Annotated in this window: 55 protein-coding genes and 1 riboswitch (2 of these 56 running past the window's edge); of the genes, 45 read left to right on the top strand and 10 right to left on the bottom strand. The window is 32.9% G+C overall.

All coding sequences use genetic code 11. From position 1 onward, the window contains the following. The 3 genes from thrA to DFQ06_RS07920 all read left to right on the top strand — a co-directional run. On the top strand, positions 1–1,626 hold the end of the coding sequence (gene thrA / locus DFQ06_RS07930; RefSeq protein WP_133967008.1) for a bifunctional aspartate kinase/homoserine dehydrogenase I. The gene continues 1,773 nt to the left of window position 1, outside the view; the window shows 1,626 of its 3,399 coding nt (coding positions 1,774–3,399); the start codon falls outside the window, past its left edge; it ends in the stop codon at positions 1,624–1,626. Between the two features lie 242 nt (positions 1,627–1,868). Then, positions 1,869–3,041 carry a trans-sulfuration enzyme family protein gene (locus DFQ06_RS07925; RefSeq protein WP_133967006.1) on the top strand — a complete coding sequence of 391 codons (1,173 nt, stop codon included), beginning with the start codon at positions 1,869–1,871 and terminating at the stop codon, positions 3,039–3,041. Between the two features lie 84 nt (positions 3,042–3,125). Further along, positions 3,126–4,331 carry a polysaccharide lyase family 7 protein gene (locus tag DFQ06_RS07920; protein WP_133967004.1) on the top strand — a complete coding sequence of 402 codons (1,206 nt, stop codon included), beginning with the start codon at positions 3,126–3,128 and terminating at the stop codon, positions 4,329–4,331. On the opposite strand, the gene DFQ06_RS07915 is transcribed toward DFQ06_RS07920, so the two are convergent. From DFQ06_RS07915 to DFQ06_RS07905, 3 genes are read right to left on the bottom strand one after another with little or no spacing between them, the layout of a single operon-like run. Next, a complete protein-coding gene (locus DFQ06_RS07915; protein WP_159140067.1) occupies positions 4,328–7,450 on the bottom strand; it encodes a CHAT domain-containing protein in 3,123 nt (1,040 codons plus the stop codon). The two genes, DFQ06_RS07920 and DFQ06_RS07915, sit on opposite strands and share 4 nt — an antisense overlap. A gap of 53 nt (positions 7,451–7,503) precedes the next feature. Continuing rightward, positions 7,504–8,244 (bottom strand): tetratricopeptide repeat protein, encoded by a 741-nt coding sequence (locus DFQ06_RS07910; protein ID WP_133967001.1) that lies wholly within the window; start codon positions 8,242–8,244, stop codon positions 7,504–7,506. A 2-nt stretch (positions 8,245–8,246) separates the two neighbouring features. Next, positions 8,247–8,849, bottom strand: coding sequence for an RNA polymerase sigma factor (locus tag DFQ06_RS07905; RefSeq protein ID WP_133966999.1), 603 nt, complete (start codon positions 8,847–8,849; stop codon positions 8,247–8,249). 239 nt (positions 8,850–9,088) lie between these two features. On the opposite strand from DFQ06_RS07905, the gene DFQ06_RS07900 reads away from it, so the two are divergent. The 28 genes from DFQ06_RS07900 to DFQ06_RS07770 all read left to right on the top strand — a co-directional run bounded on the left by DFQ06_RS07900 (position 9,089) and on the right by DFQ06_RS07770 (position 34,596). Further along, the gene (locus DFQ06_RS07900; protein ID WP_042503174.1) at positions 9,089–9,304 is read left to right on the top strand and encodes a hypothetical protein; all 216 of its coding nucleotides are present in this window, start codon (positions 9,089–9,091) and stop codon (positions 9,302–9,304) included. Positions 9,305–9,380: 76 nt separating this feature from the next. After that, complete coding sequence (locus DFQ06_RS19395; RefSeq protein ID WP_159140068.1) at positions 9,381–9,530, top strand: hypothetical protein; 150 nt, start codon at positions 9,381–9,383, stop codon at positions 9,528–9,530. 67 nt (positions 9,531–9,597) lie between these two features. Then, positions 9,598–9,816 carry a hypothetical protein gene (locus tag DFQ06_RS07895; protein WP_042503172.1) on the top strand — a complete coding sequence of 73 codons (219 nt, stop codon included), beginning with the start codon at positions 9,598–9,600 and terminating at the stop codon, positions 9,814–9,816. 108 nt (positions 9,817–9,924) lie between these two features. Next, positions 9,925–10,110 carry a hypothetical protein gene (locus DFQ06_RS07890; protein ID WP_133966997.1) on the top strand — a complete coding sequence of 62 codons (186 nt, stop codon included), beginning with the start codon at positions 9,925–9,927 and terminating at the stop codon, positions 10,108–10,110. A 57-nt stretch (positions 10,111–10,167) separates the two neighbouring features. Continuing rightward, the gene (locus tag DFQ06_RS07885; RefSeq protein WP_133966995.1) at positions 10,168–11,082 is read left to right on the top strand and encodes an ATP-grasp domain-containing protein; all 915 of its coding nucleotides are present in this window, start codon (positions 10,168–10,170) and stop codon (positions 11,080–11,082) included. After that, complete coding sequence (locus tag DFQ06_RS07880; RefSeq protein ID WP_133966993.1) at positions 11,066–11,275, top strand: hypothetical protein; 210 nt, start codon at positions 11,066–11,068, stop codon at positions 11,273–11,275. Before DFQ06_RS07885 ends, DFQ06_RS07880 begins: the two co-directional genes overlap by 17 nt. After that, entirely contained in the window at positions 11,272–12,330 is a 1,059-nt protein-coding gene (gene gwsS, locus DFQ06_RS07875; protein WP_042503164.1) for a grasp-with-spasm system SPASM domain peptide maturase, read from the top strand. Before DFQ06_RS07880 ends, gwsS begins: the two co-directional genes overlap by 4 nt. 447 nt (positions 12,331–12,777) lie before the next feature. Continuing rightward, positions 12,778–12,963, top strand: a complete 186-nt coding sequence (locus DFQ06_RS07870) for a hypothetical protein (protein ID WP_042497197.1) — start codon at positions 12,778–12,780, stop codon at positions 12,961–12,963. A gap of 242 nt (positions 12,964–13,205) precedes the next feature. Next, complete coding sequence (locus tag DFQ06_RS07865) at positions 13,206–15,401, top strand: peptidase domain-containing ABC transporter (protein WP_133967222.1); 2,196 nt, start codon at positions 13,206–13,208, stop codon at positions 15,399–15,401. Position 15,402: 1 nt separating this feature from the next. Then, positions 15,403–16,695: an HlyD family secretion protein gene (locus DFQ06_RS07860; RefSeq protein WP_133966991.1), complete on the top strand. Its 1,293-nt coding sequence runs from the start codon at positions 15,403–15,405 to the stop codon at positions 16,693–16,695. Between the two features lie 140 nt (positions 16,696–16,835). After that, on the top strand, positions 16,836–17,255 hold the full coding sequence (locus DFQ06_RS07855; RefSeq protein ID WP_042503159.1) for an RrF2 family transcriptional regulator: 420 nt from the start codon (positions 16,836–16,838) through the stop codon (positions 17,253–17,255). A 161-nt stretch (positions 17,256–17,416) separates the two neighbouring features. Next, positions 17,417–17,674, top strand: coding sequence for a DUF2061 domain-containing protein (locus DFQ06_RS07850; protein WP_042497199.1), 258 nt, complete (start codon positions 17,417–17,419; stop codon positions 17,672–17,674). Beyond that, positions 17,674–18,294, top strand: a complete 621-nt coding sequence (locus DFQ06_RS07845; RefSeq protein ID WP_042497475.1) for a phosphoadenosine phosphosulfate reductase domain-containing protein — start codon at positions 17,674–17,676, stop codon at positions 18,292–18,294. The genes DFQ06_RS07850 and DFQ06_RS07845 overlap by 1 nt, the downstream gene beginning before the upstream one ends. Positions 18,295–18,357: 63 nt before the next feature. Continuing rightward, complete coding sequence (gene cysD, locus DFQ06_RS07840) at positions 18,358–19,263, top strand: sulfate adenylyltransferase subunit CysD (RefSeq protein WP_042497201.1); 906 nt, start codon at positions 18,358–18,360, stop codon at positions 19,261–19,263. Positions 19,264–19,346: 83 nt separating this feature from the next. After that, positions 19,347–20,594: a sulfate adenylyltransferase subunit 1 gene (locus tag DFQ06_RS07835; RefSeq protein ID WP_074938218.1), complete on the top strand. Its 1,248-nt coding sequence runs from the start codon at positions 19,347–19,349 to the stop codon at positions 20,592–20,594. A gap of 47 nt (positions 20,595–20,641) precedes the next feature. Further along, positions 20,642–22,732, top strand: coding sequence for a HEPN domain-containing protein (locus DFQ06_RS07830; RefSeq protein ID WP_133966989.1), 2,091 nt, complete (start codon positions 20,642–20,644; stop codon positions 22,730–22,732). An 18-nt stretch (positions 22,733–22,750) separates the two neighbouring features. After that, on the top strand, positions 22,751–23,515 hold the full coding sequence (gene cobA, locus DFQ06_RS07825) for a uroporphyrinogen-III C-methyltransferase (RefSeq protein ID WP_042503153.1): 765 nt from the start codon (positions 22,751–22,753) through the stop codon (positions 23,513–23,515). A gap of 1 nt (position 23,516) precedes the next feature. Then, entirely contained in the window at positions 23,517–24,143 is a 627-nt protein-coding gene (locus tag DFQ06_RS07820; protein WP_042503150.1) for a precorrin-2 dehydrogenase/sirohydrochlorin ferrochelatase family protein, read from the top strand. A gap of 21 nt (positions 24,144–24,164) precedes the next feature. Next, entirely contained in the window at positions 24,165–25,220 is a 1,056-nt protein-coding gene (locus DFQ06_RS07815; RefSeq protein WP_042503149.1) for an NAD(P)/FAD-dependent oxidoreductase, read from the top strand. A gap of 194 nt (positions 25,221–25,414) precedes the next feature. Continuing rightward, positions 25,415–26,155 carry a serine O-acetyltransferase EpsC gene (epsC, locus tag DFQ06_RS07810; RefSeq protein ID WP_042497213.1) on the top strand — a complete coding sequence of 247 codons (741 nt, stop codon included), beginning with the start codon at positions 25,415–25,417 and terminating at the stop codon, positions 26,153–26,155. Further along, positions 26,142–27,032: a cysteine synthase CysM gene (gene cysM / locus DFQ06_RS07805; protein WP_133966987.1), complete on the top strand. Its 891-nt coding sequence runs from the start codon at positions 26,142–26,144 to the stop codon at positions 27,030–27,032. The genes epsC and cysM overlap by 14 nt, the downstream gene beginning before the upstream one ends. 98 nt (positions 27,033–27,130) lie before the next feature. Then, a riboswitch (SAM riboswitch) is annotated at positions 27,131–27,266 on the top strand. A 129-nt stretch (positions 27,267–27,395) separates the two neighbouring features. Beyond that, positions 27,396–28,397, top strand: a complete 1,002-nt coding sequence (locus DFQ06_RS07800; RefSeq protein WP_042497216.1) for a homocysteine S-methyltransferase family protein — start codon at positions 27,396–27,398, stop codon at positions 28,395–28,397. Between the two features lie 18 nt (positions 28,398–28,415). Further along, a complete protein-coding gene (locus DFQ06_RS07795) occupies positions 28,416–28,697 on the top strand; it encodes an antibiotic biosynthesis monooxygenase family protein (protein WP_042497219.1) in 282 nt (93 codons plus the stop codon). After that, entirely contained in the window at positions 28,697–31,372 is a 2,676-nt protein-coding gene (gene metH, locus DFQ06_RS07790; protein ID WP_074938203.1) for a methionine synthase, read from the top strand. Before DFQ06_RS07795 ends, metH begins: the two co-directional genes overlap by 1 nt. A 1-nt stretch (position 31,373) precedes the next feature. After that, entirely contained in the window at positions 31,374–31,574 is a 201-nt protein-coding gene (locus tag DFQ06_RS07785) for a hypothetical protein (RefSeq protein WP_042497221.1), read from the top strand. Between the two features lie 142 nt (positions 31,575–31,716). Next, on the top strand, positions 31,717–32,673 hold the full coding sequence (metF, locus tag DFQ06_RS07780; protein ID WP_042497224.1) for a methylenetetrahydrofolate reductase [NAD(P)H]: 957 nt from the start codon (positions 31,717–31,719) through the stop codon (positions 32,671–32,673). 76 nt (positions 32,674–32,749) lie between these two features. Then, on the top strand, positions 32,750–33,853 hold the full coding sequence (locus DFQ06_RS07775; protein ID WP_074938200.1) for an acyloxyacyl hydrolase: 1,104 nt from the start codon (positions 32,750–32,752) through the stop codon (positions 33,851–33,853). Continuing rightward, positions 33,850–34,596: a head GIN domain-containing protein gene (locus tag DFQ06_RS07770; RefSeq protein WP_042497226.1), complete on the top strand. Its 747-nt coding sequence runs from the start codon at positions 33,850–33,852 to the stop codon at positions 34,594–34,596. The genes DFQ06_RS07775 and DFQ06_RS07770 overlap by 4 nt, the downstream gene beginning before the upstream one ends. On the opposite strand, the gene DFQ06_RS07765 is transcribed toward DFQ06_RS07770, so the two are convergent. The 3 genes from DFQ06_RS07765 to gldA all read right to left on the bottom strand — a co-directional run bounded on the left by DFQ06_RS07765 (position 34,582) and on the right by gldA (position 38,892). Next, positions 34,582–35,769, bottom strand: a complete 1,188-nt coding sequence (locus tag DFQ06_RS07765) for an acetate/propionate family kinase (protein WP_133966985.1) — start codon at positions 35,767–35,769, stop codon at positions 34,582–34,584. The two genes, DFQ06_RS07770 and DFQ06_RS07765, sit on opposite strands and share 15 nt — an antisense overlap. Before the next feature lie 3 nt (positions 35,770–35,772). Then, entirely contained in the window at positions 35,773–37,869 is a 2,097-nt protein-coding gene (pta, locus tag DFQ06_RS07760) for a phosphate acetyltransferase (protein WP_074938196.1), read from the bottom strand. Positions 37,870–37,998: 129 nt separating this feature from the next. Further along, positions 37,999–38,892: a gliding motility-associated ABC transporter ATP-binding subunit GldA gene (gene gldA, locus DFQ06_RS07755; RefSeq protein WP_133966983.1), complete on the bottom strand. Its 894-nt coding sequence runs from the start codon at positions 38,890–38,892 to the stop codon at positions 37,999–38,001. A 389-nt stretch (positions 38,893–39,281) separates the two neighbouring features. Here gldA and DFQ06_RS07750 point away from each other — a divergent pair, with 389 nt between their 5' ends. The 4 genes from DFQ06_RS07750 to DFQ06_RS07735 all read left to right on the top strand — a co-directional run bounded on the left by DFQ06_RS07750 (position 39,282) and on the right by DFQ06_RS07735 (position 43,383). Beyond that, positions 39,282–40,109: a prephenate dehydratase gene (locus tag DFQ06_RS07750; protein ID WP_133966981.1), complete on the top strand. Its 828-nt coding sequence runs from the start codon at positions 39,282–39,284 to the stop codon at positions 40,107–40,109. Next, positions 40,106–41,251 (top strand): pyridoxal phosphate-dependent aminotransferase, encoded by a 1,146-nt coding sequence (locus DFQ06_RS07745; protein ID WP_074938189.1) that lies wholly within the window; start codon positions 40,106–40,108, stop codon positions 41,249–41,251. Before DFQ06_RS07750 ends, DFQ06_RS07745 begins: the two co-directional genes overlap by 4 nt. Before the next feature lie 104 nt (positions 41,252–41,355). After that, entirely contained in the window at positions 41,356–42,207 is an 852-nt protein-coding gene (locus DFQ06_RS07740) for a prephenate dehydrogenase (protein ID WP_042497237.1), read from the top strand. Between the two features lie 93 nt (positions 42,208–42,300). Then, a complete protein-coding gene (locus DFQ06_RS07735) occupies positions 42,301–43,383 on the top strand; it encodes a bifunctional 3-deoxy-7-phosphoheptulonate synthase/chorismate mutase type II (protein WP_042497238.1) in 1,083 nt (360 codons plus the stop codon). An 84-nt stretch (positions 43,384–43,467) separates the two neighbouring features. On the opposite strand, the gene DFQ06_RS07730 is transcribed toward DFQ06_RS07735, so the two are convergent. After that, a complete protein-coding gene (locus DFQ06_RS07730; RefSeq protein WP_042497241.1) occupies positions 43,468–43,917 on the bottom strand; it encodes a hypothetical protein in 450 nt (149 codons plus the stop codon). A gap of 87 nt (positions 43,918–44,004) precedes the next feature. Between DFQ06_RS07730 and rsgA the strand changes: the two genes are divergently transcribed. The 10 genes from rsgA to DFQ06_RS07680 all read left to right on the top strand — a co-directional run bounded on the left by rsgA (position 44,005) and on the right by DFQ06_RS07680 (position 55,152). After that, positions 44,005–44,949 carry a ribosome small subunit-dependent GTPase A gene (gene rsgA / locus DFQ06_RS07725; protein WP_042503128.1) on the top strand — a complete coding sequence of 315 codons (945 nt, stop codon included), beginning with the start codon at positions 44,005–44,007 and terminating at the stop codon, positions 44,947–44,949. Positions 44,950–45,044: 95 nt separating this feature from the next. After that, on the top strand, positions 45,045–45,497 hold the full coding sequence (gene dtd, locus DFQ06_RS07720) for a D-aminoacyl-tRNA deacylase (protein WP_042497242.1): 453 nt from the start codon (positions 45,045–45,047) through the stop codon (positions 45,495–45,497). Further along, positions 45,497–46,024, top strand: coding sequence for a metal-dependent hydrolase (locus DFQ06_RS07715; protein WP_133966980.1), 528 nt, complete (start codon positions 45,497–45,499; stop codon positions 46,022–46,024). The genes dtd and DFQ06_RS07715 overlap by 1 nt, the downstream gene beginning before the upstream one ends. Positions 46,025–46,082: 58 nt before the next feature. After that, positions 46,083–47,990: a DUF3857 domain-containing transglutaminase family protein gene (locus DFQ06_RS07710; protein WP_133966978.1), complete on the top strand. Its 1,908-nt coding sequence runs from the start codon at positions 46,083–46,085 to the stop codon at positions 47,988–47,990. Between the two features lie 9 nt (positions 47,991–47,999). After that, the gene (locus DFQ06_RS07705) at positions 48,000–49,985 is read left to right on the top strand and encodes a DUF3857 domain-containing protein (protein WP_074938179.1); all 1,986 of its coding nucleotides are present in this window, start codon (positions 48,000–48,002) and stop codon (positions 49,983–49,985) included. Beyond that, positions 49,985–50,311: a nucleotide pyrophosphohydrolase gene (locus DFQ06_RS07700; protein ID WP_042503119.1), complete on the top strand. Its 327-nt coding sequence runs from the start codon at positions 49,985–49,987 to the stop codon at positions 50,309–50,311. Before DFQ06_RS07705 ends, DFQ06_RS07700 begins: the two co-directional genes overlap by 1 nt. A 32-nt stretch (positions 50,312–50,343) precedes the next feature. Then, complete coding sequence (locus DFQ06_RS07695; protein WP_074938177.1) at positions 50,344–51,570, top strand: 3-phosphoshikimate 1-carboxyvinyltransferase; 1,227 nt, start codon at positions 50,344–50,346, stop codon at positions 51,568–51,570. Positions 51,571–51,685: 115 nt separating this feature from the next. After that, a complete protein-coding gene (gene queA / locus DFQ06_RS07690; protein ID WP_042497250.1) occupies positions 51,686–52,735 on the top strand; it encodes a tRNA preQ1(34) S-adenosylmethionine ribosyltransferase-isomerase QueA in 1,050 nt (349 codons plus the stop codon). A gap of 338 nt (positions 52,736–53,073) precedes the next feature. Next, on the top strand, positions 53,074–54,114 hold the full coding sequence (rlmN, locus tag DFQ06_RS07685; protein WP_133966976.1) for a dual-specificity RNA methyltransferase RlmN: 1,041 nt from the start codon (positions 53,074–53,076) through the stop codon (positions 54,112–54,114). Between the two features lie 60 nt (positions 54,115–54,174). After that, positions 54,175–55,152, top strand: coding sequence for a polyprenyl synthetase family protein (locus DFQ06_RS07680; protein ID WP_042503118.1), 978 nt, complete (start codon positions 54,175–54,177; stop codon positions 55,150–55,152). Positions 55,153–55,161: 9 nt separating this feature from the next. On the opposite strand, the gene DFQ06_RS07675 is transcribed toward DFQ06_RS07680, so the two are convergent. The 3 genes in view from DFQ06_RS07675 to DFQ06_RS07665 are tightly spaced (at most 20 nt apart) and all read right to left on the bottom strand, a layout consistent with a single transcriptional unit that may run on beyond the window. Continuing rightward, positions 55,162–56,130, bottom strand: coding sequence for a transglutaminase family protein (locus DFQ06_RS07675; RefSeq protein WP_074938174.1), 969 nt, complete (start codon positions 56,128–56,130; stop codon positions 55,162–55,164). Positions 56,131–56,142: 12 nt separating this feature from the next. Beyond that, positions 56,143–57,066 (bottom strand): alpha-E domain-containing protein, encoded by a 924-nt coding sequence (locus DFQ06_RS07670; protein WP_042503113.1) that lies wholly within the window; start codon positions 57,064–57,066, stop codon positions 56,143–56,145. Positions 57,067–57,086: 20 nt separating this feature from the next. Then, positions 57,087–57,671, bottom strand: the 3' portion of a protein-coding gene (locus DFQ06_RS07665; protein WP_133966974.1) for a circularly permuted type 2 ATP-grasp protein. It continues 858 nt past the right edge of the window; 585 of the gene's 1,443 nt are visible here — the last part of the coding sequence; its start codon lies beyond the right edge, outside the window; it ends in the stop codon at positions 57,087–57,089.

Below are 57,671 nucleotides of genomic sequence, written 5' to 3'. Positions count from 1 at the left end.
AAAAATATCAACTTACGTATTTTAAACACCTTTAATCCAGAGGATGAAGGAACTTTAATTACAGCGAAACCAAGTGCTAAAGAAGTAACATCGTTGTCTGTTTTAGATAACGTAGCGTTGCTAAACCTTGAAGGTCGTGGGTTATTAGGAAAGAGTGGGGTAGATGCTCGAATTTTTAGAGCTTTAAGTATTCATGATATTAGTGTGAGTATTATTTCGCAAGGCTCATCGGAACGTGGTATTGGTTTAATTATTAATGCTAGCGAAGCCACACAAGCGGTTATTGCTTTAGAGCGTGAGTTTGAAAATGATTTCTATTCTCAGGATGTAAATAAAATTGATGTGGTGGACGATGTGTCTGTTATCTCAATTATTGGTATCGAGTTGAGTTCGTTCCATAAACCGTTTAATGCGCTTATAAAAAACCAAATTACGCCGTTGTTATTTAACAATACCGTTACCGGAAGAAATATAAGTTTAGTGCTTAAAAAATCGCAATTACATAAAGCTATGAACGTGATTCATGGTGAGATTTTCGGAATTTCTAAAAAGATAAACATTGCCATTTTCGGACATGGAGGTGTTGGAGGTGCATTGATTAATCAAATTTTAAAATCGAGAAGCGATATTGAAAAACGTAAAGCTATTAACTTAAATGTATTTGCTATTGCGAATTCTAAAAAGCAACTTTTAAACAAAAATGGTGTTGATACTAATTGGGAAGATGCTATTAAAACGGTAGACACAGCAAGTTCTATTGAAGATATTATTGCTTTTGCAAAAGAAAACCATTTAGAAAATTTAATTGCTGTGGATAATACGGCAAGTCCTAATTTTTATGAAAACTACATCCCTTTAATAGAGGCTGGTTTCGATTTGGTATCTTCTAATAAAATAGCAAACACCATTTCGCACGAGTTTTATAAAGATTTACGTGTTCAGTTAAAAGAGAATAAGAAACAATATTTATATGAAACTACGGTTGGCGCAGGTTTACCGTTAATTGATACTATTAAACTGTTACACGAATCGGGAGAGAATATTACTAGAATCCGTGGAGTATTCTCTGGAACGTTAAGTTATTTATTCAATAATTTTTCTGTTGAAAATAAACCGTTTAGTGAAATTATTCAGGAAACTATCGACAAAGGTTTTACAGAACCTGATCCGAGAGAAGATTTCTCAGGAAATGATGTGGCCAGAAAGTTATTAATTTTAGCTAGAGAGTTAGATTTGTATAATGAGTTTGAAGATGTTTCGGTACAGAATTTAATTCCGGAAGCGTATCAAAATATATCGGTAGAATCGTTTTTAGAGCAGTTGGATGTTTTAAATGAACAATACCAAGCTATAAAAGATAAGCAAGAACCAGGGCATGTATTGCGTTATATTGGTGATTTATCGGGAGATTTATCTCAAGATAAAGGCGTTTTGGAAGTTAAGCTCGTATCTATACCAAATGATAGTACTTTAGGGCAAATAAAAGGTTCGGATGCTATTTTTGAAATATTTACTGAGAGTTATGGTGAGCAACCTATCGTGATTCAAGGTGCAGGTGCTGGAGCAGAGGTTACAGCGCGTGGTGTGTTTGGTGATATTTTACGATTATCTAAGCATATAAACTAGTGTTATTTTTCATTTCCGCGAAGGCGGAAATCTAAAACCTAGAACACCTGAACAAACCAAAAACCTGTCGGTTTAAAACAAACCAAAGCAGGTAAGTGCATTAGGGATTGATGCGGTATCCTTTTTTGTTTTTCTCAAAAAAGATATAGCGGAAAGCCCGACCCGATAGGGAAATGCCCAAATAAAAATATTAAAAATAAATCTTTGAGGGTTTTTTACCTTTATTGAATAGTGAAAAAACAATGAGCGAGAAGAAAAAACATTTTGAAACCGAAGCGATACGCACACAGAGTGAAAACACGCAATTTTCGGAGCATTCGGTACCTTTGTACTTAACGTCCGGATTTGTGTTTGAAGATTCTGAGGAGATGCGCGCGTCTTTTGCCGAAGAGAAACAACGTGATTTATATAGTAGATATAGCAATCCTAATGTAAACGAATTTGTAGATAAGGTTTGTAAAATGGAAGGTGCAGAGGCTGGTTTTGCTTTTGCAAGTGGCATGGCTGCTGTGTTTTCTACATTTGCAACGTTGTTGGATGCTGGAGACCATGTGGTGTCTTGTAGTTCTGTTTTTGGTGCTACGCATGGTTTGTTTACTAAGTATTTTCCGAAATGGAATATTGAATGTTCGTATTTCAATATCAATGAAGTTGAAACCATAGAAAGTTTAATACAGCCAAACACGAAATTTATTTATGCTGAAACGCCTACAAACCCGGGCGTTGATGTGTTGGATTTGGAGTTTTTAAGTGCTATTTGTAAAAAGCATAATTTATTGCTTGTTATCGATAACTGCTTTGCGACGCCGTATTTACAGCAACCTATAAAATTTGGTGCAGATTTAGTAATTCATTCTGCTACTAAATTAATGGATGGCCAAGGGCGTGTGTTAGGTGGCGTAACGGTAGGTAAAAAGGAATTAATTAGAGAAATTTACTTATTTTCGAGATTAACAGGGCCGTCTATGAGTCCGTTTAATGCTTGGGTATTGTCTAAATCTTTAGAAACTTTAGCGATTAGAGTTGAAAGACATTGTGAAAATGCCTTAAAATTGGCTATATTTTTAGAGGCTCACCCTAAAGTGACATGGGTAAAATATCCGTTTTTAAAGTCGCATCCTAAACATGACATTGCTAAAAAACAAATGAAAATGGGAGGAAGCATTGTGGCTTTTGAAGTTGAAGGCGGTATAGAAGGTGGAAAGTCGTTTTTTGATAGTATAAAAATGTGTTCGCTATCGGCTAATTTAGGAGATACCAGAACTATTGTAACACACCCAGCAAGTACCACGCATGCTAAAGTTGAAGCATCGGTAAAGGCTGCTGCTGGTATTACAGATGGTATGGTGCGTTGTTCTTTAGGGTTGGAACATATTGATGATATTATTGCCGATATAGAGCAAGCACTTGCTTAAATTTTACATTTAGTTTACTGAATAGCCATTGTTTTTTAGTTTCTCATGATTTAACATGCTATTTTTATAAAAATTATTTACATCATGAAATTATTAAATATTGTTTGTGCGTTTTTGTTTTTAACTGTTGGGTTTAGCTGTAATTCTAGTGATTCTGGAGAGGAAGAGCAGGTTGATATCTTAGATGTATCTACAGTTTCTGAGTTTTCAGCAAGTGAAGAAACTAAATTAATAACAGTAACGGCTAATTTGTATTGGTACACAGCTAATAATAATGATTGGATTACTTTGTCTCCTACAAATGGAACTAATAATGGTTCTATAAATATCTCTGTAACAGCAAACCCAAACACTACCGTGCGTACAGGTTCTGTAAACGTTATTGGAGGTGATATTTCAAAAAATATAACAATTACACAGGCAGCAAAAGCTGAAAGTACAGGAGTTTTAGACGCTAATTTAGCGCCTTCTAAAAATTTCGATTTATCGACTTGGAATTTAAGTATTCCGGAAAATAAGGGTGATGGTACAGCGGTTACAGTAACGGTTGCTCAAATAAATGCGGATTACCAAAACAGTAAATATTTTTATATGAATACCGATGGTGGTATGGTTTTTAAATGCCCTGTGGCTGGTTTTAAAACCTCTCTAAATACAAGTTATACTCGAGTAGAATTACGCGAAATGTTGCGTGGCACTAATACAAGTATTAAAACTCAAGGTGTAAATAAAAACAATTGGGTTTTTGGATCGGCACCTACCGCAGATATAAATGCAGCGGCTAGTTTCGATGGGGAAATGAGTGCTACTTTGGCTGTAAACTATGTAACTACAACTGGAGATGATAGCCAAGTTGGCCGTGTTATTGTTGGACAAATTCATGCCAATGATGATGAGCCTATTCGTATTTATTACAGAAAGTTAAAAAATAATGCCTTAGGAGGTATTTATTTTGCTCACGAACCTATGGATGGTTTTGGTAGTGAACAATGGTACGATTTAATTGGTTCTAGAAGTAGTTCTGCTTCTAACCCAGAAGATGGTATTGCTTTAGGTGAAAAGTTTTCGTATAAAATTAAAGTGGTTGGTAATGCTTTAACCGTTACTATTTCTAGAGAAGGTAAAGCCGATATTATAAAAACTATTGATATGGTGAACAGTGGTTATGATAAAGGCGGACAGTACATGTATTTTAAGGCTGGTGTTTACAACCAGAACAATACTGGGGATGCTGATGATTATGTTCAAGCTACTTTTTATTCACTTGAAAAAAGCCATACAAATAATTAATTTTTAGACTTATATTTTTTTAATAAGTATACTAGAGATAAGATAAAAAGAACTCCAGCAATCCAATAATAGGTGTTATTTGAATTGTTTTTTAAACTTATAGCATCTGTATTCCCTATAATATAAAAACTTCCCCAATAAAATGGGTTGGTGTAAAAGGCTTCTGTATTTGCTAGATATTTTAATTTAGCTTGCTGTAGCGCTTTAGGCTTATTCATGCCTTTTTTTAGGTTTGAATAAAAACATTTCATTAATTCGGGGGTGCTTTTGTCATGTACTTCCCATTTGCTTAATAGTAAGCTTTTGGCTCCTGCATATTGAAAAGCGTTTCCTAAACTCATTATACCTTCCCCGTTAGCAATTTCGCCTATACCAGTATTACAAGCACTTAGTACAACAAGATCTGCGGGAATATTTAAAGCAAAAAGTTCATGATTGTATAAAATATCATCCTCTATAGTGTCTTTGCTTTTTGTGAAGAACAATTTTGAGTTTTCTGGATTTTCATTATCAACCTCTCCATGTAAGGCTAAATGTAAAATGTTATATTTTTCTACATTTTGTTTAAAGGTAGATTCTATGGCGTTAACTCCATAATAATATTGACCATCTATAATTTTAGATATCATGTCAATTTCTTTTCTCGCACCTGGTAAATCTTCTTTAATATCATTAGCAGGAGAAACGCTGTTTTTATTCGGTTTTTTAGTACTTGGTGCGTTTGAATATGAAAAGGCGAGACACTTTTTTAAGGTTTTAGATTCTGAAGTGTTTTTTATTATAGGATTGAATAATAAATCTGCTGAATTGGAATAAGAAATAGCGTGCTTTTTTAATAAATAGGGAAGTTCTCTACTGTTTTTATTGTTGTTATTTGTGAGTAATAAATCAAAATTTAAATACCATAATATGTCATCTGGAATAATTATTAATTCATCTCCTATCAGTTTTTTATCTAAGGGTTTAATAAGTTCTTGATATAAAACGGATGCTATTTTTTTGTAATCATTTAAATTTTCCGAAGTAATTGATATATTAAAGCGTTCTATTTTTTTATCTAATTCAGAAATTGTTAATTCTTTTATTGAAACATCATTTTTTGAAATTGTAAAGGCGTAGATTTTACTTTTAGTAGAGAAAAACTCTAATACCGTCGTTCTATTATTTATTTTATCTTGAATATCCTTAACAGAAAAGGACTCTGTTTTATGCTTTAATTGATAATATTTGGGATAGTCCTTTTTAAGTACTTTTATTAAAGAATCTTTCTTTTGATTAATAGTAAATAATTCGTTTTCAAAGCTTTTAATTTTATCTGTATCTAAAGTGTTTTCAGATTGTTCTGCAACAATTTGTGATTGATAGTAGGCTATGTCTGATTTGATGCTTTTTTCAAAATCTAGGAGTTCACTTGGTAGGTTTGAGAAGTTTTTAGCATTAGTATCATTGAGTAAATCTTTTAAAGTATTAGATCTGCTTTTTTCAGTAAAGTGCCATGCGTTTATTAGATGTTTTTTCTCTGTTGTATTTTTATATTGTAGTAAATGTGTTGTAATAGCATCTGCATAAATTGCTTTAGCTTGTTCTGCTAAAACTAATTTATCTTGATGATTGTTTATAGATTCGCGAATATAATCTATAATATAATCTGCTTGATAATATAGCGTTGCACTTTGTTCTAGCTGCTTATTGTCTTTATTTTGAATAGATTGTAGCTGTAATGTTTGTGCCTTTTTATGTATCGTTTTTAATAATAATTGGTGATCAAAATAATTATTAAGGTTAAGCGCTTTACTTTTATTTGCAGCTGCATTTTTAGAATTGGAAATAATGGCGCTATCTAAATATTTTAAGGCAGTTTTGTAGTTTTCTTTTTTATAATGGGTAATACCCATATTGTAGTGGAGATTTGAAGTTAATAAATGCGTAGCTCCATATATTTTTTGAGTTAATTTTAATCCTTTTTTATTGTAAAATAAGGCTTCATCATAAAACTCATATTTATACTTGAGTTCTCCTAATAGCTTTAGTGAATATGCTGTTTCAAGATGATTACCTAGTTTTTCTTGAATAGTTAATCCTTTTTTAGAATATTTGAGAGCTGTATTGTAATCTCCTTTAGATGAATATAGCGATCCAATATTGTCATATAGTTTTGCTATTTTATCATGGTTTTTATCCAAAATGGTTTTGTAATACTCTAAAGATTTGTTTAAATATATTAGAGCGTCATCATAAGCTCCCAACATGCCGTAAGTATTGCCAATATTCATGTAAATTAATGACAGTAAAGAAACATCTTCTTTAAAGTACTCAAGGGTTATGGCTAAGCTTTTTTGATAGTAATTTAAAGCTTTATTTAATTCTCCTTGAGATTTCAATATGTTTCCTGTGTTGTTGTAAACACCTAAAAGGCCTTTGTTATAGTCGTTTTTAACAAAATAAGGTAAAGATTTTTGGTAATACATCATGGCCTTTTCATCCTGCATAAGATCAAAATAAATAAGCCCGATGTTAATGTAGCTAAAGCCAATATTGATATGGTTTTCTTCTAGCGATTTTATATCAATATTTAAGCTTTTCTCTAGGTATTTTAATGAGGTGTGTAAGTCTCCTAAATTATAATAACAGAGGCCTATATTATTGTACCTATTTCCTATAACTTGATCGGTCTCTTTATGTGCCTTCAATGAAACCTTTAAGGCTTCTTCAAAAAAACTTAAAGCCGTTTTGTAGTTAGATTGAATAAAATTTAAACGTCCTAAACTGGAGAGCGATATCGAGATACTCTCATGGTTTGATGGTAGCTTTTCTTTTTTTAGCTTTAAACTTTTCTCGTAAAATTTTTGTGCTTTATTATAATCTAAAGATTCCTCGTAGCATTTGCCTAATTTATAATAGCAATCTGCTATTTTTTTGAAAGCACTTGTTTTTTCATATACATTAAGGGCTTCATTAAATAAAAGAACAGATGTATTAAAATCTCTTTTTTTTAAAAGTGAATCTGCAGTTTTGTAATTTATTGAAGCAGCTAAAGTGTCAGCTTTTTTTTGAGCATACAAGCTAGGTATAAAAAGAAAACTAACTAAGATCCAAAAGAAAGATAGATGTTTATTCATTATCATGAGTATTGAAAACGTTGAAAGTATTTGTTAATAGATATTATAACATTTCACTCTCTTAGTTTCAATTCTTTAGTTTTATGTTTAGGTAGTTCTATAAATTTTTCGGCAGTTTTTATATCGCCTTGTTCAAGATAAATAAGGCCTTTATACCAATTTGCTACTTTAGATTTTTTACCTGTATGGTATTTAGAAAGCGTGTCTAATGTTTTTAAAGCAGTATCCGAATCCTCTTTTTTATAGAAAGATAAGGCTCTAAGCAGTAAAACATCTTCATAATAAATAGTGTCTGCTTTATAATCACTAAGTAAGTTAATGGTAGATTGGTAATTCATGTCGCTATAAGTGCTGTACGCACTGCTAACGAGGCTTTTTAAAGAATCTTTTTTAGTACTACGAATGGTGTTAAAATCTAAACCAATTTTTTTATTCCAAGAACTAGCAATTAATTTATTTAAGTCTGGTTCTTGAAATGTGGAATTAAGTTGCCAAATAAAAAATGTTATAATAAAACCTGCTGCAATAGCACCAACCCATTTCCACGGCGTTTTTTTTGTAGCTATTGTTGTTTCCTTATCCTTCAATAAGGTCTTCCATTTTTCTGCTCGTACCAGTTTATCTTTATCTGGATAAGTAGTGTTTACTATATCATTGGCTGACTTATAAGCTTCGCATCTTTCGCGAAATTTTATGTCGAGTAATATTCTTTTTTCAAATTCCTTTAATTCTTCATAAGAAAGGTCTAAGTCGAAAAAACGTGTAATTAAGTCTAAATCTTTTTCTGGAATCATTATTAAGAATTATTTTTTTTCAAGTTAATTAAAGCTTCAGTAACTTTTTTAACTAGTCTTTTTTTACAATTATATTTTGCTTGTACTAAAGCTTGGTAATTATTATACCCCATTTCTTGCTGTAAATCTTTTAATTTTATATTGTTATCTAGCTCTGCTTCAATAAGTTTTTTGCATTTATCACATAACTCATTAATGGCAATAGATAAAGCTTTGTGCTTTAGTGAAATATCGTTTTCTATATCTGTTTTTTCCTGCTCTGTTATTAAAACATCATTCTTAGCTTTATTAAGACTGTACGCATTATTATCTACTAAAATAACAGAGTTCCATGGCTGTCTTTTTTTATGTAGCCATGCATTTCGGCACATCATATAAATATAGGCTATACTATTAAGAGGCAGTTCTTCTTGTTTAATAACAAAGCGTTCCCAAAATTTATGCATAGATGTTATAAAAACGTCTTGTGCATCGTCCTTTGAGTTCGTGAGAGCGGTTAGTTTGGGTAATAATTTTTTGAAAGTATCTTCAAAAAATCTATTAAAAGGAAATTCATTTCCATTAACGGCGCTATCAATTATTTTTTTGATATTAATTTCTGTCATAGGGAACCACAATGATACTAAAAATAAAGATATCTGCCTTTCTGAATTTCTTTCAGTTCTGAGGGGGAAATAAAAAAAACTTGTTATTATTTTTTTAATCTACATCATATACGTGGGAAGCTATGGTAATAGCCTTTTCTTCTTTTTAATAAAAACTTGGAACTATAAAATAGTTTCTCAAAAAAAGCGGTAGCCGAAAAGCTTATACAAATAGAGTAGGTGTTTAAATAAATTTTAAAATGAAAAAATTATCAGATTTTCAAGAAAACAAAGTAGAGTTAAAAAATGTAAAAGGGGGAACAACATTTTCTTCTCGCTTTATAAAGGCTCACCCAGGACCACTATCTGACCCAGGAAACTATATTGCTAGTGCAAGTCATGATGTCAATGGGGTTTGGTCTCACCTTGAAATGGCACCACTTGATTCTTCAATAACACCGAGATATTTAGGGTAGTAAATTGTTACTAGATAATAATATTTTATCTAGGCTTCTTTTAGATGAATAAATAAACTTTAAAACATATTAAAAAATGAAAAATTTAAATGATTACCGTGATTTTCAATTGCAAACTAAAGCAACAAAAACCGTTTTTGGAGGAACTGGAGATAACGGAATAATGAATGGGAATTGTACACCAGATCCTATAGGTGATGAAATAAGAAAGAAATTAGGATTATAATACTTAAAAGCGGTAGCCGAAAAGCTTATAAAAATAGAGTAGGTTTAATAATTAAATATCTAAAAACATGAAAAAATTATCAGATTTTAAAGAAAACAAGGTAGAGTTAAATGATGTTAATGGAGGTAGAAGTTTTCCAAGTATGTCTTTATCTGCTATAAATGAATATCCAGGAGGCGCATCTACTCCGGGAAACTACATAGCCACTATTGGTACTGATATAAACGGAAATTGGGTTTGGACTGATTATGGACCAAACGATTTTGCTCCAGCTCCTAGACCATAAACTCGCAAATTGTTTATTAAAAGTATTTTAATAGAATACTTTTTAGAGGTTTTATTAGCACCTGTAAGTCGATAAAAATAAAGCATGTATTTAATAAAATAATAAATTATGAAAAAATTATCAAATTTTAAAAGTAGCAAAATAGATTTAGAAGAAATTCAAGGTGGTTCTTATGGTAATCCTTCTCCAAAAATATCAGGATGGGTAGTTTGGGAGATGCCTGGAGGAGCTTCTACAGCAGGGAATACTCAATCATTGGTTCATGGCGATATTAGTGAGGGGTCATTTTATTAATAATTAGTTAATATTAAAAATGCTCAACCCTTAACAAGGTTGGGCATATTTCTACTTATGGTTTTACTACTAACAAATAGCCAACATGATACCACACCAGAAAGTGTAATGGATTGGTTGTCATATTATAAACAGGACTTTAAAAGGCTTCATGCAGAAAATTATTCTAATTGGGATCTTAAAAATATAAAAAAAGTGAGTACCGTTTGGTTTTGGAGATGGGGTTTCGTTAAAGGGCTTCCTCAAGCCACCGTTGTTGATAATGAAAAAAATATAATTACCTTAAATGATAATATTAGAGATGAAAATAAAATGCTATCTCAATATTTTATGTATTTGCTTAAATCTAAAAATTGGCTATCTCACCCCAGTTCTATTGATGTTAATAAATTAATTGTTTTAGATGAAGCAAAAGCTGTGGGGTTTAATATTCCTGAATATAAAATTATAAATAGTAAAAAGCAACTTCAAAATTTCAAAGAAGAACACGGTAGAGTAATAACAAAAAGCTTGGGGAATACATTTCCTTTATCTAGTAGAGAGTGCTTTACTATGTTTTATACAAAAGAAGTTACTAATATAGAGGCTGTTTCTTCTACATTTCCAAGTTCATTTATTCAAAAATTTATACCCAAAACACTCGAAATTAGAACATTTTATTTCAATAAGGAAATTTTTTCTATGGCTATAATGACGCCCAATTCAGAGGTGGATCATAGAAAATATAGTAAAGATTTACGGAAGGTACCATATCAACTTACAAAGGAAGTTGAAGATAAAATTCACCTTTTAATGGAAACCTTAAATTTAGAAACGGGCTCTCTAGATTTTATGTTAGGGCAAGATAATCTTATCTATTTTCTAGAAGTTAATCCTATTGGTCAATTTTCTATGGTATCAGAACCTTGTAATTACTTTTTAGAGAAAAAGATAGCGTTACACTTAAAAACATTACATGAAAAAAAACATTAAACAAGGGGTAGAAAATTTGCCTTTATTATATCAGCTTTCTGAAGTCGAAGAAATTGGTGGAAGTGAACCTATCCAACCAGTCGTTTCAAGGCGTCCAAACCGAGTGATAAAAATGGAGGTTTACGAATCTGTTAAAACACCTACAGGTGGAGCTCCTAAACCCGTAACTAAAAGCTTTAATTTTTTTAAATGAAATATTTCTTAATTTTTTCGAACTGCACGCTAACTATAGGTGCAACTAGAACCGTGATAAGTGATTTACAAGAAAACAAACTTTTTTTTATACCCAATGAATTATATGATATTCTAATTGAGCTAAAAAACACACCTCTAATTCAGGTTAAAAATAAATTAGATCTAGAGACCCAAGAAACGCTTATGGAATACATAAACTATTTTATAGACGAGGGTATAGGTTTTTATACAAGCTCTCCTGATAGTTTTCCAGATTTTCCTTTAGAATATGATACATCAGAAGTTATTAATAATGCTATAATCGATTTAGATGAAAAATCGGATTATGATATTAAAAAAGTAATTAATAATCTTACAGATGTTCAATGTAAATATTTAGAAGTTCGAGCTTACACTACTTTATGCTTAGAGAAAATGGAGGGTATTTTAGAGTATTGTTCTAAAGGCTACTTTAAAAATGTTGATTTTATAGCTCAGTATTCTAATGAAAAAAATTATGTAGAGCAGGTTAAAACTTTAGTATTAAATTCTCCTTTAATAGGTCGCGTTCTTTTGCATAGTGCTCCAAACGATTATGAAGACGATTTTATAAAACAAACTAAAGCGGTAATTCTAGATAATACCTGTTGTGGTGTAATTAATCAAGGTTATTTTGTGTCTACAATAGCTGTTTTTACAGAAGCTCAAAATCATAATACCTGTCTAAATAAGAAAATTTCGATCGATGTTAATGGGGATATTAAAAACTGCCCAAGTATGTCTAAAAGTTTTGGAAATATAGAAAATACATCTTTTCAACAAGCTTTAAAGGTTAAAGATTTTAAAAAATATTGGAATGTTTCTAAAGACGAAATCGAGGTTTGTAAAGACTGCGAATTCAGATATATCTGTACAGATTGTAGAGCTTATAAAGAAGACCCGGATAACGATTTCTCAAAGCCTTTAAAATGTGGTTATAGTCCTTATACAAACGAGTGGGAAGATTGGAGTACAAACCCATTAAAAGTAAAAGCAATAGAGCATTATGCTATGTCTTATCTTAATATTAAATAAAGAACAACTTTTCTTGCTATTAAATAGTTGTAATTTATTTCTTATTGTAAAAGGAGGAAAGGATGCTACGATTTGAAGTGCGAATTTTTTATAATTACTAAAATTTTAAAGAAAATGTGTTATTATTTTTTTTAAAGGTATCTAAGTATATAGAAAGCCATGTTGTAAAGTAAATTTTGTTTTGACATTAGCTTTTAAAAGCAGAAGTAACCACAAGGTTAATATAATACAAGCAGACATGAATGTTTTAATAAGTTTAATATTTTGAAATGATTACACTAGTTTTTAATTTTTAGTTAAAGTGAAAAATATAGTTAAAGGTTGTATTGAAGATAATAGTGTAACTAATTCGTGGAATACATAAAAAAAGTTAAACTCATAACAAGTAAAAGCGTAAACCGAAAAGCTTATTAATAATAGAGTAGGTATTTTATTAAATTTTAGATTATGAAAAAATTATCGAATTTTAAAGATAATAAGATAGATTTAGAACAAATCCAAGGCGGGAAAGTTTCGCCTTCATCATATTATCTAGTATGGCATGCTCCAGGAGGAGCAAGTACTCCAGGTAATTGGGTAGAAGATGGTCGTTATGATTATCCAAGTTCAATAGAAGTATGTGGATGTCAGTAGTTGGTATTTGCCATGAATAGATAATATACGCTATGGTCATCTAAGAGAAAACTACTGATGGTTATTAATTTCAATAACTTTAAATTAAAGTAATTAAATAACCCAATTCTTGCTAGAATTGGGTTGTTTAATTAAAAAACAGAGAATTTCATACTATACCAGAAAAGTGAGAGTTAGAGCAAAAACTCTGTAAATGCAGAAGTAAAAAAACTATAGAATATTCTATCTTATCAATATAAATGATTAAAAAGTTTCCTTTTTATAAACAGCTCGATTTTAAAGATTGTGGTGCCACCTGTTTAAAAATAATAGCAAAGCACTATAATAAAATAATCCCTTTACAAGAGTTACGTACCTTAAGTGAAACTACGAGATCAGGAAGCAGTTTGGCAGGATTAAGTGATGCGGCAGAAAGTATTGGGTTTAGAACACTTGGAGTCAAAATTACTTCGAAGCAATTAGAAGAAGCACCGTTACCTTGTATTTTGCATTGGAATAAAAACCATTATGTTGTTTTATATGAAATAAAAAATGGCATATATCACATTTCAGATCCAGCTCATGGATTGCTTAAATATAACCTACTCGACCTTTTAGAACATTGGATTGGTAATAACGCGAGCTCAGAAACCGAAGAAGGTATTGTTTTATTATTAGAAACAACACCTAATTTAAAAGAATATACTACAACAACTAATGAGGCCGATAAGGATTTTAGTTTTTCGTTTATATCAAAATATGTATTAAAATATAAGCAGTTTTTATGGCAATTAGTTATAGGGCTAATTGCGGCTAGTTTACTTCAGCTTGTTTTTCCTTTTCTAACGCAAAGTGTTGTCGATGTTGGTATAAAAAATCAAGATGTACACTTTATATATCTTATTTTATTTGCCCAATTAGCTTTGTTTATTGGGCGCACAGCTATTGAGGTTATTAGAAGCTGGATTCTTTTACACTTAAGTGCGAGAATAAATATATCGCTTGTTTCAGATTTTTTTGTAAAACTCATGAATTTGCCAATAGCCTTTTTCGACACGAGAATGACAGGCGATATTTTACAACGTATAAACGACCATAAACGTATAGAAAGTATTTTAACAACATCGTCGTTAAACGTGCTCTTTTCTATGGTGAATCTTGTTATTTTTAGTATTGTTTTGGCATACTATAGTTTACAGGTTTTTGGTGTGTTTTTTATAGGAAGTTTTCTTTATTTCTTATGGATTATTATTTTCTTAAAAAAGCGTAGAGATTTAGATTACAAGCGTTTTTCTCAAGTAAGTCAGGAGCAAAGTAAAGTTATTGAGCTTATAAATGGAATGCAGGAAATAAAACTACATAATGCTGAAAAACAAAAGCGATGGGGTTGGGAGTTTTTACAAGCTAAACTATTTAAAGTATCCATAGAGGGGTTAGCACTCGAACAATACCAAACTGTGGGTTCTGGTTTTATAAATGAAGTAAAAAATATTTTAATCACCGTACTCTCTGCTAAATTAGTAATTGATGGTGATATTACCTTAGGGATGATGTTGGCTATTACATATATAGTAGGGCAGTTAAACTCACCAATAGCACAACTTATTGGCTTTATTAGAGAAGTGCAAGATGCTAAAATATCGTTAGAGCGCTTGGCAGAAATTCATAATAAAGAAGATGAAGAGCAGCAAGGTGCTAATAAAATAACAGACCTTTCTCTAGATGCAGATTTAAGCCTCGAAAAGGTTTACTTTAGTTATACAGGGTCAGATCAAATGGTTTTAAAAAATCTCGATTTGACTATTCCTTCAAATAAAATCACGGCTATTGTCGGCACTAGTGGTAGTGGTAAAACCACCTTAATGAAATTGCTCTTAAAATTTTACGAACCTAATGCTGGAACTATAAAACTTGGTAATTACGATTTACAACATGTATCTCAAAAAGCTTGGAGAAACCAATGTGGTGTAGTGATGCAGGAAGGCTATATTTTTAGCGATACCATTGCTAACAATATTGCAGTTGGCGAAGATTATATAGATAAAGATAAATTGGCGCATGCGGTAGATGTTGCTAACATTAAAGACTTTATAGAAGTTTTACCATTATCGTACAACACTAAAATAGGCATGGAAGGTGTGGGTTTAAGTACTGGGCAAAAGCAACGTCTTCTTATTGCAAGAGCGGTTTATAAAAACCCTGATTTCTTGTTTTTTGATGAAGCAACCTCAGCTTTAGATGCAAACAATGAAAAAGTGATTATGGAGAAGCTGAATACTTTTTTTGAAAATAAAACGGTAGTGGTTATTGCGCACAGATTGAGTACTGTAAAAAATGCAGATCAAATTGTTGTCTTAGATCAAGGCAAAATTGTAGAAGTTGGTAATCATGAAGTTTTGGTAAAGCAAAAAGGGAATTATTATAATTTGGTTAAAAACCAATTAGAATTAGGGAAATAGTATGCCAGACAAACTAGAAGACATAGATTTAAGGAGCGAAGAGGTGCAAGAAATACTTAGCAAAGTACCACATTGGATGATACGTTGGGGGAATGTATTATTTCTTGTATTAATAATATTGTTGTTGTTTTTGTCTTGGTTAGTAAAATATCCAGATATAATTGCATCAGAAGCTTTAATAACGACTAAAATTCCGCCACAAAAAGAGTATGCTAAAATTACAGGTAAGTTAGAAGCTATTTTAATAAAAGACAATCAAGAGGTTAGTAGTGGGCAGCGTTTGGCTATATTAGAAAACACGGCTAATTATAAAGATGTATTTAAGCTTAAATCGATTATAGATACTATAACTTTAAATAGACAATATTTTAAGTTTCCAATAGATAGTTTACCTCTTTTATTTTTAGGGAATATTGAATCTCAATATGCTTTATTTGAAAATAGCTATATACAGTATCAATTAAATAAAGAATTAAAACCCTTTTCTAATGAGGCCGTAGCAAATAGATATTCCATTTCAGAATTAAATAGAAGATTACGAAGTCTTCAGTCTCAAAAAGAAATTAATAAAACGGAATTAGACTTTAAAAAGAAGGATTTACAACGGCATGTATTATTGTTTGATAAAGGTATTATTTCTGCTCAAGACTTCGAGAATAAACAACTAGAAGCGGCTCAGGCACAACGTAATTATAAGAATTTCGAATCTTCAATATCTCAAATTAGAGAAGGAATAAGTAATGCAAAGCAAACCTCTAAAGGCACTGAAATTAATAGGGTGAAAGAAGAAATGGTATTGCTTAAAAATGTTATTCAATCTTTTAATCAATTAAAAAAAGCAATTAGAGATTGGGAATATCAGTATGTTTTGCAATCTAATATTAATGGTAAAGTATCATTTTTAAATTTTTGGAATTCTAATCAAACCGTTAATCAAGGCGATTTGGTTTTTACAATTATTCCTAGCGGAAATTCCTCGTTTATAGCTAAGTTAAAAGCACCCGGTCAAAATTCTGGAAAAATTAAAATTGGTCAAAAAGTGAATTTAAAAATAGAAAATTATCCTGATACAGAGTTTGGTGTGCTTAACGGAGTTGTTAAAAACATTTCAATAGTGCCTGATGTAAATGGCTTATATGTTATAGATGTAGAATTGCCTAAAGTACTAGTGACTTCTTACGGGAAAACCATTGATTTTAAACAAGAAATGCGTGGTTCTGCTGAAATTATTACCGAAGATTTACGTTTAATAGAACGTTTTTTCTATCAGTTTAAAGAAGCTTTAAGGCGATAAATAATAAGGATAGTAATTTTTACATATATAATATTGATGCATTTTGTTTTAGCACTTTACAAAAACAAGATGCCACTAATTATAAAACTTCTTCAAAATAATTATATTAGCAAAGTGTTTTAAATAACTATATTTACCACATGCTATCTAAAAAAACTAAATACGGACTAAAAGCACTAACGTTTCTTGCTAGAGCAGAAGGCGATGCGCCAGTGCAAGTTGGTACTATTGCTAAAAGTGAAAATATTCCTCAGAAATTTTTAGAAGGAATTTTGTTAACCTTAAGGAAGTCTGGTATTCTTGGGTCTAAAAAAGGAAAGCATGGTGGTTATTATTTAAGGCAAGATCCTTCGGAAATTAAAATGACCGATGTAATGCGTGTTCTAGAAGGGCCAATTGCCATGGTGCCATGTGTGAGTCTTAACTTTTATGAAAAATGTGACGATTGCCCAGATGAGCATGCATGTAGTGTGCATAAACTCATGATTATGGTACGCGACAATACACTAAAAGTACTCCGAAACAATACGTTAGCCGATTTATCAAATACTAAATCTTGATAAAATCATGAGAAATTTTCGGTTTTCTATAAATTTTCTTCAGTTTAACCCGAAAATATTTCATTATCCTAAAAAATTCATAAAAGCTATTTGTTATGTACAAAAATATATTACATTTGTAATCCCTACTAAAACGGTAGGATTAATATAAGATTAAGAAAATGATAGCGCAAATGTTATTAAAAAATAAAGAAAAGTCTACTTATCAAGAAGATGCAGTTGGAGAAAAACCAATTAGAAGTGTAGCAAAAGCTTTAAGCTGGAGACTTATTGGAACGTTAGATACTTTAATAGTTTCTTATTTTTTAACAGGTGAACTTTCGGTAGCAGCATCTATTGCTTCTGTCGATTTTATCACGAAAATGGTATTGTACTTTTTTCACGAGCGTATTTGGAATTCAGTTAAATGGGGAAAATAATGATAGAACAATCAGAATTAAATACATTAAATGAAGCTTTTAAAAATGCTTCACCATCAGAAATAATTGCGAAAGCTTTCGAATTAAGTGATGAAGCTGTAGTAACTACAAACTTTAGACCTTATGAGGCTGCTATTTTGCACGCTGTAAATACGGTTAAAGCTAAAACACCTGTAGTTTGGTGTGATACCGGTTATAATACACCACAAACTTATAAGCATGCCGAGCAAGTTATCAAAGACTTAGACTTAAACGTGTTTTTATATGTGCCAAAACAAACATCGTCTCATAGAGATGTGGTTATGGGAATTCCTAGTGTAGATGCTCCGGAACATGCTTTGTTTACAGAACAAGTAAAGTTAGAGCCTTTTAAACGCGCTATGGACGAGCATAATCCAAAAGTTTGGTTTACAAACTTACGTCAAGGGCAAACAGCTTTTAGAGATAGTATTGGTATTTTTAGCGTAAGTAAAGCTGGAGTGTTAAAGGTGAGTCCTTTCTATTATTGGAGTGATGAAAAATTAGATAAATATTTGGAAGAAAATAATTTACCAAATGAATTTAAGTATTTCGATCCAACAAAAGCATTAGAGAATAGAGAGTGTGGTTTACACGCTTAAAATAAAATAGAGTAAATGGTTATTGGTGTTTACTTCCAATAACCAATAACAATAATAAAGATTATGAATAAAGACACATCAAATATAAATTCGTTAGAAAACGAGGCTATATACATTATGAGAGAAGTGGCAGCACAATTTGAAAAACCTGTGTTGTTATTTTCTGGAGGAAAAGATTCTATTACTTTGGTTAGATTGGCTGTTAAAGCTTTTTATCCAGCAAAAATTCCTTTTCCTTTAATGCATATAGACACGGGACACAATTTCCCTGAAACTATTGAATTTAGAGATCGTTTATGTAAAGAATTAGGTTTAGAGCTAATTGTACGTAACGTTCAAGATTCTATTGATGAAGGTAAAGTGAAAGAAGAGTCTGGTCGTTATGCAAGTAGAAATATGTTGCAAACTACTACGCTTCTTGACGCTATCGAAGAATTTAAGTTTGATGCTTGTATTGGTGGTGCGCGTCGTGATGAAGAAAAAGCAAGAGCTAAAGAACGTATTTTTTCTGTTCGTGACGATTTTGGTCAATGGGATGAGAAAAACCAACGTCCTGAATTATTCGATATGTTGAATGGTGATATTGAGCACGGACAAAACGTACGTGTATTCCCTATTTCTAACTGGACAGAATTGGATGTATGGTCTTATATAGAACAAGAAAATATTGAAATTCCTTCAATATATTTTGCTCACAAACGTAAAGTATTCTTAAGAGATGGCATGATTTGGTCTGCAGAAGACGATGTTGTTTACAGAGATGAAAATGAAGAAGTATTAGAAAAAATGGTTCGTTTTAGAACGGTTGGAGATATGAGTTGTACTGCAGCGGTATATTCAGATGCGGTTTCAATTTCTAAAGTCGTAGAAGAAATTAGAGATTCTACTATTTCTGAGCGTGGTGCTAGAATCGATGATAAACGATCTGAAGGTGCTATGGAAAAACGTAAACAACAAGGGTATTTTTAGAATATCGGTTTTGTTATTTCCGTGAAAACGGAAATCTTTTAAAATGAATACAAATTAGGCTTTTAGCCAACATTATAATAACAATGGAAGTATTAAAAATTGCAACAGCAGGAAGTGTAGATGACGGTAAAAGTACCTTAATCGGTCGCATCCTTTACGATACAAAATCATTAACTTCAGATAAGTTAAAAGCGATTGAAGACAAAAGTGAACAATTAGGATATGATTACCTAGATTTTTCATTAGCGACAGATGGTTTAATGGCCGAGAGAGAACAAGGTATTACTATTGATGTAGCACATATATATTTTTCAACTAAGAAGAAAAGTTACATTATAGCAGATACTCCTGGCCACGTAGAATATACGCGTAACATGGTTACTGGAGCATCAACATCTCAAGCGTCTATTATTTTAATCGATGCACGTAAAGGTGTTATAGAGCAAACTAATCGTCACTTTTTCATCAACAACTTACTTAGAGTTAAAGATGTAGTGGTTGCTATTAACAAAATGGATTTAGTTGATTATTCAGAAGAGACTTATAATAAAATTAAGGCCGATTTTTCTGAATTAATGAGCAAAAGAGATTACCAAGATCAAAAAATAACATTCATTCCTGTAAGTGCATTACAAGGTGATAATGTTGTAAACAAATCTGATAAAATGCCTTGGTATACAGGTGATGCTTTATTACAGCACTTAGAAGATTTGGATAAAAAAGATATCTACAATGTGGGAACACCACGTTTCCCTGTACAGTATGTTATCCGTCCTAAAACTGAAGATTTTCATGATTTTAGAGGGTATGCAGGAAAAGTTTACGGTGGTGAATTAAGCGTTGGAGATGATATTATTGTTTTACCATCTAAAACAAGATCTAAAATTAAAGATATTTATTTCTACGACGAGAAATACGAAACCGCTTCTAGACGTTCTTCTGTAACTATTACTTTAGAAAACGATATTAACGTATCTCGTGGAGACATGATTGTTAAAGAAAACGATTTGCCTACTATCGATAAACAATTTACAGCCAATGTATGTTGGATGGATTCTGAAAACTTAACTGTTGGAGGTAAATACATTGTGCAGCACGGTGTTAATAAAGTATTAGCGAAGGTTGATAGAATTAACCACAAAATTAATCCTGATTATTCAGGAATAGATAAAGAAGCAACATCTTTAGGTGTTAATGATATTGCTTCGGTTTCATTTAAATTAAACAAACCTATCTTTTTTGATCAATTCAAAAACCATAGAACAAACGGTTCGTTTATTTTAATTGATCCACAATCAAATAACACGGTTGGAGCTGGTTTTATCCAGTAACAAATAATAAAAAATATTTTTCTAATAAGAAAAAGGTCAGGTATATCATGCAAAGTTTTGAAACAGAAATAGAAAATCCAATAGTACAAAAGGATATCATTGAATTAGCCAATAAAATTGAGCTATTTAACAATGGTAAAATTGATGAAGAAAAATTTAGAAGTCTTCGTTTGGCTCGTGGCGTTTATGGCCAACGTCAAGAAGGGGTTCAAATGATTCGTATCAAGATTCCTTACGGAAAAATGAAAAGTAACCAATTACGTAGAATTGCTGATGTTTCAGATGAATATTCTCGTGGTCGTTTACACATTACAACCCGTCAAGATATCCAAATTCACTATGTGGATTTACAAAGAACGCCAGAACTTTGGGCCGAACTTGAAAAAGATGAGGTTACTGTACGTGAGGCCTGCGGAAACGTAGTAAGAAACGTAACGGCTTCCGAAACTGCGGGTATTGATGTTAACGAACTTTTCGATGTATCGCCTTATGCAGATGCGATTTTTAAATTCTTTTTACGTAACCCAATTTGTCAAGAAATGGGACGTAAATTTAAAGTGTCTTTCTCTAATACAGACGAAGATACGGGATTATCGTATTTACATGATATTGGTTTTATTGCTAAAGTAGAAAACGGTGTTCGTGGGTTTAAAGTTATGGTTGCTGGTGGATTAGGTTCTCAACCTCGTCATGCAGAAGAGCTTTACAGCTTTTTACCTGCAGATAAAATTATTCCAGTAATGGAAGGGGTTTTAAGAGTTTTCGATCGTTACGGTGAACGTAAAAGTAGAGCGAAAGCACGTATGAAATTCCTTTTAAAGGATATTGGATTAGAGGCTTTTAAAGGGTTAATTGCTGAAGAACAAAAAGCGATTGAATTTAAAACTGTAGCTATTGATGCTGATGCTTATGTAGCATCACAACCGGTTTCTGTTGAAGCACCACAAGTTGAAATTAAAGATCAAGCGGCTTTCGATTTATGGAAATCGACTAATCTTATCCCTCAAAAACAAGATGGATATGTGGCTATTGGTGTTAAAGTTTTATTGGGCGATTTTTATACTGATAAAGCACGTTTATTAGCCAATTTAATTGATAATTATGCTGCTGGTGAAGTACGTTTAACATTACGTCAAAACATAGTTATTCCTTTTGTAAAGGAAGAATTAGTACCGTTTTTCTATCAAGAACTTGAGAAATTAGGTTTTGTAGAAGCGGGTTATAATAAAGCCGTAGATATTACAGCTTGTCCTGGTACAGATACCTGTAACTTAGGTATAGCAAGTAGTACTGGTATTTCGGTAGAATTAGAACGTATGATTACGGCAGAGTATCCACAATATTTACAAAATGAAGATCTTGTAATTAAAATTAGTGGTTGTATGAATGCTTGTGGTCAGCATAATATGGCAAACATTGGTTTCCAAGGGATGACAGTTAGAACGCCTGAAAAATTAGTAGCGCCTGCGTTACAAGTTTTATTAGGTGGTGGGAATTTAGGAAATGGAAACGCCCTTTTTGCTGATAAAGTAGTAAAAGTACCAAGTAAAAGAGGTCCGGAAGCATTACGCAGAATTTTAAACGATTTTGAAGCAAATGCTAACGGAAAATCATTCGTAGATTACTATAAAGTAACAGGAGAACGTTATTTTTATGATTTATTAAACGATTTACAAGACGTCACTAACTTAACTCAAGAAGATTTTATCGATTGGGGTGAAGAAGAAAAATACGTTAAAGAAATTGGAATTGGAGAATGTGCTGGTGTTGTTATCGATTTAATTGCAACATTATTCTTTGAAAGTGAAGAGAAAATAGATAATGCTAAAGCTTCTTTTGAAGATGAGGTGTATTCTAGTGCTATATATTACGCTTACCAATCGCTAGTTAATTCCGCGAAAGCGTTATTATTAGCTGAAAATAAAAAGACTAATACGCATGCTGGAATCGTTTCTCAGTTTGATGAGTTTTTTATTGAAGGAGGTAAAATTGATTTAGGAACATCGTTTTCAGAATTAATTTACGAAATCAATAAAAATGCACCAACTAAAGATTTTGCATTAAGTTATATCGCAAATGCCGATAAGTTTTTAGCAGCAGTTAGAGCTTACAGAGAAGCTGAACAAGCTAAAGCATAAGAATACTAAAAAGCAACAATGAGTTCTAAAAACCCAATATTAACCATAGTAGGTGCAGGTCCAGGAGACGTAGATTTAATTACCCTTAAAGCTATTAAGGCTATCGAATCTGCAGATGTTATCCTTTATGATGCACTTATTAATGAGGCCTTATTAAAATATGCTTCGGCAGATGCCGAACTTATTTTTGTAGGTAAACGTAGAGGGTGTTATGCTTTTCAACAAGATCAAATAAACGATCTTATTGTATCTAAAGCTAAAGAGAAAGGGCATGTGGTACGCTTAAAAGGCGGCGATCCTTTTATTTTTGGTCGAGGTGCAGAAGAGATTGATTATGTGAGACAATTTGGATTAGAAACTTATGTTGTTCCTGGTATTTCGTCATCCATGGCCGTGCCAGCTTATCAAGGTATTCCGTTAACAAAACGAGGATCTTCAGAGAGTTTCTGGGTCATTACCGGAACCACTAAAAAGCATCAGTTATCTGGCGATGTGGCATTGGCTGCAAAATCGTCGGCAACAGTTGTTATTTTAATGGGCATGGGGAAATTGAGTGAAATTGTTCGCATTTTTTCAGAAGAAAATAAACAAGATGTGGCCGTAGCTATTATTCAAAATGGCACCAGAGATAATGAAAACGTAGGGATTGGTACTATAAGTTCTATTGAAAGTATAGTGGCAGAAAAACAATTAGCAAACCCTGCTATTATTGTTATTGGCGATGTGGTAAAGGAACGCGCAGTATTATCATCGGTCTTAGAAACGGTTAATAAAAATAAGTAATATGCTAGATGAAGCGGATAAAATAAAGACGTCGAGTTTAGTAGAAAAGGAAAGGAATAATTTATATCCTATTTTTTTAAAAACAAAAAGTTTAAATGTACTTATTGTTGGTGGCGGACATGTTGCTGAAGAAAAATTAACCTTCTTATTAAAATCGAGTCCAGATGCTCATGTTACCGTGGTGTCGCCAATGTTTCGCGAAGGCACTATAAAACTTGCAAAAACAGGTTGTGTAACATTAGTTGAAGATAGTTATAAAAAAAAGTATATTATTGGCAAGCATATGGTAGTTGCTACGACAGATATACCGGAAGTAAATGTAGAAGTTTGGAAAGACTGTAGAGCAGAATCTAAATTAGTTAACGTTGCCGATAATCCGCCGTATTGCGATTTTTATATGGGTGGTATTGTAACTAAAGGTAATGTGAAAGTGGCGATTTCTACTAATGGAAAATCACCAACTACAGCAAAACGTTTGCGTCAATTTTTTGAGGATGTTATTCCTGAAAACGTAGACGATTTAGTTAAAAATTTAAACGAGTTTAGAAAAACTATTAAAGGTGATTTTGAACAAAAAGTGGAAACGTTAAACGAATTCACAAAAGGACTAATAGAAAAAAAAGAGTAATTATATATAAAGCATAGTAAAATGATTAAAACAGATATACTAATAATTGGCGCTGGGCCAACAGGTTTATTTACAGTATTCGAAGCTGGATTATTAAAGTTAAAATGTCATTTAATTGACGCGTTGCCACAACCTGGTGGACAATGTTCAGAATTGTATCCTAAAAAACCAATTTATGATATCCCTGGATTTCCAGAGATTTTAGCTGGAGATTTAACTAAAAATTTATTAGAACAGGCAAAACAATTTGAACCTGGTTTTACTTTAGGAGAACGCGCCGATACTGTTGAAAAGCAAGAAGACGGTACGTTTATAGTAACTACAAATAAAGGAACAAAACACCAAGCACCAGTGGTTGCTATTGCTAGTGGTTTAGGTAGTTTTGAGCCTAGAAAACCACAACTTGAAAACCTTTCGAAGTTTGAAGATAAAGGTGTTGAGTATATGATTAAAGAACCAGAAGTGTATCGCGGTAAAAAAGTGATTATTGCTGGTGGTGGAGATTCTGCATTAGATTGGTCTATATTTTTAGCCGATATAGCAGAAAGTGTTACTTTAATACATAGACGTAATGAATTTAGAGGCCATTTAGATTCAGTTGAAAAAGTTCAAGAACTAAAAGATGCTGGAAAAATAAATCTTATTACACCAGCAGAAGTTACCGATATCTTAGGAGACGGTAAAGTTGAAGCGATAGAAATAACTAAAAAGGACGAAGAGCCTTTTACTTTAGAAACCGATCACTTTATTCCTTTATTTGGGCTTTCTCCTAAATTAGGACCTATTGCAAATTGGGGATTAGAGATTGAAAAAAATGCAATTAAAGTTAATAATGCTTTAGATTATCAAACTAATATCCCAGGTATATTTGCTATTGGTGATGGTAATTTCTATCCTGGTAAATTAAAATTAATACTTTGTGGTTTCCATGAAGCAACTATCATGTGCCAAGCGGCATATCAAATTATACATCCAGGAAAGAAAAATGTTTTAAAATATACTACAGTTTCTGGTGTAGATGGTTTTGATGGTACTCGTAAAGAAGCTCCTAAGGCCGTAGTTCAAGCTATAACCTAGTAAACGATAAATCTTTTTAGTGTTTTCATTAAAAAGGTCTAAACTAAACACAAGGCATGACTATCCTGCAAGGTTTCTAAAATCTTGCAGGATTTAATGTTTAAAAAAAGAAGCTTTTTAAAAGGATTAGTTTTATTTTTATAAACTGATTAAATACACCATTTAACACAATGGTATTACACATATAGCAGCAAATGAAAAGTTATAATGTTTGTTTAAAAGACACAGTTAAAGCCTTTACCAAAAAAGTGTTTTATTCTTTGTTCGATTGTGATCACGAAGCAGAACACGCCGAATATTTAGAGAAAACATTCTTGCAAATTCTAGATAAATTAGAAATTGAAAATGGCGAAAAAATATGGGAAACCTTTAAAGCGGAACTTCCAGAAATTAGAAGAAAACTAGATTTAGATGCTATTGCTTTCGAAAATAACGATCCTGCATCGCATTGTTTAGCCGAAATTTACATGGCTTATCCTGGTTTTCATGCTATTTCAATTTATAGATTAAGTCATGCGCTTTATAAACTAGGTGTTTATATTTTACCTAGAATGATGAGTGAATATATTCACGGTATTACAGGTATCGATATTCATCCGGGTGCTACTATTGGCGAATCGTTTTATATCGATCACGGTACAGGAATTGTAATTGGTGAAACTTCTATAATTGGAGAGCAAGTAAAAATATATCAAGGAGTTACTTTAGGTGGTATTCAAGTTTCAAAAGACTTGGCTTCTACTAAAAGACACCCAACTATAGATGATAATGTTACCATTTACGCCAACGCAACCATTTTAGGAGGCGATATTGTAATTGGTAAAAATAGTATTATTGGAGCTAATGTTTGGATTACCCAATCGGTACCCGAAGATTCATTAGTAACATATCAAACAGAAATTAAAATTAGACCGAAGAAAAATGGCATACGGTAAAACAATATTAGACGAAATAGGAAATACACCTTTAGTTGAAGCAACGCATTTAATTAATAAAGAAGGTGTGCGTTTATTTTTGAAGTTAGAAGGAAATAATCCTGGCGGAAGCGTAAAAGATCGTGCTGCTTTCAATATGATTTCTGAAGCTTTAAAACGTGGCGATATTAAAAAGGGAGGTACTTTAGTTGAAGCAACCAGTGGAAATACAGGAATTGCTTTAGCTTTTATAGCACAACTTTTAGGATTGAACATGGTATTAATTATGCCTGAAAATTCTACAGTAGAACGTGTTAAAACCATGCGGGCTTATGGTGCTGAGGTAATTTTAACGCCAGCGGATATCGGAATTGAAGGTTCTAGAGATGTTGCTTTTAAACTACGTGATGAAAAAGGGTATACCGTTCTAAATCAGTTTGAAAATGATGATAACTGGAAAGCGCATTATAAAACAACAGGTCCGGAAATATGGAGAGATACAGAAGGAGAAATAACACATTTTGTTGCCACTATGGGAACAACAGGAACCATTATGGGAACCTCTACATTTCTTAAAGAAAAAAATCCGAATATTACAATAGTTGGAGCGCAACCGGCTGATGGTGCAAAAATACCTGGGATCAGAAAATGGTCTCCAGAGTATGTACCTAAGTTTTTTGATCGTTCAAAAGTAGATGTTGTTATAGATGTAACCGAAGAAGATGCTAAAAATATAACACAACGTTTAGCAAAAGAAGAAGGCGTTTTTGCAGGTATGAGTAGTGGTGGTTCTGTTTTCTGTGCTTTGCAAATTGCAGAGTCTTTAGAAAGCGGAGTTGTAGTTGCTATTATTTGCGACCGTGGCGATCGTTATTTGTCGTCTAGTCTATTTGAATAGTCTAATAATTTTCGCAATATCACAAGGATAACAGCAATATAGTTGTTATTTTTGCAGGAGCAAATCCACAATGGTGGTAACAGTTCATAAATGTAATTGTGTTATCAAGAAAGGCAGAGGGAATAGACCCGTTGAAACCTTGGCAACCCTTTAAGAACCGAGATAACTATCAAGGAATTAAAGAAGGTGCTACATTCTACTTAGTAATTTTTAAAATTATTAGACAGATAACGAAAAGTGTTTCTTTAACTTTTCTTGATAAAATTTATAATAGAATACAGCGTTTTAGCTAAGTTTCTCGTTCATCAGTATCTTTAATTACTGTAAACGAAAATAATTTAAAACGTAAAAAGAAAAGAAAACATGTCGAATATCAGAGAAGCATTAAAAGAGCGAATTTTGGTTTTAGATGGTGCCATGGGTACGATGCTACAAGCTTACAAATTTCAAGAAGAAGATTTTAGAGGCGAACGCTTTAAAGATTATCCAACACCTTTACAGGGAAATAACGATTTACTATCGCTTACCCAACCAGAAGCTATTAAAACGATACACGGTAAGTACTTTGCAGTAGGTGCTGATATTGTAGAAACCAATACTTTTTCTGGAACTACAATTGCTATGGCAGATTACCAAATGGAAGATTTGGTTTACGAACTAAATTACGAGTCTGCAAGAATAGCAAAAGAAGTCGCTGATGAGTTTACTGCAAAAGAACCACATAAACCGCGTTTTGTAGCGGGTTCAATAGGGCCAACAAACCGTACAGCAAGTATGTCTCCCGATGTTAACGACCCAGGATACAGAGCTGTTACTTTCGATGAGTTACGTATTGCATACAAACAACAAGTAGAAGCGCTTATTGATGGAGGTGTAGATTTACTTTTAGTTGAAACCGTATTTGATACTTTAAACGCCAAAGCTGCTTTATTTGCTATAGAAGAAGTAAAAGACGAGCGTGGTATCGATATGCCAATTATGTTAAGTGGTACTATTACCGATGCTTCAGGACGAACATTATCAGGACAAACAGCTGAAGCTTTCTTGATTTCAGTATCTCATATTCCTTTACTTTCAGTAGGGTTTAACTGTGCTTTAGGAGCCAATTTATTGCAACCTCACCTAGAAGCTATTGCATCTAAAACAGATTTTGCTATATCAGCACACCCAAATGCAGGATTACCAAATGCTTTTGGTGAGTACGACGAAAGTCCTGAAGAAATGGGAGAACAAATAGAAGAATATTTAAAGCGTAATTTAATAAATATTATAGGTGGTTGTTGTGGTACTAGTCCGGAGCATATTCGTGTTATAGCAGATCTTGCAGCCAAGTATAAGCCTAGAACCCATGGTGAATTGGTATAATTTTTAAAATTATAAATTATGATTCTTGAAGTAGCCATATTGAATATTAAGAAAGGATTATCAAGTGACTTTGAAAATACATTTAAAATCGCTCAGAAAATCATTTCTTCAATGAAAGGCTATATCTCACACGATTTAAAAAAGTGTGTTGAACAAGATGATAAATATATATTATTAGTGCATTGGGAAACCATTGAAGATCATGAAATTGGTTTCCGTAAATCACAAGAATATCAAGAATGGAAAACGTTGTTACATTCATTTTACGAACCTTTTCCAACAGTAGAACATTATAGATAATGAAAATAAAGCAAACTAAATACATGAAATTGTCTGGTTTAGAACCTTTAGTTCTAAGCGAAAACACCAATTTTATAAATGTAGGAGAACGTACTAATGTAGCGGGGTCTCGTAAGTTTTTACGATTAATTAATGAAGAGAAGTTCGATGAAGCTTTGGATATTGCACGTCACCAAGTAGATGGTGGAGCGCAAATTATCGACATTAATATGGACGACGGACTTATTGATGGTAAAGCATCGATGGTACGCTTTTTAAACCTTATTGCTGCCGAACCAGATATTTGCCGTGTGCCTATCATGATCGATAGTTCTAAGTGGGAAATTATCAATGCTGGTTTGCAAGTTGTGCAAGGAAAGTGTGTGGTGAATTCTATTTCCTTAAAGGAAGGTGAAGAAAACTTTATTTGGCAAGCCAAGCAAATTAAACGCTACGGTGCTGCAGTTATTGTTATGGCTTTTGATGAAGTTGGACAGGCAGATACCTACCAACGAAGAATAGAAATTGCCGAACGCTCGTATCGTGTTTTAGTTGATAAAGTGGGGTTTCCTTCAGAAGATATTATTTTCGATTTAAATATATTTCCGGTAGCAACTGGAATGGACGAACACCGAAGAAATGCTATCGATTTTATTGAAGCAACGCGTTGGGTTCGTGAGAATTTAGAAAATGTAAGTGTAAGTGGAGGTGTGAGTAACGTATCGTTTTCTTTTAGAGGAAACAACGGTGTTCGCGAAGCTATGCATTCGGTGTTTTTATATTATGCCATCCAGGCGGGTATGAACATGGGGATTGTAAACCCTTCTCTTTTGGAGGTTTATGATGATATTCCAAAGGATTTATTAGAACACGTTGAAGATGTAATTTTAGATAGAAGAGACGATGCTACCGAACGTTTATTAGACTTTGCAGAAACGGTAAAAGGTTCTAAAGTTGAAAAAGGTGTCGATTTATCTTGGCGAGAAAACCCAGTACAAGAGCGTATTACACATGCTTTAGTAAAAGGTATTGATGCTTTTATTATTGAGGATGTTGAAATAGCTAGACAAGAAGCAGCTAAGCCTATTGAAGTCATCGAAGGTCATTTAATGATTGGGATGAATGTGGTTGGAGATTTATTCGGAGCAGGTAAAATGTTTTTACCTCAGGTGGTAAAATCGGCGCGTGTAATGAAAAAAGCCGTTGGTTATTTAAACCCGTTTATTGAAGCAGAAAAAGGGGACAAGCAAGAACCTGTTGGGAAAATATTAATGGCTACCGTAAAAGGTGATGTGCACGATATTGGTAAAAATATTGTAAGTGTTGTTTTGGCTTGTAATAACTACGAAATTGTAGATTTAGGGGTTATGGTACCGCCTGAAAAAATTATAGAAATGGCCATCAGCGAACGTGTTGATGCTATTGGTTTATCAGGGTTAATTACGCCATCATTAGATGAAATGGTGTATTTAGCTAAAGAAATGCAACTTCAAAACTTTGAAGTGCCTTTACTTATTGGTGGTGCAACAACATCTAAAGCACATACAGCTGTAAAAATCGATACACAGTATAAAAACGCAGTGGTGCATGTTAATGATGCATCTCGTGCGGTTACCGTGGTTGGAGATTTATTAAACAAGAAAACCAACAATGCTTACGTAGCGAAGTTAAAAGCGGATTATGATGATTTTAGAAACAAATTTTTAAAGCGTGGTAAAGAGAAATCTTATATTTCTATTGAAGAAGCACGTAAGAGAAAATATAAAATAGACTGGGAAACGTCTAATATTTCTAAACCAAGAGAACTAGGTGTTCAAATTTTAAAACAGTTAAGTTTAAAAGAACTAGAACCGTTTATAGATTGGAGTCCGTTTTTTAGAAGTTGGGATTTACACGGGAAATTCCCTGATATTTTAACCGATGAGGTTGTGGGGGAACAGGCTACTATTATGTATGCTGAAGCTCAGGAGATGATTAAAGAAATTATTGCCAAGCAACTTTTAAAGCCAAAAGCTGTTTTTGGTTTGTTTGAAGCTAATACTATTAACGATGATGATATTTCGGTTCAAAAAAACGGTAAGGAAATCGCGATTTTTAGAACCTTGCGTCAACAATTAAAAAAACGTGAAGGGATTCCAAATCATGCTTTGTCTGATTTTATAGCTCCAAAAGATTCTGGTAGAACAGATTATATGGGGGCATTTTGTGTTGCTATTTTTGGCGCTCAAGAATTAGCCGATAGTTATAGAGCCAAGGACGACGATTATAATGGTATTATGGCACAAGCTATTGCTGATAGATTTGCTGAAGCTTTCGCTGAATATTTACATAAAAAAATAAGATTAACACATTGGGGTTATGCTGCCGATGAAGATTTAAGTAATACCGATTTAATTAAGGAAAGTTATAAAGGTATTCGTCCGGCTCCAGGATATCCTGCATGTCCTGATCATTTAGAAAAGGAAACAATTTGGGAATTGCTAGAGGTTGAAAAACTAATTGGTGTAACCTTAACGGAAAGTTTAGCGATGTGGCCAGCTGCTGCAGTTTCGGGGTATTACTTCGGTAATCCAGAAGCGAAGTATTTTGGTTTAGGTAAAATAACTGACGATCAGTTAACTGATTATTCTGAACGTAAAGGCATCGATAAGAAAACAGCTAGAAAATGGTTGCATCCTAATTTAGCAGAAGAATAGCATGGCATTTATAGAGGTAACCTTAGGAAGCCACATGATTTCTCATGGTTACGATACAGATAACAAAGTGGTTGCCGTATCTCGAATAAAATCGTTGAGTGAAAAATATATTCTTACAGATTATTTGGATGGAAGATGGATTTATTGGGAGTACGCAGAAACTTTTGATGAGGTAAAAAATAAGCTGGTGAACCCGCGTTAGCGATTGCAACGGCATCCTTTTTTTGTTTCCGCCAAAGGCAAAAAAAGATATAGTGTAAAGCGCGACCCTTGTGGTAACGCCCAAAAATTAAACTAAAATATAGATAAAATTCTCGTTTTGTGAGGATGACAAAAAATAAGTAATGAAAGTAACAGACCATATTAAACAAGCCAACGGAAAAACGTTGTTTTCTTTTGAGGTAATTCCGCCAAAGAAAGGTACAAATATTCAGGATTTATATAATAATATCGATCCTTTAATGGAGTTTAATCCACCATTTATTGATGTAACCACATCTCGTGAGGAGTATGTATATATTGATAAAGGCAATGGTTTGTTGGATAAGCGTATTACGCGTATGCGCCCTGGTACGGTGGGTATTTGTGCATCTATTATGCATAAATATCAGGTAGATGCTATTCCGCACTTGTTGTGTGGTGGCTTTACAAAAGAAGAAACTGAATATGTTTTGGTAGACTGCCACTATTTAGGTCTGGATAACGTAATGGCTTTGCGTGGTGATTCGATGAAAGATGAGCCATATTTTAAACCTGTAGCAGGAGGAAATGCATTTGCAAGCGACTTAGTGCAACAAATTACAAACCTTAATAAAGGGAAGTATTTACACGATGATTTTAAGGTTGAGCATAATTCGGACTTTTGCATAGGTGTGGCTGGTTACCCAGAGAAACACATGGAAGCGCCATCGCTGGTTAACGATTTACGTCGTTTAAAAGAGAAGGTAGATGCAGGTGCCGATTATGTAGTTACCCAGATGTTTTTTGATAATAATAAATATTTTGAGTTTGTAGATAAGGCTCGAGAAGCAGGAATTAATGTGCCTATTATTCCGGGAATTAAACCTATAGCTGTTAAAAGGCATTTACAAATTTTACCTCAGGTTTTTAAAATTGATTTACCTCAAAATTTAATCGATGCTGTTGAAGGTTGTAAGGATAATAAAGCCGTTAGACAAGTAGGTATTGAATTTGCTATACAGCAATCTAAAGAGTTGAAGGCGGCAGGTGTACCTGTATTGCATTATTACTCTATGGGAAAAAGTGATAATGTTAAGGCTATTGCCGAAGCCTTGTTTTAGTAAATCGTGTGGTTTGTACTTAAGTTTTAAGGTTTACGTTGAAATTTAAGTACATTTGCTGCACAGAAACCCGATAATGAAATTACTTTATACCTGCATATTTTGTGTCCTATTTTTTAGTAGCTTTTCACAAGATAAAACACATACATCTTACCTCGATTTAAGTTATTTTAAGGGGAATATTGCGCTTCATAATAACGATATACTTCATTTAATTAAAGGGCATCCGGAAGGTTATCTTTTAAGTTGGAACAAAAAAACATACGGTTTTAACGATTGGGAACAACGTTTTAATTATCCAGATTATGGTGTTACTTATGCTTATCAAAACATGAAAAATGATGTTTTAGGTAATGTAACATCCCTTTATGCGCATTTTAATTTTTACTTTTTTAATAGAAATCTGCAATTTAGAATTGGGCAAGGTTTGGGGTATACCGAAACGCCTTATGATAAGGTTGATAATTATAGAAATATTGCCTACGGTTCTAAATTAATGAGTAGCACCATGGTGATGCTTAATTATAAAAAAGAACGCATTTTTGATCGCTTTGGTTTAACAGCTGGTTTTTCTTTAATACATTATTCTAATGCCAATGTTAAAGCACCTAATGCGAGTACAAATACTTTAGCCCTTAATGTTGGGTTAACCTATAATTTAGATAAAAAAGAGTTAGAATATCAGCATACTTTAGCAGATAATGACAGACAATTTACACAGCCTATAAAGTATAATTTTGTTTTTAGATCGGGTATAAACGAAAGTGATATTGTAGATAGTGGTCAGTATGCGTTTTATGTACTTTCTGCTTATGCAGATAAGCGTATTAACCGTAAAAGTGCGTTGCAATTTGGTGCCGATGTTTTCTTTTCTAATTTTTTAAAGGAACTTATTTATTACCGAAGTGTTGCTTTCCCTGAGCTAGATGTATCTGGTGATGAGGATTATAAACGTGTTGGTGTTTTTGTAGGGCACGAGTTGTTTATTAATAGAACATCGCTACTTACGCAGTTTGGTTATTATGTGTATTATCCATACGATTTTGAAGGCCAAACGTATTTAAGAATTGGTTTAAAACGTTACGTTGGTAAACAGCGAAAATGGTTTGGAGCCATGACTTTGAAGTCTCACGGAGCTAAAGCGGAAGCTGTTGAATTTGGAATTGGTGTTCGATTATGAAAAAGTTAATATATATATTCGTTTTTAGCCTTATTTTTGGTTGTGATAGTGAAAATGCAGGCGATTGTTTTCAGAAAACAGGTGCTATAATACAGCAAGAATTTAGTGTTGATGTTTTTACTAAAATATTAGTAAATCGTGATATTGAATTAATAATCACCGATGGTGAAACTCAAAAGGTGACTATTGAAACGGGTGAGAATTTAATGAATGATGTTGAAGCTATTGTAGTCGATGGTAAATTAACATTAACCGATAATAATACTTGTAATTATGTGCGTGATTATGGTATTACTAAAGTTTATGTAACAGCGCCTAATATTACCGAAATTAGAAGTTCTACGCAATACACCGTTAGCTCTAATGGTGTTTTAAGCTATCCAAGTTTATCAATTTTATCTGAGGATTTTGGAGCAGAAGATTCGTTTACTAGTGGTAACTTTGATTTAGAAATTGATAACACCAGTTTTTCTCTTGTTTTTAATAATCTCTCCAATTGCTTTGTTTCTGGTAAAACCGAAAATTTACGCATTATTTTTGCTGCAGGAACGTCTCGTTTTGAAGGTAGAGATTTAATAGCACAATTCGTTACTGTATCAAATAGAAGTTCTAACGATATGGTTGTAAATCCACAGCAATCCCTTACGGGGAAAATTTCTGGGCCCGGAGATGTTATTTCGGTTAATACTCCAGATATTATTACTGTGGAAGAACTTTATACAGGTCGATTAATTTTCGAATAATTGAACCGATTGTTTCGCTATTTCCAACTCTTCATTGGTTGGAATAACTAATATTTTCACCTTAGATTCAATAGTGTTTATGGCTCTTAAGAGCTTCGATTTTTCTTTGTTTTTCTCTGCATCTATATTAATGCCTAGAAAATCTAAATCTTCACAAACCATTTTACGCATTAATTCTGAGTTTTCTCCTATTCCTGCGGTAAACACAATAGCATCCAATCCGTTTAAAACTGCTGCGTAACTACCAATGTATTTTTTAATGCGGTAGGTGTTCATTTGTAGAGCAAGCAAGCAATCTCTATTGCCTTTGGCAGCTTCTGTTTCTATTTCTCTTAGGTCGCTAAAACCGGTTAAGCCAAGCATACCACTTTTCTTTTGTAAGAGAGTGTTAATTTCATCTAAAGAGTAATTTAATTTACTTGCCAAATGAAAAATTACAGAAGGATCGATATCACCACTTCGCGTACCCATAATTAAGCCGTCTAAAGGTGTTAATCCCATAGAGTGATCTACAGCTTTTCCGTTTTTAATAGCTGTTATACTACAACCATTACCTAAATGGATTGAAATTATTTTAGATTCTTTCTTACCTAAATAATGAATAGCTTGTTCTGATACGTATTTATGACTGGTACCATGAAAACCATACATTCTAATTTTATGTTCGGTTAAAAGATTATTCGGTATGGCATATCTGTAAGCATGCTCGGGGATAGATTGGTGGAATGCCGTATCGAAAACCGCGACTTGCTTAGCTGAAGGGAAAATAGCTTCGGCCACTTCAATACCTTCAAAATTTGCAGGATTGTGTAAAGGTGCTAAGCTAAAAAGATCTTTTATGTTGTCTTTTGCCCATTGGTTAATTTCGGTGGTTTCTTTAAATCTAGCACCACCTTGTACTACACGGTGCCCAACAATATCAATATCTGAAGCCGATTTAATGATGCCGGTTTCACTATCTAAAAGTTGATGAGATAGTAGCTCTAACCCTTGTTTATGGTTGTAAATAGCAGTGACGTGCTCTATGGTATCTTTTTCAGTTTTGTAAATAAATTTCGCATCGTCCATTCCAATACGTTCAATTAAACCTGAACATAAAATAGTTTCTGCTGGCATTGAAAATAATTGAAATTTTAGAGATGAACTTCCTGAGTTTAAAACGAGTACTTGCATATTTTATAAATCTTGTGCTTGAATGGCTGTAATTATTACTGTGCTGTAAATATCGTCGGCAGTACAGCCACGGCTTAAATCGTTTACAGGTTTGTTTAATCCTTGTAGAACAGGACCAATGGCTAATGCTCCGGTTTCTCTTTGAACGGCTTTGTAAGTGTTGTTACCTGTGTTTAAATCGGGGAAGATTAAAACACTAGCGCTACCTGCAACTTCTGAGTCTGGTAATTTGCTTTTACCAATACGCATGTCTACAGCGGCATCATATTGAATTGGACCTTCAATTTTTAAACTTGGGGATAATTTTTTAACTATTTCGGTAGCTTCACGCACTTTTTCTACATCAGCTCCTTTTCCAGAGGCTCCAGAAGAATAAGATAACATGGCTACTTTTGGTTCAATTCCAAAGTTTTTAGCAGTTTCAGCAGATGATATAGCGATTTCGGCTAACTGTTCTGCATTTGGGTTCGGGTTGATGGCGCAATCTCCAAAAACAGAAATGCGATCTTCTAAACACATAAAGAAAACAGAAGACACAATATTAACATCTGGTTTCGTTTTTATAAACTGAAGCGCTGGTCTAAGGGTATGTTGCGTGGTGTGTACAGCTCCAGAAACCATACCATCTGCATGGCCTTTGTAAATCATCATGGTTCCAAAATATGATACATCAGAAATCATATCTCGAGCCATTTCTAAGTTTACATTTTTATGTTTTCTTAGTTCGTACAATGTGTTTACATAATCATCAAAATAAGGCGATTTTGTTGGAGAAACAATATTTATTTTGTTTGTATCTAGGGCAATATCTAAAGTGATAAGGCGCTCTTTTATTAAATCTTCATCGCCAATTAAGGTTAGTTCTACAACCTGAGCATCTATTAGTCTGGCTGCAGCTCTTAATACACGCTCATCATCACCTTCAGGTAAAACAATATGTTTTTTATTGTTTAGTGCGCGTTGCAATAAGTTATACTGAAACATGCGAGGCGTGAATATATCCGATTGAAAAGTGATTAAATCATTAGATAATTTATCGGTATCTACATGTTTTTCGAATGTTGCGATAGACATTTCAATCTTTTCAATATTATCGGCATAAATTTTAGATTTTATTTTTCCGATAGTATTTGTAACAGAAAAAGTGCCAGATTTAACGCTAATAATAGGTACTACGCTAGAAAGACCTTCAATTAATTTTAAAATCGATTCCTCAGGGATTAAGCCTCCTGTTAAAACAATTCCTGATATTTTAGGGTAGTTTTTAGAGATGTGAGCTTGTAAAGCACCAAGAATTATGTCGGCACGATCTCCAGGAGTAATAACTAATGCGTTTTCTTTTAGGTGTGTTAAGTAATTTCTTAACTGCATGGCACCAACACTAAAGTTCTCGGCTTGGTTATTAACCATATCCTTACCGAAAAGTACATTACCATTTAGGTTTTTTACAATTTCTTTAATGGTTGGACTAGCTAAGCTTTTTATTTTCGGAATTACTGTAATATTGGTGTCTGTATCTGTATTGATACGTTTTTGTAGTTTTTCTTTTAAGATAGAAATTTGGTCTACATCTACTTTATTGGTTACTAGAGAAAGCACATCTACTTCACCTTTAAAAGTGTCGTGAGCTAATTGTACGCTATCTACAATAGATTTTAAATCTTTTTTATCTCCTTGAGAAACTATAATAACGGGAAGACTTAGGTTTTTAGAAATTAAGATATTAATGTCTAATTCTAGGCTAGAGTTTTCATGTGAAAAATCGGTGCCTTCAACTAAAACAAAATCGAACCTAGATTCTAAGTATTTGTATTTCTTTATAATTTCGTCAATAACCTTCCCAGATTTGCCTTGGTTGTATAAATCTAAGACTTCGTTTCGGGTAAAAGCGAAAGTGTTTTTATAATTAATGTCTATTTCAAAATGAGAAACTACGGTGTTAATATGGTTGTCCATTTCACCTACTTCGAGGTCTTCAATAATAGGTCTAAAATAACCAACCTTTGCTGTTTTTCCTAAAAGCATACGCATTAGGCCTAACACAATAACCGATTTTCCGCTGTTGGGCTCTATAGTAGCCACATAAATTCCTTTGCTCATCGTAATATATTTGTTACGTTATAAATATAGAGATATTACTTATTTTTAGCTAAGTAATATTGCAAATTTATTAGGTTTGAGTGTGGGTAAAGATGATTTATATCATGCTTTTCTATTTTAAAAACGGGCTTAAGCGGTTAATTCTCTAAAAAGAGATTCTAAACTTGCATTTTTCTGATTAAGTTGAAGAATTTTTAATTGATTATCGTGTGCAAAATCAAAAACATGAGATCGCATATCTTCGGAAGTTTTAAATGTAATTTCGTAAACAAAGCCATAGGTGTTTTTTACACTTTTCACTTTTGGCAACCTAATTAGAAAAGCATCTTCAACCCTAAAATCGAATTCTACAATTACTGTTTGTTCTTTTTCGTCTCGTAGTTCGTTAAGTTTTTTGTCGGCTACAATCTCTCCTTTGTTAATTATAATCACGCGTTCGCACATGGCTTCCACCTCTTGCATAATGTGTGTAGAAAGAAAAACGGTTTTTGTTTCGCCTATATGTTTAATTAAATTTCTAATTTCTACTAATTGGTTAGGGTCTAATCCAGTAGTAGGTTCATCTAAAATTAAAACTTCAGGATCATGGAGTAGGGCATTGGCTAACCCAACACGTTGGCGATACCCTTTAGATAGTTGTCCTATTTTTTTATGCATTTCTGGAGTTAAGCCCGTAAGTTCTATAACTTCGCTAATACGGTTTTTATCAACCTTATATATATCGGCATTAAATTTTAAATACTCTTTTACAAACATATCTAAATAAAGCGGGTTGTGCTCTGGTAAATACCCTACGCTTTTTTGTACCTGTTGCTTTTCTTCATCTATATCATGCCCATTTACTTTGGCTGTACCTTCAGAAGGCTGAGTATATGTGGTTAAAATTTTCATCATGGTCGATTTTCCTGCACCATTCGGACCAAGAAATCCAACAATTTCAGGTTTTTTTACGGTAAACGAAATATTGTTTAAAGCTTTCTGATTTCCGTAAAGCTTTGATATTCCTGTAACTTCTATCGACATAAATTAATTGTTTGTTCAAAAATAATGAATATGAATGTAAAAATCTTGCTGATTCCCTTTTTTAAGATGTTTTAGTGTATTCCATATATAATTTAAAATTGTGCATAATAATGGTAGGTTTTATGTGGAATCTTTATTTTTTTGAATAAAATGTAAAAAAAAGTTTTATTGTATTTTGATTTCTTAATAAAATAATTACTTTAGCCACTCAATTATCACTATGACAGTATATTTTACATATTTTAACAACTGGTTTTATTTCTTTTTTAGCGAAAAGAACGAGGCGTTGTATGTATAATTTAAAACTATAAATTTAATATGAGTCTCGATGAAAATCGAGACTTTTTTTTGTTTAACAATCTATTGAACATTAATAAAAAACAATAAAATTGATAAAAACAGTAGCTATACAAGGTATAAAAGGATCATATCATCATATTGTGTCAAAACAATTTTTTGAAACTCCTGTGGCTACTATCGATTGTTTATCATTCGATAGGGTAGTAGATTCGTTAATTACAGAAGAATGTGATGCAGGAATTATGGCACTCGAAAATTCGATTGCGGGGTCTATTATTCCTAATTATGCATTAATCGATAAGTATAATCTTCATGTCGTTGGAGAGCATTATTTAGATATTCAGCATAGTTTAATGGCGTTACCAAACCAAAGTATTTTAGATATTGAAGAGGTGTATTCACATCCTATGGCGCTATTACAATGTAAAGAGTTTTTTAGAGATTATCCACATATTAAATTAATTGAAGATAAAGATACGGCCGAAGTGGCAGAGCGTATTCAGAATAAAAAATTAAAAGGTGTTGCAGCCATTGCTAGTGAATTTGCAGCCGAAATTTTCGAGCTCAATGTTTTAGCAAAAAGTATACAAACCATTAAAAACAACGAAACTCGTTTTGCTATTGTACAACGTACAAAAACAGATCTTTTAGAGTCCGAAATTAGTAAGGCCTCTATAAAGTTTGAAGCGAACCACAAACGAGGCAGTTTAGCGACTATTTTAAATGTAATGAGCGATTGCAAGTTGAATTTAACAAAAATACAGAGTCTTCCAATTATAGAAACACCATGGAAGTACGCCTTTTTTGTTGATGTTACCTTTGATGATTATGCTAATTTTCAGAAAGCAAAATCATTAATAGAAATAATGGGAGATGATTTTAAAGTTTTAGGTGAATATAAAAATGCAAAATTATGATTGAAGTAGCCGATAGATTGCATAGTGTTGAAGAATACTACTTCTCAAGAAAATTGAAAGAAGTAAACGCACTAATAGCAAGTGGAAAACCTGTAATAAATTTAGGTATTGGTAGTCCAGATTTGCAACCATCGCAAAAAGTAGTAGATGCTTTAACCGAAGGGTTGTTGAGTCCGAATGCACATAAATATCAAAGTTATCAGGGCTTGCCAGAGTTGCGCCAAGCTATTTCAGGATTTTATAAAACGCATTACAATGTTGATTTAAACCCGAATGCCGAAGTGCTTCCATTAATGGGAAGTAAAGAAGGTATTATGCATATTTCAATGGCATATTTAAATAAAGGTGATGCTGTTTTAATACCAAATCCAGGTTATCCAACCTATCAATCGGTAACTAAATTGTTAGAGGCAGAACCAATTTTTTATGAGTTAGACGCTGCTAATAACTGGCAACCAGATTTAGAAGCTTTAGAGCAACAAGATTTAAGTAAAGTAAAACTAATGTGGGTAAATTATCCGCATATGCCAACAGGAACTCAACCATCTGAAACGTTGTTTGAAGATTTAGTGGCTTTTGCTAAAAAGCATGATATTTTAATAGTAAATGATAATCCGTATAGTTTCATTTTAAATGAAAATCCTACGAGTATTTTAAATGTAGAAGGCGCTAAAGATGTTTGTTTAGAACTTAACTCATTAAGTAAAACCTTCAATATGGCCGGATGGCGAGTTGGGATGGTTGTTGGTGATAATAAGTATATAAACGATATTTTAAAAGTGAAAAGCAACATGGATTCCGGAATGTTTTACGGTATTCAAAAAGGTGCGATTGAAGCTTTAAAATGTTCTAGCGAATGGTTTTCGACCTTAAATAGCGTTTATAAAGAACGTCGTGATTTAGTTTGGAAATTAGCCGAAGCATTAAATTGCACGTACGATGAAAATGCAACAGGACTTTTTGTTTGGGCAAAACTGCCTGCAGATGTAAAAGCAGAGGCGTATATCGATTTAATATTGAAAGAGAAAAGTATATTCTTAACTCCGGGAACTATTTTTGGTTCTCAAGGTGAAGGTTATATTAGGTTTTCTTTATGTGCACAAACCGAAGATTTACAAGAAGCCATAGCTCGAGTAAGTTAATAGTTAGTTGCCATTTAGAATTTTAGACATTATAAAAAAGTAAATAGTAATAAAGTAAAACCCGTAACAGTTCGTTCTCCAAGAGGAGAAGGTTAGGGAGCAAAATGAAAAATATATATTCAATAGGCATAGGGTTAATAGGTGGTAGTTTAGCTAAGGATATAAAAGCCCTTAGACCAGATGTTATTATCCATGGTATTAGCCGTAAAGACAGTACGCTTGAAGAAGCTTTGGCTTTAAATTTAATTGATAAAAAAGCAACGCTAGACGATTTAAAAAATGCCGATTTAGTTATTATTTCTATACCCGTAGATGCAACTGTAAAATTGTTGCCAACTATTTTAGATTTAATTCCAGAAACAGGCTTAGTAGTCGATGCGGGCTCAACAAAAGTTGATATTTGTAAAGTGGTAGAAAACCACCCTAAACGCCGTAATTTTTTAGCAATGCATCCTATTGCAGGAACAGAGCATTCTGGACCGGCAGCTGCTATTAGCGGTTTGTTTCAAGGGAAAACAAATATTGTTTGTGAGGTTGAAAAAACAACGTTTAAGCTACAAGAAAAGGCTTTAAAATTGTTTAGTGATATTGGCATGAGAATTCGATATATGAATCCGGAAGCTCATGATAAGCATATTGCTTATGTATCGCACCTGTCGCACATTAGTTCTTTTATGTTAGGAAAAACGGTTATTGATAAAGAAAGAAACGAACGCGATATTTTTGATATGGCAGGCAGTGGATTTGCTTCAACAGTGCGTTTAGCAAAAAGTTCACCAGCCATGTGGACACCAATTTTTAAACAGAATAAAGCCAATGTTATTGAAACATTAGAAGAGTATATTAACAACCTGTCTCACTTTAAAGAGCTTATGAAACAAGATGATTTCGAAGCTATTTATAAAGAGATGGAAAGCACAAATTATATAAAAGATATATTAAACGGAATACATTAAACCTGAAAAAAAATTGAATATCCAATTTCGACACTACACTAAACAATAAAAAGCACGGAAATTGGAATTTCATTTTGAAATTTGATTAAGATTATGGAAAACACAAAAGAAATGAGAACCTGGTTAGATGATTTAAACTTAGATCATCCATTAGTAATTGCTGGACCTTGCAGTGCTGAAACAGAAGAACAAGTATTAAAAATAGCTCATGAGCTAAAAGATACCGATGTAAGCTATTTTAGAGCTGGTATTTGGAAACCAAGAACACGCCCGGGAATGTTTGAAGGTGTTGGTGCTTTAGGTTTAAAATGGTTACAAAAAGTAAAAGCTGAAACAGGTATGAAAGTTTGTACGGAAGTAGCAAATGCTGCTCACGTAAAATTAGCTTTAGAGCATGATATCGATTTATTATGGATTGGTGCACGTTCTACAGTATCTCCTTTTATTATGCAAGAAATTGCAGATGCTTTACAAGGTACAGATAAGCCTGTGTTAATTAAAAACCCAGTAAATCCAGATTTAGCTTTATGGTTAGGTGGTATCGAAAGAATTTACAAAGCTGGTGTTAAAAATATTGGAGCAATCCATAGAGGTTTTTCTACTTATGAAAAATCAAAATATAGAAATACTCCAGAATGGCAATTAGCTATTGAATTTCAAAACAAATATCCAGATATTCCATTAATAAACGATCCATCGCATATTACAGGAAAAAGAGATATGATTTTTGATGTATCTCAAACAGCTTTAGATTTAAACTTTGATGGATTAATGATTGAAACTCATTACGATCCAGAAAATGCATGGAGTGATGCTGCGCAACAAGTAACACCATCTACTTTAGTGCAAATAATGAGAGATTTAAAAATTAGAAAAGAATCTAATACTGAAGAAGAATACAATAGTTCTTTAGATAATTTAAGAGCACAAATTGATGTTGTAGATAATCAAATTCTTGATTTATTAGGAAAGAGAATGAAAACTTCTGATAGTATCGGAGCGCTTAAAAAACAAAAGAACGTTGCCGTTTTACAATCTAAACGTTGGAACGAAATTTTAGGTAAAATGGTATTAGAAGGTGAGCAACATGGTTTAAGTGAAGAATTTATCTTAAAAATGTTTAAAGCAGTACACCAAGAATCTATCAATCACCAAGAAAAAGTGATTAACGGATAGTAACTGTTATTTCTTGATGAATAAAAAAAGCCTCGTTTCTTTAATTTTAGAAACGAGGCTTTTTATTTTTAGAATAAAAAGAATTTATATATTTCTTTTAAAAAGATAACGAGTAATAAAGATGCCTTTTCCATCACCTTTACCTCCTTCGCTTTCAACAGCACTATTTACAAATGCTAATTCCCATCCTTCTTCAATCATTGTATTGATTTTAGATGTAATAATAGCATCATTAGCAGCTATGTTTTGAAAACGAATACCTCCAACGTTGTAGAAGTTTAATAATTTGGTTTCGTCATAACCTTTGACGCGTATTTCATCACGTTTAGATTTGTTTCTAGAATTATCGTCTTCGGTTTGTGTTGTAGTAAACTCTTTGTAATCTTTTTTCTCGTTCGCACTAATCATTCTAGAGCGACCTAAACCATTAGGTACAATAGATTCTATACTTGTTACAACCTTGTACTCAACTTGAGCATTTACTTCAATTAAAGAGAATAAAGAAATACTCAATACAAATAAAATTTTTTTCATGTGTTTTTGGGGTTTTTGTGTTAAGAAGCTAATATAAATATAAACTCTTAATCAATAAATAATTAATTTAGATTATTTTTGAAAACTATGACAGGACGCGTTTATAAATCTACAGGAAGTTGGTATACCGTAAAAACCGAATTGGGTGATACTTACGAATGCCGGATAAAGGGGAAATTTAGAATTAAAGGCATTAAAAGTACCAACCCAATTGCTGTGGGCGACATTGTAGATTTCGAAATAGAAACCGATAATAATCAAGAATCCGGGATTATACATAACATACACGATAGGTTTAATTACATTGTACGTAAATCTGTAAATCTATCAAAGCAAACACACATCATTTCGGCCAATATAGATCAGGTTTTTTTAATGATAACTATTAATAATCCGCCAACATTAACCAGTTTTATCGACAGGTTTTTGGTAACGGCAAATGCTTATTCAATTAAAACGATTTTATTGTTCAATAAAATTGATACTTACGATCAAGAAACACTAGACGAAGTAAAATATTTGGCGCATATTTATAGAAAAATAGGTTACGAGTGTATTGGTGTATCTGCCGTTACATGTAAAAATGTAGACAAAGTAAAGGCTTTAATGCATGGTAAGGTTAGTTTGTTTTCTGGGCATTCTGGAGTTGGGAAATCTACACTTGTAAATGCTATTGAACCAGATTTAAATATAAAAACCAAGGCAATTTCTACGCAACATATGCAAGGGCAACATACTACAACTTTTGCCGAGATGTTCGATTTAAGTTTTGGTGCTCAAATTATAGACACACCAGGAATTAAAGGTTTTGGTGTTGTTGATATGGAAAAGGAAGAAATTGGGGATTATTTTCCTGAGTTTTTCGCTTTAAAACAAGATTGTAAATTCAATAATTGCTTGCATATCAAAGAACCAAAGTGCGCTGTTAAAGAAGCTTTAGATGAAGGGGATATTGAGTATTCTCGTTACCGAAGTTATATTCAACTTGTAGAGGGGGAAGATGAGCATTACAGAACAGATATTTGGGAATAGTACTAATTTTAATCAATGAGGCATTTCCCCGTAAGGGTAATTTACTTAAACATTAAAAATACATTTGTTAGGTTTTATAAAATGCAGTTAAATAGATGAAAGCAGTTATACAGCGCGTTACAAAAGCTAGCGTAACTATTGAAGGTGAAAAAGTAGCCAATATAGAAAGTGGACTTTTAATTCTTTTAGGAATTGTAAATGAGGATGAGCATGGTGATATTGTTTGGCTTTCGAATAAAATTGTGAATCTTCGAATTTTTTCTGATGATAATGATGTGATGAATCATTCCTTAAAAGATACTTGTGGTGATGTTATTGTGGTAAGTCAATTTACACTTCAAGCTTCTACTAAAAAAGGCAATCGCCCAAGCTATATAAAAGCAGCGAGGCCTGATGTTGCTATACCATTGTATGAAGCGTTTGTAAAACAAATTGAACAAGATTTAGGGAAAACCGTGCAAACCGGACAATTTGGAGCCGATATGAAGGTAGAGTTACTAAACGATGGCCCAGTTACCATAATTATAGATACAAAAAATAAAGAGTAATGGCATCCATTTTTGGGCATGGCATGGTTGGGTACACTTTAGTGAAAGTAGCCAATAAGCAAAATTTAAAGTGGTTGCTATGGGCTGCGGTGTTTTCTACAATTTTGCCCGATTTTGATGTTCTTAGTTTCAATTTAGGTATTGCTTATGGCGACCCGTTAGGGCATAGAGGCTTTACGCATTCTATAGTGTTTGCTTTAATTTGGGCACTGAGTTTAATGTTTACTTTAGGTCGGAATAATAAAGTAATTTGGTTTTTAGTCATTTTTATTTCAACAATGTCTCATGGTATTTTAGATGCTATGACTTCCGGAGGAAAAGGTGTGGGCTTTTTTATTCCTTTCAATAACGATCGATTTTTCTTTCCTTTTCAAGATATACGCGTTTCACCTATTGGTATCGGTAAGTTTATATCCGAACGTGGAATTCAGGTAATTTTAAGCGAATTTAAATACATATTTTTACCGTGTTTTATTATATTAGCTGTCAGGTTTTTAGTTGTAAAATTTAAAAAGGGAACAAATTAATTCGTTTTACTTTAGTTTAAATAACTAAGCGCTGTAAAATAAACATAACCCCTTTTTCATGATTATAAAGCGTATTCTCAATACTCTATTTTTATTCGCAACACTTTTTAGTTTTTCTCAACAAAATTTATACACTAGTTTTAGTATTCCCGATAATTTAAAGCAAAATGCTAATGCCGTTGTTAGAGATGATGTTACTTCTATTGTTTTAGAGTCTTCACAAAGTATGTTGGTTACCGAAAAACGAATTGTAACTGTATTAAATAAAGAAGGTAACGATGCTGTTAATGCGTATTTGCATTATGATAAAAACGTAAATATTAAAACATTAGAGGTTCTGGTTTACGATAACTTCGGTAAGGTTATTAAGAAGATTAAAGAGAAAGATTTTAGAGATGTAAGTGCTGTGGATGGCGGTACATTATACTCCGATTCTCGAGTAAAATATCTAGAATATACTCCCATAAAATATCCATATACTATTGAGTTTAATTCGGAATACGAAACTAATAATACCGCGTTTATTAATTCGTTTTTTCCAGTAACCGAATATTTTTTAAGTGTTGAAAATAGCAGTTATACCTTAAGTTTCCCTGAAGAACTTACTATTAGAAAAAAGGAAAAGAATATTGAAGGTTATAAAATTAGTGTAGACCTTACTTCAACGAAAATACATTACAGTATAAAAAATGTTTCTGGAATTAAGCCAGAAGACTATAGTCCTAATTTTTCCGATATTGTTCCAAAAGTGATGTTTGCTTCAAAACAGTTTTCTTTAAAAGGAGTTAATTCTGAAGTTGAAAATTGGAACGAATTTGGAACTTGGATGTATCACGATTTAATAAAAAGCACACACGACCTATCGGAAGGGACTATAATTAAAATTCAGGAATTGGTTAAAAACGAACCTGATAATATAGCAAAAGCGAAAAAAATATATCAATACGTTCAAGATAAAGTACGTTATATAAGTGTGCAAGTTGGTATTGGAGGTTGGCAACCTTTTAATGCATCAGAAGTAGATAGGTTGGGCTATGGCGATTGTAAAGGTCTAACAAATTATACCATGGCTTTGCTTAATGCCGTTGGTATAGAATCTAACTATTCTGTAGTCTTCGCTGGAGATTCTCAACGTAGTTTAGAAAAAGATTTTGCAGCTATGCAAGGCAATCATGTTATTCTGAATATCCCGAATAACGATGAGGATATCTGGTTAGAGTGTACAAGTCAGAAATTGCCTTTCGGTTTTATTGGTGATTTTACAGACGATAGAGATGTTTTGGTGATTACTCCAGAAGGCGGAAAAATACAACATACCAAAAAATATATTCCAGAGGAAAGTTTACAAACCATAAAGGGAATTTGTGATATATCAAATGATGGTTCGATTAAGGCTATGGTAAATGTAAATTCAAAAGGTATTCAATACGATAATAAATATTGGTTAGAAACAGAGACAGAACGTGATTTAGATGTGTATTACAAAAGGCGTTGGAAATACATAAACAACATGTCTATAAATAGCATGAGTATTGAAAATGATAAAAACACCATAGAATTAATTGAAAACATCAATTTTCAAGCTGTTAATTACACCAAAAAAGTAGGTGAGCGTATGCTTGTTAATTTAAATGTTTTAAATAGAAATACACATATTCCTGATAGATATAGAAGTAGAAAACTTCCGTTAAAAATAAACAGAGGTTTTAAAGATGTAGATGAGGTAGAGATTAATTTACCACCAGATTATAATATAGAATCATTACCAAAGGGACAGTCGCTGGAAACCGATTTTGGTAGCTATACCACAGAAATTTCAGTTATTGATAATTCTAAAATAAAATATAAAAGAACTTTTATTATAAACGATGGTGAATTCCCTAAAGAAGATTATGCTGCGTTTAGAACCTTTTATAAACAAGTCTCAAAACTCGATAACGCTAAAGTCGCATTAATTAAAAAGTAAAATTATACTATGAAACTAACCTCACTATTATTAACTCTTTGTTTTTCCTTAACTGTATTTGCCCAAGATTATCATTTTGGGAAAGTATCTAAAGAAGAACTACAAGAAAAATTTAATCCTTTAGATTCTTCTGCAAGTGCAACCTATTTATATAAATATAGAAAATCTTTTTATGAGTATGTTGAGCCAAGTGGCTTTAGGTTGGTGACTGAGGTACATGAGCGTATTAAGATTTACAATCAAGAAGGATTCGATTATGCAACGAAAACTAATAGATTGAGTACAAGTGGAGGTTCTGACGAGGAAATTAGGAATCTAAAAGCCTACACTTATCATTTGGTAAATGGTAAAGTTGAAGAAACTAAATTATCGAAAGATGGTATTTTTAAAACAGAATTATCAAAATATACCAACGAGTATAAATTTACCATGCCGGATATAAAACCTGGATGTATTGTAGAGTATAAGTATAGGGTGAACTCCCCATTTATATATAATGTAGATCAATTTGTATTTCAGTATGATATACCTGTTAAAAAAATACAAGCGAGATTTGAGGCTCCTGAATATTTTACTTTTAAAGAAAGTACTAGAGGTTATTTAAGTATTACGCCTAAAAAGAGTAGTCAAGCTGATAAAATAAAACTTACGAGTAGAACGAGTATAGGAAGGTCTTATTCCGAAGATTTAAATTTTAAAAAAAATATTACAGAGTTTGATTTGAATAATGTACCAGCGTTAAAAGATGAACCTTATGTTAATAATATTAATAATTATAAGTCTTCGGTTAAATATGAATTATCTTACACTAAGTACCCGGATGCGCCTATAAAATCCTATACTACATCGTGGTCGGATGTTGTAAATACTATTTACGACAACTCAAATTTTGGACCAGAATTAAATAAAAAAGGCTATTTTGAAGAAGAAATAGATGCATTAATATCTACAGTATCCGACCCTATACAGCGTACTACGTTAATATTTAACTACGTGAAAAACAAAGTGAAATGGAACGGTTATTACGGTTATGGAACCAATGATGGTGTGAAGAAAGCGTATAAAGAGCAAGTAGGTAATGTAGCGGAAATTAATTTAATGCTTACTGCTATGTTACAACATGCCGGACTTAGAGCTTATCCTGTTTTGGTAAGCACAAGGCAACATGGCGTACCATTATTTCCAACCTTAGAAGGCTATAATTATGTTGTGAGTTATGTAAAGATAAATGATGGAGGTATGCTTTTAGATGGTACAAGTAGATTTAGTAGGCCTAATGTTTTACCTTTTAGAACACTAAATTGGCAAGGACGTGTTATAGCGGAAGCAGGTGGTTCTACGTTAATAGATTTATACCCAAAACAAACCTCTCAGAATTCAGTGTTTTTTATGGCTAGTTTATCGGAAAATGGAGATTTGTCTGGTGGATACAGGAGTATAAAAAAGAGTCATAAAGCATTGTCGTTCAGAGAACGTTATATTGATGTGGATCGTGATGATTTTATAGCTCGATTAGAAAATAATTATGGTGGGCTAGAAATTTCGGATTACAATGTTAAAAATGAATTAGATTTAAGTAAGCCTATTGTTGAGTCTTATAAATTTGTAAAAGAAAGTCAAGCAGATATTATTGGGGATAAAATGTATTTTTCGCCATTGTTTTTTTTGAAAACCACAGATAACCCTTTTAAATTAAGTAAAAGAGAATTTCCTGTAGATTTTGGGTATCCATCTAAAATGAATAGTAAAATAGTAGTAAAAATACCTGAAGGATATAGAATAGAAAGTCTGCCAGAATCTGGAGGTTTAGAATTACCCGATGATTTGGGGAAATTTATTTATCAAGTTAGCGGTACTGGAAATACAATACAGGTATCAGTTTTACATGAGGTTAATTCTGCTATTATTAATCCGGCCTATTACGAAGCTTTAAAGTCGTATTTTGCACAAATGATAGAAAAAGAAAACGAACAAATAGTTTTAAGTAGAATATAATGAATATAGAAAACGCACAACAAGAAGTAGATAATTGGATAAAAGAACATGGCGTTCGTTATTTTAACGAGTTAACCAATATGGCTCAACTTACTGAAGAAGTAGGGGAGGTAGCTAGAATAATTGCCCGGAGATACGGCGAGCAAAGCGAAAAAGAAAGTGATAAAAACAAAGATTTAGGTGAAGAATTAGCCGATGTTTTATTCGTTGTACTTTGTTTAGCAAACCAAACCGGAGTCGATTTACAAAAAGCTTTCGATGAAAGAATGTATAAGAAAGGAAAACGCGACCACGATAGACACCATAATAACGAAAAATTAAAGTAAATTAGCAGGCTTTAAACGTATAGAATTTTACAATGAATATTACTCTTCATAAATCGAAACTCGAAAACCAAAAATCGGCAGTTATAATTACAGGTTCAAAAAGTGAATCTAACCGTTTGTTATTATTACAAGCACTTTATCCGGAATTTAAACTTGAAAATGTATCAAACTCCGATGATAGTAATTTAATGACGAATGCTTTAAGCTCGAAATCTAACGTGGTAGATATACACCATGCCGGAACAGCCATGCGATTTTTAACCGCGTATTTTTCAATTCAAGAAGGAAGAGAAGTAACACTTACGGGGTCTAAAAGAATGACGGAGCGTCCAATTAAAATTTTAGTTGAAGCCCTTCAAGATCTTGGAGCCGAAATAAGTTATGTAGATAACGATGGTTTTCCACCAATAAAAATTACAGGAAAAAAACTATCAAATCATAAAGTGTCTCTAAAAGCAAATGTAAGTAGTCAATATATTTCAGCTTTATTATTAATAGCTTCAAAACTAGAAAATGGTTTGGAGTTAACGTTAGAAGGCGAAATTACATCGGTACCATATATAAACATGACGTTAAGCTTACTCGACGAAATAGGTGTAGAGTCGTCGTTTGTTGGTAATGTTATTACCGTAAAACCAAATACAAAAGCATTAACACCAAAAACATTAGTTGTTGAGTCCGATTGGTCTTCGGCATCATATTATTTCAGTATTGCAGCTATTAGTGATATTGGTACAGAAATCACTTTATCATCATACAAAGAGAATTCTTTACAAGGCGATTCTGTGTTAGTTGAGATTTACAAACACTTTGGAGTAACTAGTACATTTAACGGTAATTCTATCACATTAAAAAAAGAAAAAGCTAGCGAATCAACAATAAGTTTAGATTTAAAAAACGCGCCGGATATTGCTCAAACCATAGCAGTAACATGCTTTGCATTAGGTATGCCTTGCGATTTAATAGGTTTGCACACTCTAAAAATTAAAGAAACAGATAGATTAGTTGCTTTAAAAACCGAAATTGAAAAACTAGGTGGCGAAGTAAAAATCACAGATAAGTCTTTACACTTGGCACCATCAACTAAAATAAAGGAATTAGTACCAATAGCAACCTATAACGATCACCGTATGGCTATGGCATTCGCGCCTTTAGCCCTAAAAACATCATTAATTATAGAACATGCTGCCGTGGTATCTAAATCATACCCAACGTTTTGGGACGACTTAAAAGCTATCGGTTTTAAAATAACCGAATAATAATCACGCATTTACTTGACAACCCCTATGCTCAGATTGTATATTTGCAGTGGTTAGAATTTTTTCTGGGGAAGCTCAGAATAAATTAAAACACATTAACTTAAAACCTTTTTGAATGAAATTATCACATTTTGGTTTCAATTTACCAGATGAATTATTAGCGGAATATCCAGCTGAAAACAGAGATGAGTCACGTTTAATGGTGCTTAACAGAAAAGAGCAGACTATTGAACATAAGATGTTTAAAGACATTATTGATTATTTTCAGGAAGACGATGTTTTAATTTTAAATGATACCAAAGTTTTTCCAGCCCGTTTATACGGAAACAAAGAAAAAACAGGTGCTAGAATCGAAGTTTTTTTATTAAGAGAATTAAATGAAGAACAACGCCTTTGGGACGTTTTAGTAGATCCAGCACGTAAAATAAGAATAGGAAATAAATTATACTTTGGAGACGACGAAACGTTAGTAGCTGAAGTTATTGATAACACAACATCTAGAGGGCGTACTTTACGTTTTTTATATGATGGATCGTACACCGAGTTCCGTAAAAAATTAAACGAGCTAGGCGAAACACCTCTTCCTAAATACATCAAACGAGATGTAGAACCAGAAGATCAAGATCGTTACCAAACTATATACGCAAAAACAGAAGGAGCTGTAGCGGCACCAACTGCCGGACTTCACTTTTCTAGACACCTATTAAAACGTTTGGAAATTAAAGGTGTTAAATTTGCAGAGGTTACGTTACACGTAGGTTTAGGTACTTTTAACCCTGTAGAAGTAGAAGATTTGTCTAAGCATAAAATGGATAGCGAAGAGCTTAAAATTGAAGCTAAAGCAGTCGAGATTGTAAACACAGCACTTAGTGAAAAACGTCGTATTTGCGCCGTAGGAACTACAGCTATGCGTGCCATAGAGAGTGCCGTTTCAACAAGCGGAAAACTTAACGAAGTAGAAGGTTGGACAAATAAATTTATTTTCCCTCCATACGATTTTAGTATCGCAAACTGCATGATTACTAACTTCCATACACCAAAATCTACATTGTTAATGATGATTTCGGCATTTGCAGGTCACGATTTTGCTAAAAAAGCATACGAAGAAGCTGTAAAAGAAAAATATAAATTCTACAGTTATGGTGATGCGATGTTAATCATCTAATCCCTTCTAAATAAAACTTAAGCTTCATCCAATAAAAACGATGAAGCTTTTTTTTTGTTTCATATTTAATAAAAATAATGCGTTTTAAAATTTGGGCATTCCCTTTCAGGTCGGGCTTTTCGCTATATCTTTTTGCAAAATAGCCTATGTTTGTTTTTAATTTAGGTTTTTGTGAGGAAGCAGACTTATCAAAAAACTAATTTATAAATTCAGCAAAAAGGATGCCGCTGCAATCCCTAATGCAGCCATGTGCTAAATTTAAGGTTTACACTAAATTTAGTACGACTTTATAAAAACAAGTGCTATAAAAGAAAAAGCTTTCACTATTTTTGCAACCAATGAAAGATAATAAAAAAGACATACGCGCCTTAACTAAAGAACAACTTCGGGATTTCTTTGTGAAAAATGGCGATAAAGCTTTTCGAGGCAATCAAGTTTACGAATGGCTTTGGCAAAAATCGGCTTACACTTTTGAGGATATGACGAACGTATCTAAAGAAACGCGCCAAATGCTCGAAGACAATTTTGTAATCAATCACATTAAAGTAGATACCATGCAACGTAGTAGTGATGGTACGGTAAAAAATGCGGTGCGTTTGCACGATGGGTTAATTGTAGAGTCGGTTTTAATACCAACAAAAACAAGAACCACAGCATGTGTTTCGAGTCAAGTAGGCTGTAGTTTAGATTGTAAGTTTTGTGCAACCTCACGTTTAAAACGTATGCGAAACTTAAATCCAGACGAAATTTACGATCAAGTAGTAGCCATCGATAACGAAAGTCGTTTATATCACGATCGTCCCTTAAGTAATATTGTGTTTATGGGTATGGGCGAGCCGCTAATGAACTATAATAATGTTATTAAGGCTATCGATAAAATAACATCTACCGATGGTTTAGGCATGTCTCCAAAACGAATTACGGTTTCAACATCTGGAGTGCCAAAAATGATCAAGAAAATGGCCGATGATGAAGTGAAATTTAACTTAGCTGTATCGTTACACTCGGCAATAGATGAGGTTCGAACTAGAATAATGCCTTTCAACGAAACATTTCCTTTAAAAGATTTAAGAGAATCTTTGGAGTATTGGTATTTAAAAACTAATCGTAAAATTAGTTATGAATATGTGGTTTGGAAAGATATTAACGATAGCCAAGCAGATATTGATGCCTTTGTTCAGTTTTGTAAATATGTGCCATGTAAAGTTAATATTATTGAATACAATCCTATTGACGATGGTGAATTTCAGCAAGCCTCAAACGAAGCCTTAGAAAATTACATCAGCGCATTAGAAAAAAATAGAATTGTAGTTAATGTACGTCGCAGTCGCGGAAAAGATATTGATGCTGCTTGTGGGCAATTGGCTAACAAAAGTTAAGCACTCGGTATTTTGTGTAAAATCATAAATCTTATATTTAATTTCTTTTAATATCTCACCTTGAAAATAGTAGAACAAATAAAGCAACCCATAGCTTACGAAATGGATCTTTTTGAACAAAAGTTCCTGCTTTCTATGTCGAGTAAAGTGGCATTGCTTAATCGTATTACACATTATATCGTGAATCGCAAAGGGAAGCAAATGCGCCCTATGTTTGTGTTTTTGGTCTCTAAAATGGTCTCTAACGGCGAAGTTTGCGAGCGTACGTATCGTGGAGCTTCTGTTATAGAACTTATTCATACGGCAACACTAGTGCATGATGATGTGGTGGATGATAGTAACAGACGTCGTGGTTTCTTTTCTGTAAACGCGCTTTGGAAAAATAAAATCGCCGTTTTAATTGGCGATTTTTTACTTTCTAAAGGTTTATTATTATCGATCGATAATAATGATTTCGATTTGCTTAAAATTATTTCGGTTGCTGTTCGAGAAATGAGTGAAGGTGAATTACTTCAAATAGAAAAAGCAAGAAAATTAGATATTACTGAAGCGGTTTATTACGAGATTATTCGACAGAAAACAGCAACTCTTATTGCTGCGTGTTGTAGTTTAGGTGCTGCATCTGTAAAACCCGATTCGGAACATGTAGAAACCATGCGTAAATTTGGAGAACTCATTGGTATGGCGTTTCAAATTAAGGACGATTTGTTCGATTATGGCGATACACAAATAGGGAAACCAACAGGTATTGACATAAAGGAACAAAAAATGACTTTGCCTTTAATTCATGTACTTAATGGGGCTTCTAAAAAGGATAAAAAATGGCTCATTAATTCCATTAAAAACCATAATAAAGACACCAAACGCGTTAAAGAAGTTATCGCTTTTGTGAAGGATAATGGTGGTTTAGATTATGCTATTTCAAAGATGACGCAGTTTCAAACGGAAGCTTTAGAATTACTTAAAAAGTATCCAGATTCGGAATATAAGCAATCATTAGAGCTTATGGTTAACTACGTTATCGATAGAAAAAAATAAAGTAAAATTTTATTGTTGCTGTTGCTGCTGTTGTTGGCTGCCACCGTTTTCTTTTTCAGCTAAACTACGTTTGTAACTATTTGATGGATATACGGTAGAAACTTCAGGAGCTACCTGCTTTGTGTTTTCGGTTTTATTTGTTTTAACAGAAACGGTAACTTGCATTTCGGCTTCAACACTACCTTTAAATACTCCTTTTACTGGTGAGCAATCACCATAATCTCTTCCTATAGCTAATCTTACGTGGTTTTCGTTCGCTATAGCGTGATTTGTAGGGTCGAAACCTAACCATCCATAAAATGGAATGTAAGCCTCTATCCAGGCGTGTGTAGCTCCAGTTCCACGTGTTATTTCGTCATTAGGACAAATATAACCACTTACATATCTAGCTGGTATACCAAGCATTTTAACCATGCGCAGCATAACATTTGTAAAATCTTGACAAACGCCTGCCTTGAGTTCCCAAGCTTCTTCTAAAGATGTTTTTACGTTAGTAACTCCTGTTTTATATTCAAAATTATCATAAACATATTCGCATATGGCAAGTACAGCCTGAAATGGCGACTTGGTTTTTAACATTAAATCTAGAATTACATCAGTGATTTCTTGGCTTCCTTTAAAAGGTTTGTGTGCTGTAAAATCTATAAAGTCAATGGTATTTTTAATACGTTTAAGTTCTTCCCACTGTACAGCTTTTTCAATACTATCATCCGGAATTAATTTTGGAGAGGTTACCACTTCAACTTCAGAAATAATGTTTAATTCGTCGTGTGGCTCTATTACCATAAACGTACCAACTCTATTGTTATAAAAATCGATAAAACTTTCTATAAAAGGGTTATTTGTTATAGATATTAAATGCGAAATCACTTTTTGATTATCATCATTAATAGGGTGTAACCTAGTTAATGTTGCCCCATCGATTACGGGTGCATTGTAGTTATACTTTGTTGTATGTTTAATGAAAAATGTAGCCATGATAGTTATAAATCAATTATTAGAGTTGTAAACCGCATTAATATTTGTTGAAATATTACTGATGTCTTCCTTTATACTATGTATAAAGTTATTTAAACCTTGCTCATTAATGTTTTCAATGGTGGTGTATTTTATAGAGCTTTCTAATTTACCAATTAAGAATTCTAAATTCTTTTTTTCTAGTTCGTTGGTTTCGATTAAACGTGTAATATGTCTACTTAGTTTATTTACACAATAATATACCGATCTAGGGAATAATTTATCCTGAAAAACCATAGTAATTACGTGGTCTTGATTGAAGGTTGATTTATGCGTTTTAAGATAAAACTGGTAACCACCTATAGAAAGTAGTAAATTTTTCCAATAGAAACTTTTTTCTAAACTATCCGATGTTTTTCCTATTTCTTGAAGCTTAAGCGATGTAAAATCTGCAATAAGGTTAACACGTTCTAAGAATTTACCAACATTCATGAAATAATAGGATGTACCACGTTCTTGAGTAATATCGGTTGTACCATTATAAATTAAATGATGTTTCCGTAAATCTTCTAAAAACTGAACAGGATCTTCTTCTTTTAAGCGTTTTCGTAAATTTTTATCTGTTAGATATAGATAGTAATTATTTACACACAGCCAAAGTTCTCGAGATATATGCTCTTGTACACTACGTGCGTTTTCTCTAGCTTTTGTAACAATATTGAGAATTGAATTAGAGTTATTGGTGTTAAACACCATAAAATCAATACACTCCAAAGCGTCTTCTGTATAGTATTCATTATCGAATGCTGTGAAATTTTTAATAACGGGTGTCCAGGAAAATAATTCTGGAGAATCTTGATTGGCATAATAATTTACTTTTAGTAAACTAAGAATACCACTACCACGTTCCATATATCGATCTAACCAAATAAGATTATTTGCTACTCTACTTAACATACATATTTATTTTTGTAAAATTATTCTAAAATCCAAGTGTCTTTACTGCCGCCCCCTTGCGAACTGTTAACTACTAAGGATCCTTTTTTCAGTGCAACACGGGTTAATCCGCCAGGGCAAATATCAATACCATCTCGGCCAGAAAGGGCAAATGGTCTTAAATCGATACATCTTGGAGATAATTTACCATCTATGTAACACGGCGCGGTTGATAGTCTTAAAATAGGCTGTGCAATAAAGTTTTCTGGCTTTTTGCTAACGGTATTTAAGTAGTCTTTAATTTCTTCATCTGTAGCTTCATGTCCCATAAGCATACCATAACCACCACTACCATCGGTTTTTTTGATAACCATGTCTTTAATGTTTTTGGTAACATATTCCAGCTCATCTGGTCGACCCAATTGGTAGGTTTCAATATTTTTCAGAAGAGGTTCTTCATCTAAATAATACTTTATCATGTCTGGTACATAGATGTAAATTGCTTTATCATCGGCAATTCCGGTTCCGGGAGCATTTACAATATTTACATTCCCTTTTCGGTAAGCTGCCATAATTCCGGCAACGCCTAAAACACTCTTCTCATTAAATTCTAGTGGGTCTAAATA

The sequence above is a fragment of the Algibacter lectus genome (genome assembly GCF_004368925.1).
Classification (GTDB): domain Bacteria; phylum Bacteroidota; class Bacteroidia; order Flavobacteriales; family Flavobacteriaceae; genus Algibacter; species Algibacter lectus.
Note: the sequence above shows the minus strand (reverse complement) of the source record. Positions and strands in the feature narration are given on the sequence as shown.

Coding starts and splice junctions, on each gene's coding strand:
- queA (WP_042497250.1), top strand. CDS start 51,686: ATGAAATTATCACATTTTGGTTTCAATTTACCAGATGAATTATTAGCG.
- DFQ06_RS07765 (WP_133966985.1), bottom strand. CDS start 35,769: ATGCAAGTACTCGTTTTAAACTCAGGAAGTTCATCTCTAAAATTTCAA.
- DFQ06_RS07730 (WP_042497241.1), bottom strand. CDS start 43,917: ATGAAAAAAATTTTATTTGTATTGAGTATTTCTTTATTCTCTTTAATT.
- DFQ06_RS07860 (WP_133966991.1), top strand. CDS start 15,403: ATGCCAGACAAACTAGAAGACATAGATTTAAGGAGCGAAGAGGTGCAA.
- DFQ06_RS07890 (WP_133966997.1), top strand. CDS start 9,925: ATGAAAAAATTATCAAATTTTAAAAGTAGCAAAATAGATTTAGAAGAA.
- DFQ06_RS07800 (WP_042497216.1), top strand. CDS start 27,396: ATGTCGAATATCAGAGAAGCATTAAAAGAGCGAATTTTGGTTTTAGAT.
- DFQ06_RS07775 (WP_074938200.1), top strand. CDS start 32,750: ATGAAATTACTTTATACCTGCATATTTTGTGTCCTATTTTTTAGTAGC.
- DFQ06_RS07895 (WP_042503172.1), top strand. CDS start 9,598: ATGAAAAAATTATCAGATTTTAAAGAAAACAAGGTAGAGTTAAATGAT.
- DFQ06_RS07885 (WP_133966995.1), top strand. CDS start 10,168: ATGGTTTTACTACTAACAAATAGCCAACATGATACCACACCAGAAAGT.
- metF (WP_042497224.1), top strand. CDS start 31,717: ATGAAAGTAACAGACCATATTAAACAAGCCAACGGAAAAACGTTGTTT.
- DFQ06_RS07925 (WP_133967006.1), top strand. CDS start 1,869: ATGAGCGAGAAGAAAAAACATTTTGAAACCGAAGCGATACGCACACAG.
- rlmN (WP_133966976.1), top strand. CDS start 53,074: ATGAAAGATAATAAAAAAGACATACGCGCCTTAACTAAAGAACAACTT.
- pta (WP_074938196.1), bottom strand. CDS start 37,869: ATGAGCAAAGGAATTTATGTGGCTACTATAGAGCCCAACAGCGGAAAA.
- DFQ06_RS07920 (WP_133967004.1), top strand. CDS start 3,126: ATGAAATTATTAAATATTGTTTGTGCGTTTTTGTTTTTAACTGTTGGG.
- DFQ06_RS07675 (WP_074938174.1), bottom strand. CDS start 56,130: ATGGCTACATTTTTCATTAAACATACAACAAAGTATAACTACAATGCA.
- DFQ06_RS07795 (WP_042497219.1), top strand. CDS start 28,416: ATGATTCTTGAAGTAGCCATATTGAATATTAAGAAAGGATTATCAAGT.
- DFQ06_RS07815 (WP_042503149.1), top strand. CDS start 24,165: ATGATTAAAACAGATATACTAATAATTGGCGCTGGGCCAACAGGTTTA.
- cysM (WP_133966987.1), top strand. CDS start 26,142: ATGGCATACGGTAAAACAATATTAGACGAAATAGGAAATACACCTTTA.
- cysD (WP_042497201.1), top strand. CDS start 18,358: ATGAATAAAGACACATCAAATATAAATTCGTTAGAAAACGAGGCTATA.
- DFQ06_RS07700 (WP_042503119.1), top strand. CDS start 49,985: ATGAATATAGAAAACGCACAACAAGAAGTAGATAATTGGATAAAAGAA.
- DFQ06_RS07830 (WP_133966989.1), top strand. CDS start 20,642: ATGCAAAGTTTTGAAACAGAAATAGAAAATCCAATAGTACAAAAGGAT.
- epsC (WP_042497213.1), top strand. CDS start 25,415: ATGAAAAGTTATAATGTTTGTTTAAAAGACACAGTTAAAGCCTTTACC.
- DFQ06_RS07715 (WP_133966980.1), top strand. CDS start 45,497: ATGGCATCCATTTTTGGGCATGGCATGGTTGGGTACACTTTAGTGAAA.
- gwsS (WP_042503164.1), top strand. CDS start 11,272: ATGAAATATTTCTTAATTTTTTCGAACTGCACGCTAACTATAGGTGCA.
- DFQ06_RS07740 (WP_042497237.1), top strand. CDS start 41,356: ATGAAAAATATATATTCAATAGGCATAGGGTTAATAGGTGGTAGTTTA.
- gldA (WP_133966983.1), bottom strand. CDS start 38,892: ATGTCGATAGAAGTTACAGGAATATCAAAGCTTTACGGAAATCAGAAA.
- DFQ06_RS07670 (WP_042503113.1), bottom strand. CDS start 57,066: ATGTTAAGTAGAGTAGCAAATAATCTTATTTGGTTAGATCGATATATG.
- DFQ06_RS19395 (WP_159140068.1), top strand. CDS start 9,381: ATGAAAAATTTAAATGATTACCGTGATTTTCAATTGCAAACTAAAGCA.
- DFQ06_RS07880 (WP_133966993.1), top strand. CDS start 11,066: ATGAAAAAAAACATTAAACAAGGGGTAGAAAATTTGCCTTTATTATAT.
- DFQ06_RS07835 (WP_074938218.1), top strand. CDS start 19,347: ATGGAAGTATTAAAAATTGCAACAGCAGGAAGTGTAGATGACGGTAAA.
- DFQ06_RS07870 (WP_042497197.1), top strand. CDS start 12,778: ATGAAAAAATTATCGAATTTTAAAGATAATAAGATAGATTTAGAACAA.
- cobA (WP_042503153.1), top strand. CDS start 22,751: ATGAGTTCTAAAAACCCAATATTAACCATAGTAGGTGCAGGTCCAGGA.
- DFQ06_RS07855 (WP_042503159.1), top strand. CDS start 16,836: ATGCTATCTAAAAAAACTAAATACGGACTAAAAGCACTAACGTTTCTT.
- DFQ06_RS07785 (WP_042497221.1), top strand. CDS start 31,374: ATGGCATTTATAGAGGTAACCTTAGGAAGCCACATGATTTCTCATGGT.
- DFQ06_RS07735 (WP_042497238.1), top strand. CDS start 42,301: ATGGAAAACACAAAAGAAATGAGAACCTGGTTAGATGATTTAAACTTA.
- metH (WP_074938203.1), top strand. CDS start 28,697: ATGAAAATAAAGCAAACTAAATACATGAAATTGTCTGGTTTAGAACCT.
- DFQ06_RS07745 (WP_074938189.1), top strand. CDS start 40,106: ATGATTGAAGTAGCCGATAGATTGCATAGTGTTGAAGAATACTACTTC.
- DFQ06_RS07910 (WP_133967001.1), bottom strand. CDS start 8,244: ATGATTCCAGAAAAAGATTTAGACTTAATTACACGTTTTTTCGACTTA.
- DFQ06_RS07770 (WP_042497226.1), top strand. CDS start 33,850: ATGAAAAAGTTAATATATATATTCGTTTTTAGCCTTATTTTTGGTTGT.
- DFQ06_RS07820 (WP_042503150.1), top strand. CDS start 23,517: ATGCTAGATGAAGCGGATAAAATAAAGACGTCGAGTTTAGTAGAAAAG.
- DFQ06_RS07695 (WP_074938177.1), top strand. CDS start 50,344: ATGAATATTACTCTTCATAAATCGAAACTCGAAAACCAAAAATCGGCA.
- DFQ06_RS07850 (WP_042497199.1), top strand. CDS start 17,417: ATGATAGCGCAAATGTTATTAAAAAATAAAGAAAAGTCTACTTATCAA.
- dtd (WP_042497242.1), top strand. CDS start 45,045: ATGAAAGCAGTTATACAGCGCGTTACAAAAGCTAGCGTAACTATTGAA.
- DFQ06_RS07915 (WP_159140067.1), bottom strand. CDS start 7,450: ATGAATAAACATCTATCTTTCTTTTGGATCTTAGTTAGTTTTCTTTTT.
- rsgA (WP_042503128.1), top strand. CDS start 44,005: ATGACAGGACGCGTTTATAAATCTACAGGAAGTTGGTATACCGTAAAA.
- DFQ06_RS07705 (WP_074938179.1), top strand. CDS start 48,000: ATGAAACTAACCTCACTATTATTAACTCTTTGTTTTTCCTTAACTGTA.
- DFQ06_RS07710 (WP_133966978.1), top strand. CDS start 46,083: ATGATTATAAAGCGTATTCTCAATACTCTATTTTTATTCGCAACACTT.
- DFQ06_RS07845 (WP_042497475.1), top strand. CDS start 17,674: ATGATAGAACAATCAGAATTAAATACATTAAATGAAGCTTTTAAAAAT.
- DFQ06_RS07905 (WP_133966999.1), bottom strand. CDS start 8,849: ATGACAGAAATTAATATCAAAAAAATAATTGATAGCGCCGTTAATGGA.
- DFQ06_RS07900 (WP_042503174.1), top strand. CDS start 9,089: ATGAAAAAATTATCAGATTTTCAAGAAAACAAAGTAGAGTTAAAAAAT.